32 protein-coding genes are annotated in these 45,542 nt (G+C 40.6%); 7 read left to right on the top strand and 25 right to left on the bottom strand.

Translation table 11 applies throughout. The features are described 5' to 3' along the window. Positions 1 to 451 precede the first annotated feature (451 nt). Positions 452 to 2,092, bottom strand: coding sequence for a sensor domain-containing diguanylate cyclase (locus tag G622_RS0116715; RefSeq protein WP_026511656.1), 1,641 nt, complete (start codon positions 2,090 to 2,092; stop codon positions 452 to 454). Then, the gene (locus G622_RS0116710) at positions 2,089 to 2,727 is read right to left on the bottom strand and encodes a hypothetical protein (protein ID WP_026511655.1); all 639 of its coding nucleotides are present in this window, start codon (positions 2,725 to 2,727) and stop codon (positions 2,089 to 2,091) included. Before G622_RS0116710 ends, G622_RS0116715 begins: the two co-directional genes overlap by 4 nt. A 242-nt stretch (positions 2,728 to 2,969) precedes the next feature. Here G622_RS0116710 and G622_RS0116705 point away from each other — a divergent pair, with 242 nt between their 5' ends. Beyond that, positions 2,970 to 3,692: a LytR/AlgR family response regulator transcription factor gene (locus tag G622_RS0116705; RefSeq protein ID WP_026511654.1), complete on the top strand. Its 723-nt coding sequence runs from the start codon at positions 2,970 to 2,972 to the stop codon at positions 3,690 to 3,692. Between the two features lie 85 nt (positions 3,693 to 3,777). Here the strand turns inward: G622_RS0116705 and G622_RS24875 are convergent, their stop codons facing one another. The 6 genes from G622_RS24875 to G622_RS0116675 form a co-directional block, all read right to left on the bottom strand. Further along, entirely contained in the window at positions 3,778 to 6,279 is a 2,502-nt protein-coding gene (locus tag G622_RS24875) for an HD domain-containing phosphohydrolase (protein ID WP_049945920.1), read from the bottom strand. A gap of 88 nt (positions 6,280 to 6,367) precedes the next feature. Next, positions 6,368 to 6,748 (bottom strand): response regulator, encoded by a 381-nt coding sequence (locus G622_RS24870; protein ID WP_049945919.1) that lies wholly within the window; start codon positions 6,746 to 6,748, stop codon positions 6,368 to 6,370. Next, positions 6,741 to 8,573, bottom strand: coding sequence for an ATP-binding response regulator (locus tag G622_RS0116690; protein ID WP_026511653.1), 1,833 nt, complete (start codon positions 8,571 to 8,573; stop codon positions 6,741 to 6,743). Before G622_RS0116690 ends, G622_RS24870 begins: the two co-directional genes overlap by 8 nt. Then, positions 8,570 to 10,207, bottom strand: a complete 1,638-nt coding sequence (locus G622_RS23385; RefSeq protein ID WP_026511652.1) for an ATP-binding response regulator — start codon at positions 10,205 to 10,207, stop codon at positions 8,570 to 8,572. Before G622_RS23385 ends, G622_RS0116690 begins: the two co-directional genes overlap by 4 nt. Before the next feature lie 5 nt (positions 10,208 to 10,212). After that, positions 10,213 to 11,769: a carboxypeptidase M32 gene (locus tag G622_RS23380; protein WP_026511651.1), complete on the bottom strand. Its 1,557-nt coding sequence runs from the start codon at positions 11,767 to 11,769 to the stop codon at positions 10,213 to 10,215. A gap of 137 nt (positions 11,770 to 11,906) precedes the next feature. Then, entirely contained in the window at positions 11,907 to 12,272 is a 366-nt protein-coding gene (locus G622_RS0116675; RefSeq protein ID WP_026511650.1) for an ACT domain-containing protein, read from the bottom strand. 278 nt (positions 12,273 to 12,550) lie between these two features. Here G622_RS0116675 and G622_RS0116670 point away from each other — a divergent pair, with 278 nt between their 5' ends. The 4 genes from G622_RS0116670 (at position 12,551) to G622_RS0116655 (ending at position 17,861) form a co-directional block, all read left to right on the top strand. Next, the gene (locus G622_RS0116670) at positions 12,551 to 13,636 is read left to right on the top strand and encodes a glycosyltransferase family 4 protein (RefSeq protein ID WP_026511649.1); all 1,086 of its coding nucleotides are present in this window, start codon (positions 12,551 to 12,553) and stop codon (positions 13,634 to 13,636) included. A gap of 364 nt (positions 13,637 to 14,000) precedes the next feature. Further along, positions 14,001 to 15,092: a ribose-phosphate pyrophosphokinase gene (locus G622_RS0116665; RefSeq protein ID WP_026511648.1), complete on the top strand. Its 1,092-nt coding sequence runs from the start codon at positions 14,001 to 14,003 to the stop codon at positions 15,090 to 15,092. 96 nt (positions 15,093 to 15,188) lie between these two features. After that, the gene (locus tag G622_RS0116660; RefSeq protein ID WP_026511647.1) at positions 15,189 to 16,976 is read left to right on the top strand and encodes an MATE family efflux transporter; all 1,788 of its coding nucleotides are present in this window, start codon (positions 15,189 to 15,191) and stop codon (positions 16,974 to 16,976) included. Between the two features lie 3 nt (positions 16,977 to 16,979). Beyond that, complete coding sequence (locus tag G622_RS0116655) at positions 16,980 to 17,861, top strand: HD domain-containing protein (protein WP_026511646.1); 882 nt, start codon at positions 16,980 to 16,982, stop codon at positions 17,859 to 17,861. Between the two features lie 17 nt (positions 17,862 to 17,878). On the opposite strand, the gene G622_RS0116650 is transcribed toward G622_RS0116655, so the two are convergent. Next, positions 17,879 to 18,553, bottom strand: a complete 675-nt coding sequence (locus tag G622_RS0116650; RefSeq protein ID WP_026511645.1) for a hypothetical protein — start codon at positions 18,551 to 18,553, stop codon at positions 17,879 to 17,881. Then, positions 18,554 to 22,603: a M4 family metallopeptidase gene (locus tag G622_RS24865; protein ID WP_049945918.1), complete on the bottom strand. Its 4,050-nt coding sequence runs from the start codon at positions 22,601 to 22,603 to the stop codon at positions 18,554 to 18,556. A 421-nt stretch (positions 22,604 to 23,024) separates the two neighbouring features. Here G622_RS24865 and G622_RS26615 point away from each other — a divergent pair, with 421 nt between their 5' ends. After that, entirely contained in the window at positions 23,025 to 25,391 is a 2,367-nt protein-coding gene (locus G622_RS26615) for a leucine-rich repeat protein (protein ID WP_026511644.1), read from the top strand. 113 nt (positions 25,392 to 25,504) lie between these two features. Here G622_RS26615 and G622_RS0116635 read toward each other — a convergent pair whose 3' ends face one another. The 15 genes from G622_RS0116635 to G622_RS0116565 form a co-directional block, all read right to left on the bottom strand. Then, positions 25,505 to 25,690, bottom strand: coding sequence for a hypothetical protein (locus G622_RS0116635; protein WP_026511643.1), 186 nt, complete (start codon positions 25,688 to 25,690; stop codon positions 25,505 to 25,507). A 104-nt stretch (positions 25,691 to 25,794) separates the two neighbouring features. Beyond that, on the bottom strand, positions 25,795 to 26,802 hold the full coding sequence (locus G622_RS0116630; protein WP_044957935.1) for a tyrosine-type recombinase/integrase: 1,008 nt from the start codon (positions 26,800 to 26,802) through the stop codon (positions 25,795 to 25,797). A 159-nt stretch (positions 26,803 to 26,961) separates the two neighbouring features. Beyond that, complete coding sequence (locus G622_RS0116625; RefSeq protein WP_242833017.1) at positions 26,962 to 27,993, bottom strand: metallophosphoesterase; 1,032 nt, start codon at positions 27,991 to 27,993, stop codon at positions 26,962 to 26,964. A gap of 244 nt (positions 27,994 to 28,237) precedes the next feature. Continuing rightward, positions 28,238 to 29,209 (bottom strand): AEC family transporter, encoded by a 972-nt coding sequence (locus tag G622_RS0116620; protein ID WP_026511640.1) that lies wholly within the window; start codon positions 29,207 to 29,209, stop codon positions 28,238 to 28,240. A gap of 56 nt (positions 29,210 to 29,265) precedes the next feature. Continuing rightward, a complete protein-coding gene (locus G622_RS24860; protein WP_026511639.1) occupies positions 29,266 to 32,451 on the bottom strand; it encodes an AAA family ATPase in 3,186 nt (1,061 codons plus the stop codon). Beyond that, the gene (locus G622_RS23365; protein WP_044957932.1) at positions 32,438 to 33,595 is read right to left on the bottom strand and encodes an exonuclease SbcCD subunit D; all 1,158 of its coding nucleotides are present in this window, start codon (positions 33,593 to 33,595) and stop codon (positions 32,438 to 32,440) included. Before G622_RS23365 ends, G622_RS24860 begins: the two co-directional genes overlap by 14 nt. Positions 33,596 to 33,694: 99 nt before the next feature. Then, positions 33,695 to 34,462 carry a ZIP family metal transporter gene (locus G622_RS0116605; RefSeq protein ID WP_026511638.1) on the bottom strand — a complete coding sequence of 256 codons (768 nt, stop codon included), beginning with the start codon at positions 34,460 to 34,462 and terminating at the stop codon, positions 33,695 to 33,697. A gap of 184 nt (positions 34,463 to 34,646) precedes the next feature. Beyond that, a complete protein-coding gene (locus G622_RS0116600) occupies positions 34,647 to 37,202 on the bottom strand; it encodes a heavy metal translocating P-type ATPase (RefSeq protein WP_026511637.1) in 2,556 nt (851 codons plus the stop codon). Positions 37,203 to 37,226: 24 nt separating this feature from the next. Then, positions 37,227 to 38,048 (bottom strand): MBL fold metallo-hydrolase, encoded by an 822-nt coding sequence (locus G622_RS0116595; RefSeq protein WP_026511636.1) that lies wholly within the window; start codon positions 38,046 to 38,048, stop codon positions 37,227 to 37,229. Positions 38,049 to 38,067: 19 nt separating this feature from the next. Beyond that, positions 38,068 to 38,673, bottom strand: a complete 606-nt coding sequence (locus G622_RS0116590) for a 5' nucleotidase, NT5C type (RefSeq protein ID WP_026511635.1) — start codon at positions 38,671 to 38,673, stop codon at positions 38,068 to 38,070. Positions 38,674 to 38,863: 190 nt separating this feature from the next. Next, positions 38,864 to 39,112: a hypothetical protein gene (locus G622_RS0116585; RefSeq protein WP_026511634.1), complete on the bottom strand. Its 249-nt coding sequence runs from the start codon at positions 39,110 to 39,112 to the stop codon at positions 38,864 to 38,866. 360 nt (positions 39,113 to 39,472) lie between these two features. Continuing rightward, complete coding sequence (locus tag G622_RS0116580) at positions 39,473 to 39,658, bottom strand: hypothetical protein (protein ID WP_026511633.1); 186 nt, start codon at positions 39,656 to 39,658, stop codon at positions 39,473 to 39,475. A gap of 194 nt (positions 39,659 to 39,852) precedes the next feature. Continuing rightward, positions 39,853 to 40,491: a beta-phosphoglucomutase gene (gene pgmB / locus G622_RS0116575; RefSeq protein ID WP_026511632.1), complete on the bottom strand. Its 639-nt coding sequence runs from the start codon at positions 40,489 to 40,491 to the stop codon at positions 39,853 to 39,855. Beyond that, positions 40,473 to 42,797, bottom strand: coding sequence for a glycoside hydrolase family 65 protein (locus G622_RS23360; protein ID WP_044957931.1), 2,325 nt, complete (start codon positions 42,795 to 42,797; stop codon positions 40,473 to 40,475). The genes pgmB and G622_RS23360 overlap by 19 nt, the downstream gene beginning before the upstream one ends. Next, a complete protein-coding gene (locus tag G622_RS0116565) occupies positions 42,787 to 44,151 on the bottom strand; it encodes an ABC transporter substrate-binding protein (RefSeq protein ID WP_026511631.1) in 1,365 nt (454 codons plus the stop codon). Before G622_RS0116565 ends, G622_RS23360 begins: the two co-directional genes overlap by 11 nt. 310 nt (positions 44,152 to 44,461) lie before the next feature. Between G622_RS0116565 and G622_RS23355 the strand changes: the two genes are divergently transcribed. Continuing rightward, entirely contained in the window at positions 44,462 to 45,358 is an 897-nt protein-coding gene (locus tag G622_RS23355; RefSeq protein ID WP_044957929.1) for a LacI family DNA-binding transcriptional regulator, read from the top strand. Positions 45,359 to 45,542: the final 184 nt, after the last annotated feature.

Genomic DNA, 45,542 nt, shown 5'->3' with positions numbered 1-45,542 from the left:
GGCATAACTCACGATCTGGAGCGGTGTGACGCCTTTCGACTTCTTTGCATTGGATGCTTTGAGAACAGCTGATAAATGAAAACGTTCAAAAAAGTATCTGATAGAATCAGTAATCTGCTTAGAATCGTAGTCGTTCTGTGATATAATTTTAGACAAGGCGTGAGTCTCCTTTGGGATGGTTTTTGGTGGTACTTAAATTATACCAAATGCAGAGGTTTCACGCCTTTAAAAATGCCAGTTCTTATTGAATTATCAAGGTTCTAAAGCACTTTTTTATGTGCGAAGTTTAAGTTAATAGAAATAAAGCCGCACAGTCATTTCTCAGCAAGACCTGATCCAGCACTAAAGAACAAAGAAAAAGCACTGACGATATCTACAACCATCAGTGCCTAATCTGTTTCTTCTATAATATATTGTAATGCATGATCAAATGAAATTTGGACCAGATCGTTTACCCCATCTCAGCCAGCTTCATCTTCTGCTTTGCCACATACATTCTTGCATCTGCCCGCTTGAATACGGATTCTACGTTTGCATCGGTTTCAGGATCGTATTTCACCATTCCCTTAGCGATGTTTATCTTTTCCCATTCATTTACAGTTTCAAGATTATGTCTCTCAGCCTCAACATCAAAATCTCTGAGAAGCTTATAACAGTTATCGTAATCATCACCCTGTAATATAACAACGAACTCATCTCCACCAATTCTAAATACAGGACTCCCTTTGAAAATACGGCAGGTCAGTCTGCAGGCATTCTGCAGATAGATGTTTCCACGCTCGTGTCCATAGGTGTCATTTATCTTTTTAAGATTATTGGCATCAAATACCACAATACCATATTCCTTTTCGCCTTGCTGCATATCAAGCTTTGATGCAGCATCATCATATGCTGTCTTATTTTTAACACCCGTCAACGCATCATGATATGCCAGTGAGTTCAAATCATCAATATGATGTTTAAGATGATGAACCATCTTTTCCATTGCATGAGTAAGTTCGCCAACTTCGTCCTTTGTCTCTTTAGGGAAAGTCACTTCAAGCTTTCCGTCATTTATCTCACGCGCAACATGTGCAAGGCTCTTCAGCGGACCGGTAATCCTGCGGCTCACCATTATTGTAAGAAGAAGGAAAGTAACAAGTACTATTATAGTAGAAATAACAACTCTTCTCATAAGTTCATTGCTCATAGCCATGATCTCATCAACCGGAGCAGTTATGATAAGTCTCATCCCATTAAGAAGAGTTCTGAACGCAAGCTGCTTTTCAACACCCTTCATAGTATATGTGGTAAGTCCAATACCATTACTTTCATTTTCAAAAAAGAAATCACCCTTTACATCCATCTCATCAAGTGAAGTACCTGCATCAAAATTCGGGTTGTAATATACTGTTCCATCTTTGTCAGCAAGACAAGCGTAGCCGGTATCATAGCACTTTATCTGCTTTACGGTATCGATCATGCCATAGAAATCTATATCCATTCCGGCAATGCCTATCAAAACACCATTGTCATAAAGAGGAACTACATAAGATATCAGATATTTATCCATGTTAGCATTATGATATGGCTCAAGCCAGGTTGGAGCACCATTTTGAACAGGAATGTACCACCAGTTTACATGCTCATAAGCCTCCTTATCAAATGCATAAATATCTGTAGGCTGCATATAGTAAAACTCATCATCCGGTGTGTCCCTTATGTATAGTAGCCCACTGTCAGATGGCATTATATCAGGATTGTAATGAACATAATATGAAACTGTTCCGGGAACATTTTCAGCTATATTTGAAAAAAGATTGGAAAGCTGCACAGTATAACTATCTCTGTAAGTTTCATCACCGGCAAGCTTTTCCACAGAAAAAAGACGTTCGACCGCATAATCAGCAAGGATATTTACAGCCTCCTCGGTATTAAAAAGAACCCTGTCTATCGCATCCGCCTCAGTCTCACAGGTCAGATTTAAGATACGGGCTGAATCATAGTTGCCCGACTGTCTCAATGTATAAACTGCAGTGCCACCGACAATAAGTACTACCATCAGTATGGCTATTGTAGTTAAAAGCGTTATTTTTTCCTGAATTGACTTCATTTTTCCCTCATTTTTTTGCTATCCATCATAAATATGACAAAAACGGCAAGCATTATCATCACCAAGAAACTATATAAGATCAATTCCAACGAAACATCACTCTTATCTTTTATTTTATCTGATTTAGCAGTCTCCTCATCTTCAATAAGAACAGACTCACCATTGTCAGAATCATCAGTTAATACTTCACTCTTTTTAGCACTATCCTCTTCAACCTTCCTTGTAGCACCAAGGACTGCCTCTTTTTCGCTGATTCTAAGCGTACCCGGCCTGAGCTCTACGTTAACAAACTTATCTGTAACGTTAAGCCCGCTGGGATCAAAAATTATATAATCCGTTACAATATTATTATTATCTGCATTATCTTCAGGAAATGTAATACTACCCTCTGCAACAGCCTTGTATGTATACCCCTCAGGAAGTCCCTGAGCTGTCACATCAATCTGTTCTGTGAGCGGTGTCCCATCATATATCTTCTCCGCACTGGGTGCAGTGAAAATAACTTTATTATGATATATTCCCAAATCTGCAGCTTTAGCAGTATTACTGCAGCAAGGAAACAGGATAAATGCGCAAATGGCAATTAAAGTACTCATGTGCGCAAGTGCCCTGTTTCCAAAGCTAATATTATTCATCTATCTCCCCATCACCTTTCGTTCAAAGGAATGACGCTCCTTCGAAACAAAAATCTTCATAATTAAGTATAACAATCTGATACGGAAACAGTTTACCCAAATATGCATGGGCTGCTACATAATTCGTACTTGACTTTTATTATATTTATGTTAATGACTGTTCTCAATATGTCTAATTATGATATTATATAATTATTACAATTAGTTTATAATGCTTTAATCTTTTTATGAGGAAGAGATATATGAGTAGTTCAGATATACTAAAAGTTGCTGTTTGTGACGACGAAATGGCACAGAGACGTCAGCTTCAATTCATTATTGAAAAACAGCGTCCCGGAACGGAAATAAACCTTTTTGAGTCCGGAGAGGACTTTTTATCAAATTTCAGGCCAGGCATCTATGATCTCATTTTCATGGATATACTCATGCCGGGAATGGGAGGTGTTGATGCAACCAGCAAAATTCGAAGTATCGACGCTTCAGTTCCAATCGTATTTGCGACATCAAGTCAGGACCACGCCATGGAAGGCTATAAAAACCGCGTGATCCGCTATCTTATGAAACCCTTCAATCCAACAGAGGTCGGTGAAGTACTTGACCTTGCAGCACAGATGAAAGGTGCCCAGGGCGGTGTATCCGTCCGCATTGGCGGAAAGGATATGACCTTCTCCTTCGAAAAAATCTGTTATGTTGAGCAGAGCGCCCATACTCTCTACATGCATATGGCTAACGGTGCAACTCTTCAGCTCACCGGAAAACTGGACGATATCGAAGCCCAGACTCCCGATGATTCTTTCATGCGCTGCCACAAAAGTTACCTGGTAAACCTCGCCCATGCCAAGAATATAGACAAGGATCTTCAGATGTTCGTCATGAAGGATGGCGATACAGTGCATATCAGGCGTGAAAGCCTCCGTGAAGCAAACCGTATGCTGGCAGAGTTCGCCATAAGAGATCTGTTGTAATTCAGAATACCTATAGATTCCTGTTTTTCCTCAGAAAAAATAATAACCGTACTGGACCTGGTCCATTACGATTATTGAATACTTTTTATAACATGCCTGTATCCTCATCGATCATGGCTATAAGTACATCTACGAGAACTGGATCGAACTGCTTCCCGCGGTTTTTATCCAGTTCCTTTTTTATTTTTGCAGGAGGCATCACGGAAGCGTACGGTCTCTCGGATGTCATGGCATCATAAGCGTCAGCTATTCCAATGATTCTGGCTTCAACAGGTATTTCTTCTCCTGCAAGTCCATCGGGATATCCTGTCCCATCATATCTCTCATGGTGCCATCTTGCTCCTGTTGCAAGCCCCGGCATCTCAGATATATTTCTCAGAATCTCATAACCTATTATCGGATGCTGACGAACTATCTCAGCCTCATCCTCAGTAAGAATATCAGGCTTTCGCAGTATCTTCTCAGGTATTACCAGCTTTCCTATATCATGCACAAGTCCCATGTAATAAATGCTTTGCTGCTCTGTTTCGCTCTTTCCAAGTCTTCGTGCGATCTCAATCGAGTATTTCGCAACCCTCATGGATCTTCCCGGATTATTCACATCCCTTGAATCCACCGTGTTTGCAAGAGCAAGCAGTATTTGCGCTGAAAGTCCGGAACCTGCCATCTCCTTAATCTCGGGTGAAAGGTCAGTCGTACCCTGATAGTTCTTCTCTATCAAAGCATCTTTTGAATTATACTCTTTTATACCCTCCTTAAGCCTTAAGCTTAAGTTTTCAAAGTGTTCCTTAAGTGCCGGATGCTCATCTACAACAAGCTTTGTATTTCCATCCTTTATGGCATTTTCAAGCTTTAATGCTTCCTCAGCAAGGCTATCAGCACCTATTGTTTTTGCCGTACTTTTTAAGGAGTGAACCATAATCAGATAGTCATCAAAATTGTTTGTTTCCAGACATTTTGTGAGTTCATTGCCTTTATCGCTGTCAGCAAACATCTCTATCTGAGACAGATAAAAATCCTCATCCCCCATACAGAAGCCAAGGCCGGCTTCCACATTGATGTCAGAAAAAATCTCAGCCAACGTTCTTTTCTTAGGAACGTCTTCTACAGGTACTGCACCATTCTCAGAATTTTTCTGCTTATTTTCCATATAATATACGTGTTCAAGAGAAGCCCTGCTATCGATAAGTGCTGAGGGCATAATATCAATCAAAAGAGCATATATTTTTTCAGCTTCAACAGGTTTTGTCAGATATGCATCAAAACCAAGCTCCTTAAATCTCTCCTCATCCCCTCTAAGACCTCCTGCCGTCAGCATTATTACAGGTGCATTTCTGCTTAGTCTCTCTTCTCTCATGATGCTCAGAGTTTCAATACCGTCCATTATGGGCATCATATGGTCCATAACTACCAGGTCGTAGGTCTTTTTTCTCAGCTTCATAAGAGCCTTTTGTCCATCTACGGCTGTATCTATCTGAGCTTCTGTTTTATTTAGTATCTTGAGCAGAAGGTCAACGTTCATGGCATTATCATCAACCACCAGTATCTGCGCTCTTGGCATGATTGGCACGATAATCTCATCAAGATCATTTTCAAGTAGTGCCGAATAATCAAAAAGACTGCCGATATCTACATCCTCTCCGGGATTTTGTGCTATCAGATTTAACAGATTATTAAAGAAAGCAAGCAGTGTTTCCCCTGCTCCCTTTATTTTCGAAGCATATTCAGAAATCTTGTTGTCATTGGTATTTTCCAGAATCAAATTATCAAAGCCCAGAATCGAATTGATAGGCGTTCTTATTTCATGAGACATCTGCGACAAAAAATCGCTCTTTGCATCATTTGCTTCTTCCGCCTTTTTCCTGGCATCAAGAGCTTCCTTCTCAGCAGCTTCAAGCTTGCCAATCGTACTCTCAAGCTTATGATAATCCGGTGTTTCAAGGGTAAACAACAGAACAAGAAGTGCAACTGATGCCGCAAAAAATGTCAGAACCACACTTTGAAGCCACATCATCTGTACCATATAGATTGCAATGACAAGTATCGTTGCAGTTATAATGCTAACCAGCTGCAAAAGTGTATAGCTTTTTCTGTTTACACTTACAAAACCGGTTGCCAGAAGAATGTAATAAGCAGGGAAAAGCAATGAGCATGCCAAAAAAAGAACCCCATGCTTATAGCCGCCTGAAACAGTATATTCAAAGACAGCTCCCGTGTAGACATTCTGCACTAAAAGAAAACACTGCGCAATTATTACTGTCAGGTTGATCTTACTTAACAGAGTCTCTTTTATATCCACATTTGCACATGCCACTATGTATTCGGCATAGGAATTAGCTGCAACCGTAGAAGTAAGGATATTAAGTGAATGGATTATGTAATGACCTGCTATCGGCACATACAGCGCATATATTTCAATGCCAACAGTAGCTACATCGATAGCTGCGGCAATTGTAAGTACATAGGCGAAGCGCCTGAAAGCTTTAGTGGTACTGTAAGAATCCGTATAAGTCAACTTCAGAAAAAAACAAATTATCAAGTCATAAAGAATAGCTGAAATACCAAACGATAGATTGTGAAGCAGCATTTTATCCCCCTCATACTACTGGGCAGTAGTCCTGTATCCTGTCAACTTCCTGACACAGTTGTAAAAACATAAATATAAATAAGCCATTTCAAATATTGACCTTGGAATACATGTTTATAGCAGCCCTTAACATATTGAATTCAACAGGCTTTTCAATATAATTGATAAAACCGCTCTCCTTAAGAGACTCTTCGCCAAAATCTGCGTCATGTCCCATGGCAACTGCGTTAGTCTCTCCATTTCCCGAAGGATTTCCGCTGGAGATACGTTTTAGCAGCTCTTCCCCGGTACCCTCGGATAAATAGTAATCAATGATCAGAAGATCATATTTTTCCTGCTCAAGTTTTTGCATAGCTTCTTCAAAGCCTGCTGCCTCATCATAACTGATATCTTCAATATGCCCCAAAAGCTCAAGCAAATACATTCTTTCAATATCAGAATCATCAACAACAAGTATTTTCTTACTCATTATTTTCTACCTGCAATTCCTCGTAAAGTGCATGTGCAATATCATTTCTCTCCTCTGCAAAAGCTCCTATTCTCTCCCGCAAAAGATCAAATTCCTTCTTCCTGCAAATCGCCTCAAGTCTCTCAGTCATTTTCACAAGCTTATCCGCACCAATAAGCTCCGCCATATCTCTTTCAGATCTTATGAGAGCCATGCAGCTTGTGTAATCCGCATTTCTAATTGCCTGCGAAATCCTGCTGACTGACTCTTCCTTTGAATACTCAAGAAGAATTTTCTTATAAAGCCTGATGTCATGAAGAGTATACTCTCTTGCATCTGCAACCCTAACCATAGGAATGCGCTCCTGCAGATTCTCCCAGGCTATGACATCCATGCTTCCGCTGACATTGGAATCCTTAAGAGGAAGGAATCTCTTAAGGATATCCGTTACCATATCCTCAGTAAAAGGCTTAGTAAGATAAGCTGCAAAGCCCTCATTTAAATACTTCTCCTCTTCACCCTCAATGGCATTGGCAGTCAGTATTATAATCGGAGTATTGTCGCAAAGTTTTTCATCACGGAGCTGCCTTAGAGCTTTTACGCCATCCATTATTGGCATCAGATGATCCATAAAAATCAGATCATATCTAAATTTCCTAACCTGAATCACAGCTTCCTGCCCATTGGATGCAGTATCCACAGTAAATCCCATAGGAGTAAGCATCCTTACAAGGATATCCAGATTAGCAGGCGTGTCATCCACCGCAAGTATTCTCATATCTGAAGCTCCGGTGAGCCCCTTCCTTACAGAGTTTCCCTCATCATCCATAAACTCGCTCTCATCTGTGTTCTCTATAAGTTCAGCCATGGAAGGAAGTCTCCGGGAAGCCTTCTCATCAGATTCCTCCGATACATAATTAAGTACGCTCTCAAAAAAAGTAAGAAGTCTTTTAGCAGAAATCTTAACGCGCCTCGTATATTCCTTGGTTTCCTCCTCTTCTGTGTCTGCCAGAATCAGATTGGAATACCCCATTATGGCATTGACAGGAGTTCTGATATCATTTGACATCTGCGCAAGGAATCTTGTCTTGGCATGGCTCGCCTCTGTGGCTCTTATGCTGGATGCTTCAAGTTCTCTTTTGGAAATTGAAAGCTCCTCCAGAGTCTTCTTAAGCTTAATATAATCAGGAGTCTCAAGTGTAAGGAAAATAACAAGGATTGCTATTGATGCTGCAAAAAATGTCACAAGAAGGCTTCTGTATAAAAACATCTGAAGTGTATACAGTGACACCATAAAGACAAATGTGGCTGCCAGTGCATATTTCATTTTTCTGGCATAGTTCTCACTATGACTAAGTATGAACACTCCCCCACTTAATATGTAATAAAGCGGAAATGCATATACAACCATTGTAAATAGCGGTCCTACCAGCATCTCACCACTGTCGGAATATGAAAACACCGTTCCTGTAAAAAAATTCTGAACAATCAGGATTCCATAAATAAGCAGAAGCACCCTGTTAATAAATGAGCCATCTGTACGGCTGTACTCATCTCCAACATAGGAAATAACATATCTTACAAACTGGAAAGAGCCACCGGTTGCAAGACAATAATTAATGGTATGGATAATATACAACGGCACAGGTGAGAACAGCATGTCATATGAAAGCATTACTGCATCTACAACATCTGCGATCGTGCCCCAAAAAACAAGATAAGCAAGGAGCTTAAACTCCTTGTTTACCTTCGTATCATCCCCATATCTTAATTGGAAGAACACACACAATATGAAATCCAGTGGAATCACTGCCAGCTCAAGAAAAATATTATATTTGAGTATCAATTCACCTGCTCCCTTTGTGCAAGAATCTTGTATGCCTCCTGAAGCTTCTCCTTTGATGCAAGAAGCGGTGCTTTGGCATTTATGTTTTTATCAAACTCCGGTCCTTTGTTTCCGGATTTTACTACCTTTTCAGAAGGAAGATACTTTAAAAGCATCGCTTCCAATTCTTTATAAACTACAGGTCTTATCAGATAATCCGAAACTTCCTGCGTTCTATACCCATTCTGGATTTCCTGACCAGTTCCGGAAGCCACGGCGATAACAGGTGTAGCTGAGTTTTTCCCCTTATTAGTCTCATCTGTTTTTTGCGAATCATTCGCATCACCCAAGGCACCAGATCCCTTGGACCTTCTGTAATACTTAAGATTATTCCTGTAGTGGTTATGACTGTTTGCATCCTTTTCTAAAGTTTCTCCATGGAGTTTTCTTATGGCATCCCCTCCACTAAATCGTATAAGCTTATAGTCCATAAACACTATGTCATAGACATTTTCTCTGGCAAGCTCAAGGCCTGTCTCAACAGATAACGCTGAATCCACCTGTATTCCGGTACCATTAAGAAGCCCTTCCATAATGGCAAGATTGAGTTCTATTCCATCCACCACAAGTACCCTGGCATCCGGTGCCGTAAAGCTGATTTCAAAGTGCTCTTTATCAATCACGCTCTGTGCATATTCCTGCTCAAAATCTCCAACAGGCTTACTGTCAGCGATTTTCTGTCTGACCTCGAAATGGAAATTGCTTCCTTCGCCGTAAATACTCTCCACCTTCAGCTCGCTGTCCATGAGCGCCAGGATTTCTCTTACTATAGAAATACCAAGGCCGCTTCCCTCAATACTTCTTATGTTAGCTTCCTCAATTCTCTCGAAGGGTTCATAAAGTCTTTCCAGGTCTTCCTGCCTGATTCCTATACCCGTATCTCTGACAGCGATTTTCAAAAGTATCGTCTCATTACTCACAGGTTCATAGTCCACAGAAAAATCGATTTCGCCCTCCTGCGTATATTTCACTGCATTCGTCAGAATATTGGCTATACATTGCTTTAATCTTCCTGCATCTCCGTAAAGCTTACGGGGAACGCTCTTATTCACATAGCCCTTAAGATCAAGTCCCTTGGAAAGCGCTCTTGGTCTTATGAGACTTATCATATCCTCAACCACAGTCGCAAGATCATACTCAGCTATGAAAAGCTCGATTTTTCCTGCTTCAATCCTTGAGTAATCCAGGGAATCATTTATAAGCGCCAGAAGAGTATTGCCCGCAGACCTGATGTTATACGCATATTGCCTTAAGGCAGGATCGTTGTACTCTCTTAAAATGAGTTCATCATATCCAAGTATCGCATTTATAGGTGTTCTGATCTCATGAGCCATGCTCGCAAAATAATCCATTCTGCGCTTTGTGTTCTCTTCATCCTTTTCCTTCTGCCTTCTTAATGTGTCATAGGCACTGTCCCTCTGACCTGACATATAGGTATATCCTGCCAGCACCAGAAACAGGGCAAACAAAAGAGTAAATAATACTACCCACAGTATTTTCCATCTGTATGATATCGAAGCTCCTCCGGCAAAAAGACTTATGACCATAAGGACCACGTACAATATGAACTTAAAACGAGTGCCACCTGTCTTCATCTTTATCAGATCTCATAGAGAGCAGAATATTTTTCCTCAAGGTAATCAAGGAAATCATCCGCAGTAAAATCTCTTCCGGTGATATCCTTTATCCACTCTGAAGGTGATAATCTGTCTGCTTTCTTGAAAATATTCTCCTTCATCCAGCTATTGATGGCATCAAAATCGCCCTTTTCAACAAGTCCGTCTATATCGATCTCGTTTTTCATGCGGTTATAGTACATTGCGTTGTACATGTTGCCCATTGAATATGTAGGGAAATATCCAAAGCCTGATGTCCAGTGCACATCCTGAAGTACACCCTCTCTGTCTGTCTTTGGAGATACTCCAAGATATTCCTCGTACTTCTCCCTCCATCTGCGGGGTATGTCAGCAATGTCTATGTCACCACTTATGATTTCTTTTTCAATCTCATATCTGATGATTATATGGAAAGTGTAGGTAAATTCATCAGATTCAGTTCTGATAAGTGAAGGCTTCACCACATTTATTGCTTCGTAGAATTCCTCCTCTGATACGCCTTCCATAACCTCAGGGAAAATCTCGCAGGTCTTGGGATAAATCAATTTGATAAAGCTCTTGGAACGACCGATTCTGTTCTCGTACATTCTTGAAACAGACTCGTGCATGCCGAGAGTTTTTCCGCCTTCTATGAAATGATCATAATTCTCTCCGGGTTGCAGCATTTCAAACAGAGCATGTCCGCTCTCATGGATAATGGAATACATGCTGGCAGCAAAATCAGTAGGATAGTAATGAGTTGTTATACGGATATCATTTTTACCCATCCAGTCTGTAAAAGGATGCTCTGATGTGGAATAAGCACCTCTTGAAAGATCATACTTAAGAACGCCAAGAAGGTAGTCGCTCATTTTTCTCTGCTGTTCTTCGGATACTTCCTTGTGCATAAAGTCTGTGCGGATTTTCTTTTTGCTGTTCATAAGCTTCTTAAGAAGGGGAACAAGTCTCTCCTTGCAGTGCTCGAAGCATTCATCCAGCTCCTCAATAGTTATTCCTCGCTCATAATCACCGATGAGCTGGCCTATAACATAGTTTTTATCGGAAGGCTCAAGGCTCTTTGCAGCTTTACCTGTATCCTCAGCGTCCTTTGGATCACGAAGCTTAACCATCTCGATATTTGCATCCCTGACCTTCTTAAGAGAATCAGCAAACATTGAAAAATCTGAGTTTTTCCTTGCTGCGGACCAGTCCACGAAAGCCTTGTTCATTATTCTTGAAAACTCAAGCTGCTTCTTTGCAGTGATGTTCTTTGTCTTGGCATAATCTCTGTGAAGCTGCTCGGCACATACTCTGTCGAACTCCTCCAGTTCATCTCTGTGCTCATATAAATATTCTGCAGCGTCAATGAATTTCTGCTGCTTAGTGAGCTTAAATACCTGATTCTGTAAAAAGGCAATTATCTCACCCTGCTCTTCCATACCTTTTTCAGGGCATATGGTCTCCTGATCATAAGTAAGGATTCTTCCTGCATGATTGTAAACCTCTGCCTCCTTAAGCACTCCCTGCACGTATTCAAGTTTCTGTTTTGTTTCTGCGTTCATAATTATAGTAATTTACCTTTCTTATATATTTCTTTAAAGTACAAACCAAACAACATAATTCCATGCTGATCCGCACACTTTAGCATTTGATATAGTTATTTCATTAGCATTTTATCAGGCAACACTATGATGCTTACCTAAACTATCCTGTATCCTTTTTCATCCAGCACTTCCTGTGACTTATCAAAATCATCCTTCTTCACCAGAATGTAATCGGTGTTATAGGTTGAAATTGCAAAAATGCCTATATTATTTTTGGCAAGAGCCGTAGAAATCTTTGACAGTATGCCTATCAGGGAAAAATCCAGCTTTCCCTCTATTCTGAAGGCTTTAAAGCCATCACTTCTTTCCGTGGTGTTTTCGGGAACATCCTTCGTTTCACAGACCAGTGATATTTCTTCATCTGTTTTACTAATAAAAACAAATTTCCTGTCCATATTTATCTTTTCAAGATTTTCAACCTTACATACCGTAAAATCCTTATCGATTTTCTTAAGTTCCATGATAATTCTCCTCTGTATATGTCGGTTTATACTGCTTAATTGTCTGCCGGAATCCGGGCAGAATAGACAATAGGGTACAGACATTATGATCTTTAGCCCTATCACAATATATTTTACCACAATAATAGTGCTAAAATGGTATTATTATATGATAACAGAGGCAGAAAATGGGCAAATCCAGTTGCTGTGAGCACCGTAAGGTGTGAACAGTAACGGCAAATCCAAAATACAAACCAGCCCGTGAAACCTCAAAATATTAGAAAGCAGCAAATTTAACAATGGCAAATAATTCATCAAAATTAAAAATCTGTATGATAGTTCAGGATAAAAATGTGAAGGGCGGAATTGCCGCAGTAACCAGCAATTACTACGGAAGCCGTCTTGAAAAGGACTTTGATATCACCTATGTAGAGTCCTACTGTGACGGAGGGAAATTCACAAAGCTCATAAAAGCCCTCAGAGCTTACAGAGAGTTCAGAAAAGTCCTTCGTACCAACAGACCTGACATCGTTCATGTACATTCATCCTTTGGTCCAAGCTTTTTCAGAAAATATCCAATAATACAAATGGCCTATAACGCCGGGATTCCGATAGTTAATCACATCCACGGATCAGCCCTTGATGAGCTTTATACAAACGCTCCCGCCTGGAAGAAACGGATGGTTGAAAAAAGCTACGGAGAGTGCTCAAAGCTGATCGTCCTGTCATCGGAGTGGAAAAAGAAGCTCTCTGTCATTGTGCCGGCTGACAAAATCGAAGTCGTTCCTAATTACAGCATCATTGTTCCGGAGATGATCTCAGAAGAGTCACTGGATAAGCGTTTTGCAAAAAAACAGATTCTTTACCTGGGGCGTTTTGACGAATTAAAGGGAGTTGTGGATATTCCAGCCATAGCAAGCCTTATTAAAAAGAAGTTCCCTGACGTTACATTTGTCCTTGGAGGCACCGGCGAAACCGCTCCCACTGAGGCAGAAATAAAAAGGTTACACCTTGAGGATACTGTACTTCTGCCGGGATGGATAAGGGGTGATGAAAAGGTAAAGCTTCTTAAGGAAAGTGCTATTTTCCTCCTACCGTCACATATGGAAGCAATGCCCGTGTCAATCCTTGAAGCGATGGGTTATGGACTTCCAATAGTTTCCTGCGAAGTCGGAGGCATTCCGCAGGTAGTATCCAAGGACGTAAACGGCAAGCTATATAAGCCAAAGGATGTTGAGGGAATGGCAGATGGAATTATTTCCTATCTCTCCGATAAAGCTTTGTATGACGAAGCCAGCAGACAAAGCCTGAAAATCGCAGATGAAGGCTACAGCTTTGAATCTCATATAAACAAAATAGAGAAAATCTACAAATCGCTTTCATAACAGATTTTCAGGGGTCTCTCATAGACAAAATCTGATAGCCACACAGTGAAGACAAATATTCATGCCTAAAAATTGTATTTTATGCAGTTTTTAGGCATTTTATCCGGGCGTATCACTCAGCGTGTTTTCTCACGGACTTGGTACAATCCATACAAGCCGACTTACCCAGGTACTTTCAAGTCTGGTCAGGCTTGTTTTCAAAATATTTTTATCTGTATTTTATAAACCCTTCATTATTAACAAGTATAATTAAATATAATAATAGGCTCAAAAGTTCATAATGCGATTTTACGTGCGTACGTAGAATCATGATTTCAACTATAGTAAACAGGTCATACGTTTTTCCGTGAAAGGTTGGGTACCTATGGCAGATAAGCTTGCACTTATAGCACTTGAATCCTTTTCCTCCCAGGCAAAAAGGGTAAATGAAATACTATGCACATGGCGAGGAGGAGACAATTATCTTATAGAAGCTTCATGCCCGAGATTTAGCAGTGGAGAAGCCAAATGTGTGATTGAACAATCCGTAAGGGATAAAGATGTATATATCTTTGTTGATGTCTGCAACAATTCCCTTAAATATCAGATGGATGGCGAGTACAACCGCATGTCTCCTGATGATCACTATCAGGACCTGAAAAGAGTCATCGCCGCATGTGATGGCAAAGCAGCCAGAATAACGGTTATCATGCCTTTTTTGTACGAGGGAAGACAACACCGAAAAATTGTGCGTGAGTCTCTTGACTGCGCTGTTATGTTGAAGGAGCTGGAATTCCTTGGCGTAAACAATCTGGTAACCTTCGACGCCCATGATCCGAGAATGAAAAATGTCCTGCCTCTAAACGGCTTTGAAAATATATCTCCTGCACTTCAGTTTACCCAGGCACTTTTTGCCGAATACGAAGATTTGAAAATAGATTCAGAGCATCTTATGTTCATCGCCCCCGATGAAGGTGCAACTGAAAGAGTTGTATTCATGGCATCTCTTTTTGGCGTCAACATCGGAATGTTCTATAAAAGAAGAGACTATTCACACGTCGTAAACGGGCAAAATCCAATCGTCGCACATGACTTCTGCGGTGGAAACATCGAAGGCCTGGATGTAATAGTTATCGATGACATGATTGCCTCCGGCGGCAGCATGATAGATGTATGCAAGCAGTTAAAGGAAAGAGGTGCACGCAGGATATTCCTTCTATCAACCTTTGGATTATTCTTAAACGGTTTTGAAAAATTTGATAAAGCCTATGAAGATGGACTATTTACCAGAGTACTTACAACCAATCTTGTCTATCAAAAACCTGCTCTTTTAGAGAGAGAATATTATTTAAACGTCAACATGAACAGATATATTGCTGCCATAATTGATACTTTAAATAAAAACACTACAATGAGCGTTCTATCAAAACCGGAAGAAAGAATACGTAAGGAAATTTCAAAATACACAGATTCTTGAACGCTTTTTCCTTAATGCGTTCAAAAAAGTCCTGATTTCCCGGATTTCTTCGTAATTCCGGGAATCCGATAAATCTGTTAATAAGGGGATTTAGTCATGCATCAATCCAATAAGGTCATGCTTGAGAAATTATTCTTTAAGATGCTGCCTGTGCAGATCCTTATATTTGCAATGGGAGCGGTCAATACCATAGTTGATGGTGCCATCGCCGGACGATTTGTAGATCCGGTGGCGGTAGGTGTTGTCGGTCTTTTCTTTCCTGTAGTCAACCTGCTGAATGCCATTTCAGCAGTAATGCTTGGAGGAACTGCTGTACTCTGTGGCAGATTTATGGGAAGCGGTGACATGGAGAAAACCAATGGTATTTTTTCTCTCACTATCACCTTCACCACTATATTGGGCGCAGTGCTGACTGTGCTCAGCTTTCTTTTTCCCACCATCATCACTGGGATACTCGGCGCAAGCCCTGATCTATCCCCACTTCTGGCATCCTACATAAGAGGGTACGCTATAGGTATTGTCCCTATGCTCCTCGCTCAGCAGGTGTCCTCCTTCTTACAGCTTGAGAGGCAGACAACCCGAGGCTACATAGGTGTTGCCACTATGATAGTCTCAAATATTGCCCTGGATATCGCCCTGGTAGCTGTTTTTAAAATGGGTATATGGGGTCTTGCTCTTGCAACATCAATCTGTAACTGGATATATTTATTCATACTCATCTCTTACTATTTTACCGGAAGATCACAGCTCTCATACAAATTACAAAATGCATTATGGGATAAGCTCATCGAGCAGTTAAAAATAGGTTCTCCCGGAGCCATGCTGGTGCTGTGCCTTGCATTTAGAGGAATTGTTCTAAACCGCATAGTACTCTCTTACGGCGGAGAGGACGGACTATCTGCCATGTCTGCCTTCAACATGTCCAGTGGAATTTTCATCGCATACTGCCTTGGAAACGGCGCGGTTATACGAATGCTTTGCAGCGTCTTTATCGGTGAAGAGGACAAGGATTCCATAAAACACCTTATGAAAATTGTACTCACGAAGGGCCTGGCACTATCCGTTGCGATCGGAGTTATCATTTTCCTGCTTTCACCGGTTTTAGCAGGTATTTTCTTCCCGGATACGACCTCCAATGTTTATAGCCTTACAAAATCTTTATTCATGATTTTTTCAATCTGTATACCGCTGATTCTGGTCTGCCAGATAAACACCAACTATCTGCAAGCTGCAGGACATAATCTTTTCATTAACATCCTCTCCGTATTTGACGGATTTATATCTATGGTTGCCGCATCGCTTATACTTGCTCCAATCATGGGCATCATGGGTATATGGATTGCAAACCCTGTTGGCATTATACTAACAATCCTGACAGTTCCTGTATATTTGCTTCTTTATTGGAAGCGCTTCCCAAGGAACATAGATGAATGTCTTTTTATGAAACCGGATTTTGGTGTATCTGACAATGACAGGCTTGATATTGAGATCAAAGCCATGGATGAAGTTACAAATACAGCTGCTTCCGTTCAGGAATTTTGTGAGAATCATGGCGTTCCTCATAAGCCTGCATTTTACTCAGCGCTTTGTATCGAAGAAATGGCAGGAAATGTGGTTTTACATGGCTTTACAAAGGATAAGGCATCTCATACCGTAAACATCAGAGTTGTATACAGAAGTGATTCTGTACTTCTGCGAATAAAAGATGACTGCATTCCTTTCAATCCAAAAGAAAGAGCAGATCTTATATCAGGCGATGACCCATTTAAAAATATAGGAATCAGAATGATAACCAAGCTTGCAGACGATGTCACTTATCAAAACATGTTGGGACTGAACGTACTGACAATAGTTATCAATCACAGTACTAAGAAAGTAGGTTGACGAATGACTGATTTTTTGGGAAATGATTATCTTATGGAAAGAAGACTAAAAGACCTTGACCCGGATCTTCATAAAAGATTTTCTGACATGGTCTTTGCCTGCCAGAATCTTCTTTCCAATTATAAGCTCATATTTCCGGATTACACAGACCACTCTGAGTTCCATGCCATGAATGTCATCAATTTCTGCAATAAGCTCATTGGTACAAAGGACATTGAAAAGCTCTGTCCCGATGAAATGTACATTCTTCTGAATTCATGCTACTTACATGACGTGGGAATGGGGACAACTCCAAAGCTTTATGAAGAATTTAAGGAAAAAGTCGATGTACGCAGCTACACGGATTCTAAACCAGATGCCGGGATAGCAGACATAATAAGGAATTTTCACCATGAATTCAGCGGACTATTTATAGAAAAATATGCTGATCTTTTTGAATTTCCTTCAAAAGAGTATACCTATGCCATAAAACAGATTGCCCGTGGCCATAGGAAAACAAATCTGTATGATGAACAGAAATATCCTTCGGCATACAAACTTCCAAATGGAAACACCGTATGCCTTCCTTATCTTGCTGCTCTCATCAGACTGGCTGACGAGATTGATGTAGTAGCAGAGAGAAACCCTAAGCTTCTATATGATCTTGAACTACCGACTGATGCATTACAAATTCAGGAAAACAAAAAGCTGGCCGCCGTTAAAGAGCTGGATTTTGAGCAGGATTCGTTTGTTTTAGTGGCTGAAGAGTCAGACCTGGAAACGAAAGAAGGCCTAATAAAAATGGTCGATAAAATGCAGCTCACACTTGATCTTTGTAGAGATGTAATTGAAAAAAGAACACCTTTTTCCTTAGGACAGAAAAAGGTGCTCATTCATTTTTTGTAGTTTATTTGCTTTTAAGCTTAATATATTATTTCCGAACTTTTCCTGAGTATGGTTCCATCCATGGCGCTTATAAAAGTAGTGTCACCGTTTCTCTTATAAATCTTCCATGAAAGCTCCGGACGACCTGCTAATTCTGTGATCACCAGCTCCGCCCTTGCTGCGCCTTTTATTTCATTGCCATTCATGGCACCCTCAAGACTGACCCTGGGTGTGACATCATCAAGATTAGCGTTAACATACAGACCGCTGACAGATGTCACTGTGCCATCCACATTTGTGTATATTCTGAAAAAACCTTCCTCAACAGGAATGCCTTCATATAGCTGCTTCAGATAATAGATCCTGACTTCATCATTCCCATTATCCTCAGTTTCCGCATGAAAGCTGTAGTTCGATACACCAAACTTATAACCTATAGCATTTATCAGTGCTACGGCATCTTCAGGACTTGTTACCTTTTTATCGATAACAGGATTGTTCATCTCCCTCAGCCTGTCGCCTGCACCATAAATCAGATTAGTATCTGAAGTGATAAAGTCTTCTTCACTCATTCCTTCTAAAAAGACCAATCCTTCAGTACCCTTAGTTTCCCTTGGCGGCTCTGTAACCTTTACTTTGCCGCAACCGGTAAGGAAACTAAGGCTCTGCAACATTATCAAAAACATGTAGCAGACTTTTTTTATTGATTTCATTTATTCCTTCTCCGATCCTTCGATTTCTTCAAGGACACTTCTGAATAAACCATCAACATCTTCAGGGACATCAGTTACATCCACTGCCTCGCCATCATCCATAGGTGAATAGAGAGGAAGTGTGTTAGGATATGAAACTCCACCGCCGGAATAAATATTCTTATTCTGGATATTTACCGTACCATCCTGACCAATTTGAATTCTGCATACCATCCAGATTGTACCCTTGGATGACGGATCTATGTAATATGTTCTAAGATGTTCACCTGCTTTAGAAATCTGAACTTTTGCATCTGATGCAGCCATTCTTGTACTGTTTGCATTTGAACCTGTGGTGTAATCATGAACGAAGAAATAATATACACCCGGTGTCATATCATAAATAGTTGTGTTCTCAGGACCAAATGAAGTTGTGTCATCATAGTCAAGATCTGCAACAGGCTTTCCGTTTTCATCCACCTTCTTATGAGAATAGTAGATATGCCACTTATTGGTTCCGTTACCATTTATTTTTACAAGATGAGAATCAAGGTCTCTGGGTGTCTCTCCCCATGTAAGTCTGATGTGTACAACATCACGCTCAACGATACCAACAGTATCAAACGCTTCCTTTATTGCCTGGAGCGCCCCACCACTAATTCCCATTCTCTTTGCGGAACTAATAACTGCTCTTCTGCCATCAAGGAAACTTGAATCACAGCTGAGGTAATAAAGTGAATTATAGAATACTTTAGCCCATGTATCAGCTGAAACTGTTGAAGTATTTGCATTTGTCATCATCAGGTAAGCTGCTCTGTTGAAAATACCGCTGTTCCAATGAACACCGCCATGATCGTCGTCACCAAGATATCTGTCAGTATAATGATCTTTATTATTGGATCCAACTGATTTAGGAGCCTTCATACTTCTGATGGCACCATCCTGACGACCTTGTGAATTATCTGAGTCTTCAGCTATAAGCCATCTTCCATCGCCTGACTTATTCTCGATAAGCGAACCCATTATGTCTGCGTAAGCTTCGTTAAGCGCGCCGGACTCACCCTGATATGTCAATGATGTTTTGTGTCCATCACCTACTATATACGCTACGACCGCATGTGTAAACTCATGACCGATAACATCAAGAGCTGCTGCGTAATGTTTTACATTACCAAACACAAACTGCTGCTTGTCTGATGTCCAGTATGCATTGGCCATATCATTATCACTAAAGCCACTATTTATGCCATCATAGGACACTTTTATTTCTGCGCCATGACCGTCAAAAGAATTTCTTCCGAGCTTGTTCTTATAATAGTCATAAACCAGCTCCATGTTAGCATGTGCTGAAACAGCTGTTGAGTTAACAAGCACTGCCTCCTCAAGTTTTCCAGGAAGTGATGACCATCTGTATCCAAGGAAAGACTTATTTGAAGCCTTATAAGTTGTAATCTTACGGACTGTATCCTTAAGACGGTTCTTTGTACCATCCTTCTCTACATTAAAGGTTCTGGCTGCGCCTCTGTAATCGTCTGATGTAAGAGTTCCTGCACTCCATGCACCTTCTTCACTGATCATAAACCAGATATCACCTGATCTGGCGTTATCTGAATCTGAAGTATTATAGCTGTTTGCAAGTATATAGTATCTTGAATAAATGACAGGTAATACAATACTTGAGCCATCTGCCAATAATACATTGTCCATCGGATCATCATCTGCATTAAGGGGAACGAGTCTGTCATCCGGCTCAGCTTCAGGATCCTGTGCATTCTCTGATCCATCTACTGTAACCTCTGCATCAGATGTTGCATTGCCGTCAGTTACTGCTTCTACAGGAGCTTCCTCTGTAGCATTTTCAACTACAGGTGCTTCTTCCAATGTGGTATCAGCTGAAGGCGTTTCCTCTATTGTGCGCTCATCTACAGGCACTTCGTCTAATATACTTTCAACTACAGGAGTATCCTCTAATGTACTTTCAACTACTGGTGCTTCCTCTATTGTGCTTTCAGCTGCAGGTGTTTCCTCTGATATAATTTCTTCTGTAGGAGCTTCTGCCAACACATTAGTATTGATAAATGCATCTTCTTCTACAAATGTATTACCTTCAGAAATGACATTTTCCTGTGTTATTGCGCTATCTTCAGCAAGAATGTTTTCCTGTGCTGATGCGATGCCTTCTGCAACATTTTCTGCAGTCGCATTGCCGTCAGTTACTTCTTCAATCACTTCTTCTGTCTGTGGTTCCTGAGCTTCGGGATTCTCTGACTGAGCATCCTCTACAGGTTCTTCTTCAAAAGCATTTCCCTCAGAAACTGCTTCCAGTGACTCATCCTTAAGCATCAGTTCCTCTAAGCCCAATTCCTCGTCGATATCATCAAGCGCACTTGCTAAGATTTCATCCTTAGTCTTAACTGTTACTTCCCAGGTAAGTCTTGGCTTAGTATTTTCATCCTTCTGGATTATTACTTTTCTGGCCTCTGCTTCCAGAGAGTCCTTAAGATCTGCTTTTAACTTATCAACAGTAACATCTGTTGTAGCCTGAGATGTAAGATACTCAGTAAGAGCCTGATCATTTAAAACAGCATTTATAGCAGTTTCTATAGCAGTATCCTGAGATGTATTTGTATATGTACCTGCATCGTTGATTCTGCTGTCAAAGCTGTTGTGCAAACCGGTAACCTCACCGGATCCGGACTTTGCCAGAATTACAACTTCACTACCTACTACATCAATACCATTCTTCTTTTGAGAAAGCTTGAAGAATTTCTCATTTCCGGATGCTGATGCCACTTCCTTCACACTAATATTTGCAGCATCAATAGTTATTGATTTATTATTACCTGCAATTATGGATTTTGCAGATTTCATAACAGCAGCTGCTGAATTGGCATCAGTTACTTTCTGATTTGTAAACTTACCATCGATGGATCCTACAACACCATTTTCATCATACTGAACATCGATAGCACCTTCTGTTTCCAGATCTATGATGTCTCCAAGGTCAATGATATTGTCATCCAGATTATCTGTACTGCTGGAATCTCTCCACTTTGCAACAATGTTAAGATCGCTTGTTACAGGTGAATTGAAATTATATGCTGAGTTACCGTTGTACCAGTTAACAAACTGCTTACCGCGGATGTGAGGAGTAGTTGCAGGAACAGATACTTTTTTACCTTCCTGAACACGCTGAGCCTCCGGTACAGGTGTTCCTCCATTTGCATTAAATGTAACATTATAATATTTGTCAGGATTGTATTTTACAGTAACTGAGCAGCTAAGCGTAGAACTTCCTGCCTGAGCTGTTACGGTTGCCTGACCAACATTTGCTGCGTACACGTTACCATTGCCATCAACAGTAACAATCTTTTTATCTGAGCTTGACCACTGTACTGTCTTAGTAGTTCCTGTCACAGTCAGAGTACTTGAATCTCTTAAGAAAAGATCAAGACTGTTCGCACTAAGAACCGGATTCTCAACCGGCGGCTCCTGTACAGTTACATTACATTTGTAGCTCTTTCTATTCTTACCCTTTACGGTAATCACTGCATTACCTGCACCAACTGCAGAAATAAGACCTTTGTTAGTAACTGTGGCAACTGCCAGGTTACTTGATTTAAAGGACTTTGCTTTAGCGCCCTTTAATTTAATAGTCTTCTGCTCACCTTTTGTAAGGGTAAGCGCGCTGTCTGTAAGGCCGATTTTGACCGTTACCTTGCAGTTGTACTTTTTGTTTCCTACTTTGGCGGTAATTGTAGCTTTACCTGCCTTCTTGGCCTTAACATTCCCCTTTGAAACGGTTGCCACTTTCTTATTGGAAGAACTCCACTTTACCTTGGATGCTCCTTCCATCGTAAGCTTAAGGCTCTGACCTACGATCAGTGTGGCCTTTTTCTGGCTGAGCTTTGCTTTCGTACCAGCCTTAGACTTTTTGCTGCTCTTCGCTTTTTTGCCTGAAGCCGCATGAACTACCGATGCGTCATTAAACTGCGATGTTACACTTGCAGGCCCAAAGGCCAGGCAGAAAACGAGAAGAAAAACAAAAAGCTTCTTCATCTGTTTCCTCATAAAACTTTTCCCTCCCACTTATTTATTTTTTGAGAAACGTGACAAAAAGAATTATACATGAAAATTGTTTTTCTTAATACTTTTTTTATATTTCCTTAAGACTTTATTAAGAAAATATGCTATACTTCCGCCTGTAAGAAACCAGGGAAACTATTCTGTTTTCTCTGGTTTTAAATCGTGCCTTAATCTCCATTTCACGGAATCTTTGCTACGTCAAGTACTGATTATGAAGTTACGGTTTCATATTCCGTTTCCCTATAGGCAAATTTTTCTTTTATATTAAGAAGGCACTAAAACAACCAGACTCATATATAAATGCATCGCGAACACGATTTTCAGGTGAAGCACATAAAATAATATGAAAAAAATCTGGTTAGTTATTAGTAAACCTCATAAAACATTCATCTCCAGGGGGATTTAAATGATGACATCTATACATATGAAAAAAGCTCTTTCAATCACGCTGGCTCTTTTTATGTCAGCATCTATGCTTACACCAATGGTAAGTAATTCGCGCATAACTGCTAAGGCTGCAAACGAAAAAAGCATAGCAAGCCTTGGAACAGCTGCAATTAAAAATCCTGAAGAGGGTAACGGCAATTGGGATTATGTATATTACGGAAACTATAGTGGTAACAGAGTAAAATACCGTGTTTTGTCTTCCAATACCACAGATTTCAGCAATGGCAAAACCAAAGACGAAACTCTTCTTCTTGATTGTGACAATGTTCTTTATGAACTTCCCACACAAAGCTCCAAAGTGAGCATGAATAACCAAAACGACGATCTTATGCACAACTTGAACGGCAATTCATTCTTAAATTCAGAATCCTTCTCTGCTGCTGAGAGAGATGCTATTTATGCCAGCACAAAACACAGGGCTTCTGATTTTGATGGAAGAAAAGATGATGGGAATTTCTCTGCATTAAAAGGTGACAAGATTTTCGCCCTCGACCCTAAAGAAGCAACAAACAAAAAATACGGATACAGTGATACTCCTACTGATAATAAGCGAAAGAAGATAAGCATTATTTCAAATTCTTCTGAAGAATGGTGGCTGCGACTTCAACTAAAATCTGACAAGAAAATTCTGGGAAATTTTGCTTCTGACAAAGGATTTGTAGTAAATAAACTATCAGGGCGAATTGACCAGGACAAATTAACCAAGACATCTGGAGTAAGTCCTGCCTTTAATGTCAGCTTATCAAAAATACTGTTTTCATCACTTGTTCCAGGCACCACCAAAGAATATAAGCTTACACTCATCGATGATTCAATGTTAATGCCTAGATACATCGAAGGCACTAAGAGCGGAAACAACATCGATCTTAGCTTTGAATACCCGGCCGTTAATATAGACAGTTCAATAAGTTTTTCTGTTTTACTCCTGAAGGATAAGTACAAAAAAGGGCTGTCTAAGACCTCAGATTATGCCTATATTCCTTTGAAAAATGTAACTATCCTCACAGAGCAGGGTGAGCCAACACCTTCATACACAAAGGTTACAGGCAAATTCGCAATTCCTGCAGGGTGTGAAGGTTACAATGCTTATCTTATAAGTGAAGTTATTGGCGGTGCCAAAGAAACTGATTATGCCTGCTCTCCTGTCCGCTTTGACCTGGATAAGAAGGATCATAAACATGCATGGAAAATCACTGATTCCAAGGGAGACCGCATTACAACTGCCGCCGACAAGGTAGCCATGATATCCTGCTCAGAGTGTCACAATGTGAAATATACTGTTTCTCTAGACGCTACCACAAAGGTTTATGACGGAAAGCCTCCCAAAGTAGAAGTCAAAAAGTCCGAAGGCTTCCCCTCTGACATTAAAGTAAGTCCGGTAATTTACAAACTTCACAATGACAGCAAATCAATCACTGAAGCACAGGCTTCAAATGTCGGGGAATATGACGCAGTAATAGGCATAACCGCAGGAGAAGAAACTTCTGAACTGAAGGATGACTACAAGATTGAGCCAAGGACAATAACTCCTGATATGATCACATTGAGCGAGAAAGAATATGTCTACGACGGCACAGCAAAAACTCCTGCCGTAACTGTTAAACTCGGAGATATAGTTCTTGTTGAAAACACAGATTACACAATCGAGTACAAAGATAACATCAATCCCGGAATCGCAAATGTCATAGTTACTGCCAAGAGTTCCAATTACTCCGGAAAAGGCATCAAAGATTTCAAAATTGATAATCCTGATACAAACTTAAAGCGGGATGCCGACGATCTTGTGAACAAGGTAAAAGACAAACATAATAAGAATGACAAGGAAACTACAAACGCAGCAAAAGTCGACTCTCCTCAGGTTGAAATACCAGCACCAAAACATCAGGTTGGAGATAAGATTATTGACGCAGGAAATACCTATATCATTACTTCAACAGACGAGCTGGATCTGACCGTCACATTTGCAGAGCCCGCTACTGATACTGCCAAAAACGTAGATATTCCTTTATCCATATTTGATAACAACATCGAATACCGCGTAACAGAAATCTCTGATAACGCCTTTAAAGGTAATAAGAATCTTAAAAAAGTCACTATCGGCGAAAACGTAAACAAAATCGGCGCCAATGCTTTCTACAAATGCAAAAACCTGAAGAGCATCAAGATACTGACAAAAGACTTAAGCAAGAAAAATGTTGGCAAGAATGCCTTCAAAAAAATCAACAAAACCGCCAAGATCAAGGTTCCGAAGAGCAAATTTAAAGCTTATAAAAAACTCCTGAAATCAAAAGGCGTAAACGGTAAAGAGCAAAAGATAACTAAATAATGTCTTAAAACTAATTGAGCTGTGCAGTAGACATTTCATCTATTGCACAGCTCTTTTTGCTTTGGTAGATATGCCTCAGGCATTTCCTCTTTTCATTTATATTCAGGAAGGTATTATTTGACCTCCGCAATCGTGACCTTTCCATCTCCATTGATCATTTCAATTCTTTTGCACATAACAGGTCTTAGCTGAGGAATTTCAATCATATTCAGTATTGTATCATCACAGATAGTAGCCTCAATTATTCCCTGGTCATAGACAAGTTCGATGCTGTCAGTGTGGGCAAATCCAAGGTTCATGATTTCTGATACCACACCGGAGGTAAATATCAGATTTCCGGTTGAGGAATTATATCTGATTTCAAGAAATACATCTAAGCAGGATAGCGCCTACGCTGATTCCATTAAGCATCATTACTCATTGAGGCTTTGTTTAATGCACTGAAATATTCCATTAGTATCTCGGCTGATTCACAGTCGTTATAAATCTCAACCATTTTAATTGATTCCCATCCAAAGTAAGTACGAATAGCATCATCCGGCACTCCTCTCCTTTTTAGCCTTGTACATAACTGGTGCCTTAGACAGTGAAAATAGAATGATTTACCAATATACCTGGAAATCGTTCTTGCAAATGATTGTAAAAGTGAATTCTTTGCCTGTTTCCCGTTTTTATCCACGAAAAGATATTCACTGGTTATCCCTTGCCTGTCTCGTTCATCCATCCAAAGATCATAATATTTCTTAAAATCTGAGAGAGTATATTTGATCATGGGCTTTCCTAATGTTCCCCTGCCTTTTGTTCGGATTTTTTCAGGTGTAGCATAAAGAACCGTCCCGGTAATAATATTATTTTCACTGAACCACCCGGTTTTAAACTGAATTAATTCGGACCTTCTGCTCCCTGAGAAAGCTGCCAAAGCAAAAATGCATGCAACCTGATATTTTCTATCTGTAACAAGTCTGTTAAGTGTATCGTCTACCTCATCTTCAGATATTTTTGTCTGCTCAAAAATATTCTGAATAGGTGGTGACGGAATTTTATTTATAACTGAATGGAAATTAGGATATTCATCATCAAGGATACCTTCTATATAATTGCTCAGTGAACTTAACGCACTCTTCACTCTTGCAACCCTGTTCGGACTCCATCCCCACTCAGTAAGCGCATAATTCTGAAATGAAGCCAGCTCTTTCTTCTTCAGTCTGGTGAAGCATTTATTATTATTGGACTCATAATTCCAGGTAAAGAAAATTTCAATATCATTTTTATATGCTTTTATCGTAAGATCACTCCTGTCAATTGAACGCAGGTACTCCAGAAATCCGGTAAGCAACACCTTATTCTTCCTGTTGAATCTTTGACTGATAGCCCTATCAACAATTTTGTGCGATTTAATTTTTCTATTCATTTATGCCCTCCATCAAGGAAATTAATTTAAATTTTAATAATAACACGGGCAAGAAAAGAAATAGCGTAAAATTAAAAGTCATTCTTCTAAAAATATGATTTGTGACTGGCCTACACTCAAAAAGCAGGTTGAAATTGTACTATTATAATCTCTATATTTTCAATCAATATCAATTATCACATACTCAGATTTTACACCGGATTTAAAATCAATCTCCCAGTCTGAAATGCCTGAAGTTACGATAAAATCTGTACCATTGATAACTTTATGTCCATAGGTACTGTCGTTTATTCCAAGCCCTTCACCAAGGAAAGTGATTGGAATCATCTGGCCTCCATGGGTATGACCTGAAAGAACAAGGTCCACTGCAGACTCGGCTTCATTGTCGTAGTCATTTGGTATATGATCAAGAACTATTATGTACTTATCAGTATCAATTCCTGAAAGAAGCTCCTCCATGCTCTTTGCTGGAGAATGACTTCTGTCCTTTCTTCCTACTACATAGAATCTGTCATCCACAAGGCTCACTTCATCCTCAAGGATATTGATTCCATTCTTAGTGAGAATCTCTCTAAGATCCTGCCCGTTAAAATCACGGCTCTGACCGTATCCCTCGTCATGATTACCAAACACATACCACACGCCGTACTTAATATCTACTTCGCTCAGCGCTTCACAATCCCTCTCAAAATCTGCTCTCTTTGAGCTGTCATCCACCATATCACCTACGATGAATAAAATATCAGGCTTTTGTTCCACTATTTTGCCAAGTTCTACCGCAAAACCATCTCCATCGAAGGTTGTTCCAATGTGAGAATCTGCAAACATGGCAACTTTCAGGTTCCCGATCTCTTTGTCTGTGTGTAATGCGTAATCTTTTTCCCACACATTGTTACACAGATAAAATGAAACACAAAGATAGATTATCGATGTAATGAGAGCCAACGCTCCTAAAATATTACCCTTTGCTTTTTTGCCGCTGACCTTATCAATAATTTTACCTGCCAGACCAAACAACAAAAAGAACATCACGATGTTCAGAAAAACCACCATGGCATTGATAATCGACATCGCAAGACTAATTACCACAAAAACTATTGCAATAATTAAAAAGGATATAAACAACCCTATCCGCTTATTTTGCTTGACTATCTTATTTACAGGTCCAAACCTTGATACCTGCAAAGTCATGTAAACCACACTGGCAATAAAAAGTAACAAACCTAAACCAAAGAAAATCAACCACATACTATTTCTAATTTCTTTCAAATCTTATATCAACGGTTTCAATGACTATTTATACCAATTTTTAATGCAATCATCAACAATATCTTTGGCTTTTTTATGCACTTTTTATAAGTATTTGTCTAATATTTATTTAGCTTTTCAGACCACCTTTTTGAAGCTTTCGTCAGCTGTTTCACCATCAGAATATTCATATTACTCCGGCGGTTTTTAATATAAAAAGCCAGAACGTGAGAGAAAAGGAGCAACCAAACGTAGTCATCATTATTATGCTGCTGCTTAGTGTTCCTTCATGCCCCATATTTTTAGCCATGATAAAGCAGCTGACAGTTGTGGCGGATCCGAGCATGACAAGAATAGCCACAATTTGTTCCCCTGCAAAACCAAGCTTTATTGCAATCGGCATGAAAATCATTACCAGCAGAAACAGTTTTATAAAGCTCGCAACAAGTGCGGGTTTCACATTTTGCATTGCCTTTCTTCCATCAAAAGAAGCTCCCATTGACATAAGACCAAGAGGCGTTGCCAGTCCTCCTATATCAACAACAACCGTATCAACCACCTTTGGTATTGGAATTTTGAAAACTGACCATAATAGCCCCGATACTATTCCGATGATTATAGGATTTTTAAGTATCCCAACAATAGTCTTTTTTATCAGAATACCTTTATTATTCGAACTGTCTCCACTATTTTCATACTCAGGCGCAGTCAGCGTAAGAATAATGACTGCAAAAATATTATAAAGAGGAACACTTCCTAAAATCATAAGCGGTGCCATTCCACTACTTGATTCTCCATAAATACTATGGATAAATGCTATTCCCAGCAAAGCTGCGCTACTTCTGTAAGAGCCTTGCAGAAACTCACCTCTTCTCGATGGAGTCTTTACAAAAATCCTTGAAAGTACCCATATTAAAGTAATACTGCAAATAGTTGCAACAAAACAGAATAATACAAATTTAGGATTCCAGGTCCCTACAAAATCCTGCTTTGCAAGATCTGAGAACAGTAGTGCAGGAAGTGCCACCTTAAACACAAACTTGTTCATAAAAGATGACGCATCCTCATTTATCATATTTATTCTTTTGAACACATTTCCTAAAACCATCAGAAGAAAAATAGGCATTGTCGCATTTAAACTAAAAATAAGATTTTCCAAAATAACTCCCACCTTAATAACATAATTATGTGTCTGATCAGGCAATGTAGCCATATTCATCCTATTCCTGAATCGATAGTCACATGGCTTCCATCCTTGCCCTTGGTAACCTTAATCTGCTGTGAGATGTTCTCCATCAATTCTTCTCGGTGGCTTATGATACCTACAAGCTTATTTGTGCCCGACAGATTTACCAGAATATCCATGGCGCTGTCCATAGACTTTCGATCAAGAGTTCCGAATCCTTCATCTATAAAAAGTGCATCCATCTGTATTCCGCCAAGATTAGAGGATACGGTATCTGAGAGTCCAAGTGCAAGGCTAAGAGATGCCTTGAAGCTCTCTCCTCCTGAGAGGTTTCCCACAGGACGTCTGTGGCCTGTATAATTATCCAGCACTTCAAGATCAAGGAAGTTATTGCTCTTTTTACCTAATGAATCCTCCTGTCTGTACAGCTCATACTGTCCGTCACTCATAGGCAACAGTCTTCTGTTGGCAGCGGCAATTATACCGTCAAAGCCTGCTGCCTGAATGTACTGCTCAAGTGTAATCTTCCCGTTTCCGGTGGTTCCCTTTACAAGATTATAAAGCCTTGAACAGATAGAGTATTCCTTCTGCGACTTTTCAAGTTCTTCCTGCCTTGAGGTGATGTTATTAAGCTTCTCGCGATTAATACTTATTCTGTTATCAAGTGTATTCCTTTGCTTTCTTATATCTTCAACCTCACCGCTCTGCGTTTCACACAGCTCTCTGAGGCTGCCGATATCGATCCATATTTTCCCCTTAGCATCCGCCTTTGCCTGAAGTAGCTGCGCCTCATTTGTTAAGACAGCCTGATTATAATCAGAGAGCTTTTTCTCACTTTCAGTTATTTCTTTTTCAGTGGCAACAAGCAGCAGCATTTCGTCAAAAGTATCAAAATCATGCTCTTTCATGACCTTATTTAAGGCAGTCTCCAAAGAATCACTATCCGCCTTTTGAGTTACGAGGCTCGCATTTAATGTGGCTATAGCAGACTGATGCATAGCAACCTTTTTATCAGCTGCTGTGCTTGCTTCTGCAGCGCCGGAGATTGCACTTAATATTTTATCCTTTGAATCCGTAAGCTCTTTTAATTCTTTTTCTGCCAAAAACCAGTTATCAAAACCAAGCTCCGAAAGGGACTTCAGGGTAGCCTCTGTTTCTGTCACAAGCTTTGCGTTCTCCTGCTTTTTCTCAGACAGCTCATCCTTATCCTTTGTAAGCTTCTCAGATTCCGTTCCCTGCGCCTTATCAAGGGACTTCTCCGCGTTCTCAAGGCTCTCACATTCATCCTTTAATCTCTTTTCCAGTCCGGAATTAGCCTTGATCTTTTCATCAAGAATTGCCCCTGCCTTTTTAAGCTCTTCAATCAGCTCATCCAGCGATCCGCCATCTTTTCCCATTTCAAGAAGATCATTTTCAAGGCAGTCGAGTATACCTATTCTCAGCTGATCCTCATATTGTAAAAAAGCTGTCTTTTCCTTCTCAGCCTCAGTATTCTTTTTTTCTTTCTTTTCCCTCAGGCTGTTCTCTTCGTTTTGTAAAAGTTTAAACTCCTCTTCAGTCACTGACTCATCGGGAAGCGCTGCAGGCTCCGGGTGGTGAACAGATCCGCAGACTGGACATTTTTCTCCATCCTTAAGCCCTGCAGCAAGAATGCCCGCTCTGCAACTGTCAAGAATTCTCTCAGCCTCCATGCGGCGCTTGCTTGCGTATTCATATTTCCTGAACGCCTCGGTAAAGCTTGCCTGCTTTAAAGCCAGACTCTTACTTTTCTTCTCTCTCTGAGGGAGCTGATCTTCAAGGAAATCATTTACAGATTCCTGCAGAATCCTAAGCTTATCGCCATCGCCCTTAACCTTTACAAGCTCAGCAGGCTTATCCTTAAGCCCTGATACGACTTCCTTTAGTTCAAGAATTCTCTCCTTAAGTTCGTTATCCTTAATTTCAAGCTGCTTTTCCTCTTTAGCAATCTCTGCTTCAGCTTCTTTACCGGCTTTAAGCTTCTCCCTTAGCTGGTCTCTTTGCTGATACTTTTCTTCCTCCCCTTCAATCTTGTCTATTCTCTTTTGAAGGCTTTCCGCCTCAGGTCTTTTCTTCTCAGCCTCTTCATGCTCTGCTTTTCTTTTTGCCGCATTCTCCCTTGCTTCTATAAGAGCAGAATTTTCTTTTGCTATCTGCTCCTTAGTTTTTTCCAGCTCATCCGTCTTACTTTTCCATGCCATATAAACTGGATTCACTTCTCTTGTGGCAATACGCTGCCTTTGTAAATGCTCTTTAAACCCCTGCATTTCCTCCTTTTTTTCATCAAGAGTCTTTTTTTCTTCCTCAAGACCTTTTAGTCTGTCCAGAAACTGATTATTTGTCTGGGCAATTGCAAGTTCCTTTTTATTCTTCTCAAGCTCTTTATCTGCAGTTTTGAAGCTCTCCTTTACCTCCTTTAGCTTCTCCTTATCCTCAGTGATAACTCTCTCAATAAGGTCCACTATTTCCTGCAGATTCCATGCGCTTGAAGCCCCCTCGGCCCTCTTTTGAAGTGAATCAAGCTCCTCAAAAATCTCACTCTCTTCACTGCAGGTCACATCACCAAAGTACTGGGTTATACTTTTTTCAGTGTCTTTTTTTATTCCCAAGGCACGGTCCATGCGATCCTTCAATTTGTACTCGATATTCTTGTAACCGCCTGTCATAAAAATCGTGCGCAGTATCTCTGTTCTCTGCTCGGTCCTTGCATTTAACAGATCCCAGAACTCTCCCTGGGCTATCATTGCAATCTGCTTGAACTGCTTTTCATCTATATGTAAAAGCTCCTTAACTGCATTATTAACAGGAGTGACACCCTCTATCGGTGCCTCTCCCTCTGCATAAAAAGAAGCTTTTTCCTTCTCTGTTATGACTCCGCTTCCGCGCTGCTTTTTCCTTTCGTAGGAAGGTTGTCTTCGCACATGATATTCCTTCCCCTGATGAGAAAAATAAAAATCAACAAAGCTTTCTTCATTATCCTTTGCATACTCGCTTCGGAGATTTTTGGTATCCCTATAGGTTCCACTTGTGGTCCCGTATAACGCAAAGCATATGGCATCAAAAATTGTTGTTTTCCCGGCTCCCGTATCTCCGGATATCAGAAAAAGTCCCTTTTCTTCAAATACTCTGAAATCAATCTCAGGCACCTTCCCCGCATATGGGCCAAAGGCACTTATTACAAGTTTAATCGGTTTCATTCACAACACCTGCCTCTCCTGCAGCCATTTTCATGACCTCCATCTCCTCATCGGTAATCTCGCAGCCATACATCAGACTGTAAAAATCGCTGATAAGTTCTGAAAAAGACTTATTTTGGGCAATTGCTGAGATATCCACCTGCTCTATCTGCTTTGTGTGGGAATTGTCATAATCTATCTTTACGGTATTAGGGTACACCTGCTGAATAATTCCCATTGCATCACTTATTATGTCCTCGTCTGTAAGCGTTGCATATATGAAATCATTCGTATCACTTACATTATCTTTATCAAGAAGTACCGCCATCTCGCCCCTTATATGCCTCATATCCCGCATGGGCTTTAACGACACAAGCTCGATATTTACATTTTTACTTCCATCAACAGTTACAAGAGGCATGGATTTATTATTGTTCGCTTCACTTAAGGAATATTTAAGAGGTGATCCCGAGTATCTGACTTCATCTCTTACCAGTCTCTGGGGTGAATGGATATGGCCAAGTGCCACGTAATCAAATTTATCAAAAACGTCCACTCCTATTTTCTCCACAAGCCCTACGCTCTGGGTTCCTGCAGATTCTGAGCCTGAAAGAGCAGGGTCCTCTCCTTTACCAGCAACAAACTGATGGGCTATGAGTATATTGCACTCTGCATCATTAATGTCCGCATTCTCTATAATGGTTTTTACCGCATCATTATAGTTTTCAATTTCCGTATCGGGATAAAAATGCCTGACCTGTGAAGCTTTCACAAAAGGCAAAAGATAAATGTTTATGTTTTTCCCATCTTCAACGATGGTTTCTTTATGAAGTGATCCATCAAACTTTGCCGAGATATAGATTTTGTTTGATGAAAACAGACTGCTTCCATAATTCAGTCTATCATCGGAATCGTGATTCCCGCTTATCATATATGTAGAAACCTTCATCCTTGACAGACTGCTTAAAAAATAATCCAGAAGATTTGTTGCTGCCTCGCTGGGAACAGCCCTGTCATAGACATCCCCTGCGATTAATACAGCATTCGCCTCTTCTTTTTTAATAGTATCAAGTACCTGATCCAGAATATACTTCTGGTCATCTATTAAGTCGAAATCTCCAAGTGTTTTCCCCAGATGAAGATCCCCCAAGTGTACAAATTTCACCCTTTTCACCTCTCTCGTAACATAAGTACCGGCAGGATTACTCCGTAATCCTGCCATATCGGTCGGAACTATTCCGAATCATGACTTCGTCATGGCCCTTTAGCCAAGTCCGACATCAAGAGCCATCATAAGAATAAATCCCAGTGCAAAGGCAACAGTTCCAATATTTGAATGCTGCCCCTCAGACATCTCAGGGATAAGTTCCTCCACAACAACGTATATCATAGCTCCTGCTGCAAAGCTCAGAAGATAAGGCATCGTGGGAATCAAAAGACCTGATGCCGCAATCACAAGAATTGATCCGATAGGTTCAACTATTCCGGAGAGCATTCCATATAAAAATGTTTTTCCTTTCGGTACGCCCTCTCCGAGAAGCGGCACGGAAACAATGGCTCCCTCAGGGAAGTTCTGGATAGCGATACCAAGTGCCAGCGCCAGGGCTCCTGTATAAGTGATGGTACTGTTTCCATAAATCCATCCCGCACAGACAATTCCAACAGCCATTCCTTCGGGAAGGTTGTGAAGTGTAACCGCAAGCACCAGTTTTGTCGTTCTCTTAAGACCGCTTCTTGGTCCCTCTTCCTGTTTATCAAGGTGCATGTGCGGAGTAACCATATCAAGTACGAGAAGGAAAAGCATTCCTATGCCAAATCCTATGGCAACCGGGATAAATCCAAGTTTTCCCATGCTCTCTGTTTGGTCAAGTGCAGGCAGAATCAAGCTAAAAAAAGATGCAGCGACCATCACACCGGACGCAAATCCGGTGAGTGCTCTCTGCATTTTTTCTCCAATCGAATTCTTAAAAAGGAATACGCTTGCAGCCCCAAGCGTAGTTCCTAAAAATGGAATTAATACAATCTGCCACATATAAATTCCTCCTATGTGTATTGGCACGATTACTTCGTAATCCTGCCCTATCGGTCGGAACCATTCCGAATCATGACTTCGTCATGATGGTTCCTCCTCGTTGTGTATTGGCACGATTACTTCGTAATCCTGCCCTATCAGTCGGAACCATTCCGAATCATGACTTCGTCATGATGGTTCCTCCTTAAGAAATGATACCTGCATATTCATATCCTGCATCTTCAACTGCTGCCTTGATAAGTGCTTCATCAATATCCTTTGAGTTGGTGATGACAACTTCCTTCTTCTCATGGGAAGCAACTGCTGACTCGATTCCATCTATTGCCTCAAGCGCCTTCTTTACATGAGCCTCACAGTGCTCACACATCATTCCGTTAACTGTAATCTTCATCTCGTTATTCTCCTTTTCCGGTGTAATATTCATTTCTTCGACAGCTATTAAACTGCCGGTTATCACGTTTTTAAGTTTCTTATCCTTTTTATTGTCATATACCTTTATGAGATTTAATCTCAAAGCATTAGACACCACGCAGAAGCTTGAAAGTCCCATTGCAGCCGCACCAAACATAGGATTGAGCGTCCATCCGAAGGCCGCCACATAACATCCTGCTGCCAGCGGGATTCCTATTACATTATAGAAAAATGCCCAGAACAGATTCTCATGAATGTTGCGAATAGTAGCTCTGGAAATCCTTATGGCTGCAGCTACATCAAGGATACTGCCCTTCATCAAAACAATATCTGCGGCATCTATCGCAATGTCAGTTCCTGCTCCTATGGCAATACCTATATCTGCCCTTGTAAGTGCGGGTGCATCATTTATTCCATCGCCCACCATGGCTACCTTGCCACGCTCCATAAGCTTCCTGATAACAGCCTCTTTTCCGTCAGGCATGACTCCGGATACGACTTCATCAACGCCTGCCTGAGCAGCAATGGCACCTGCCGTTATAGCATTATCACCTGTAAGCATTACCACATGGATACCCATGTCCTTTAGCTCAGATATCGCCCTGGCTGAATCCTCTTTTATGGTATCAGATACTGCTATCATACCAATAATACCATTTTCATCAGCAAAAATAACAGGAGTCTTTCCTTCCTTTGAAAGCTTATCCATCAAAGCCTTCTCTGAAGACGTTACAGCACGAACAGCTTTGGAAATAAATCTTACGTTTCCACCAAAAAACGCCTTGCCATCAATTTTTGCTTTTAGTCCGTTTCCTGATAATACTTCAAAATCAGTGGTGTCCTTAAGTCCAACGCCATTCTCTCTTGCATACTCCACAACAGCCTTAGATATAGGATGTTCGCTCTTAGATTCGAGTGAATATGCTGTGGAAATAAGGTCCTCTCTGTTAATTCCATCCGCAGGAATCACATCAGTCACACGCATAATACCTGTGGTAATGGTTCCTGTCTTATCAAGAGCCACAATCTGGGTTTTACCTGCCATTTCCTGAACAGCTGCGGTCTTATATAGTATTCCGTTTTTAGCTCCTATGCCGTTACCGACCATGATAGCCACAGGAGTTGCAAGTCCAAGAGCACAGGGACAGCTGATAACAAGAACCGATACAGCCCTCGCTATGGCATATCCAAGAGTCTGACCTACAAGTAGCCATACGGCAAAGGTGACAAGAGCAATTCCTATAACTATCGGAACAAATACTCCTGATACCGTATCAGCTATCTTTGCGATAGGTGCCTTAGTCGCTGCAGCATCACTTACCATGCGGATAATTCCCGCAAGTGTGGTGTCTTCTCCGACTTTTGTTGCTTCGCATACCATGAAGCCCGAACTGTTTATGGTCGCTGCTGAAACTCTGTCACCTGCCTGCTTCTCCACAGGAACACTCTCTCCTGTAAGAGCCGCCTCGTTAACAGCACTCTCACCTTCTTTTACAATTCCATCTACCGGAATGCTGTCGCCAGGTCTTACTACAAATCTGTCTCCGACCTTTACTTCTTCTATTCCGACGGTTCTTTCCGTATCGCCATCAAGTATAACCGCTGTTTTAGGCGCCATTTTCATAAGTGACTTTAAGGCATCGGTGGTTTTTCCCTTGGACTTCGCTTCCAGCGTCTTGCCGACGGTTATAAGTGTGAGAATCGTTGCGGCAGACTCAAAGTAGAACTGATCCATGTAATACATTACCTGGTCTGTATTTCCTGCCACTACCGCTCCCGTCATGGCAAACAGCGCATATACGCTATATAAAAATGATGCAGATGCACCAAGCGCAACCAATGTGTCCATATTTGGCGATCTGTGAATAAGTCCTTTAAAACCACTGATAAAAAATTTCTGGTTAATAACCATAATAATTGCAGAAATCAGAAGTTCATATAATCCCATTGCCACATGGTTGCCATCAAGAAATGGCGGAAGTGGCCAGTCCCAAAGCATATGTCCCATAGAGACATACATAAGAGGGATCAGGAAAATCACGGAAGCTATAAGCCTTTTTTTCAAAACAGGAGTCTCTGTGTCCCTAAGAGAATCCTCATATGTGTTTGCCTGCGCCTTTGCTCCTTTTGCAGCCTTAAGGCTCGCTCCGTAACCAGCTGCCTCAACAGCCTCAATTATCTTTTGGGATGATGCGTTTCCTTCTACTCCCATGGAATTTGTAAGAAGGCTCACCGCACAACTCTCTACTCCTTCAACTGCGCTTACTGCCTTCTCGACACGCGCCTGGCAGGCAGCGCAGCTCATTCCTGTTACATTATATTGTTCCATCAATTCTCCTCTAATAATTTATTCCTAAAAATCAATTTCATCACCGGTATGTACATATATAAGCATGTCACCCATGACTTCCTTCATTACATCAAAGGCAGTCTCTCCGGTACAGTGGCAGGTATAAAAAACTGTTTTGTAATTCTTCAGTTCCTTTGCCGTGTCCACAATTTCCTTCATTTCTTCGTCTGTGTAGTCCTTTTTCTTTACAAGATGAAAACCGCTAATAGCCGCATCAGGCCAGGTCCCATATTTTCTCTTAAACTCCTGAAGGATATTCACGATTCCATTGTGGGCGCAGCCTGACAGCAAAACCGTTTTTCCATCAGCCTTTATCACCAGCGCCTGCTCATGACAAAAATCATCCTGAACATATTCGCTGCCGCGCTTTACCTTAAGCCTCTTGTTTGTAAAAGGTACAGCCATAACTCTTTTTTCTATAACAAAGAGCGAAAGCTCATCATCAATAGTATAATCACCTTCTACATATTTTACCTGAGAAAGATTCTCTATATCCTTATCAATACCGATATATCTGTACTCCTCACCATGTAATGAGTAGTAATCATCTGTTGTTCTGCGCTGCATATAAATCGCTGCAGTGTTATTTATTTTTGAAAAAGGAATTATTCCTCCTGAATGATCATAGTGGCCATGGCTTAAAACAGCGACATCAACCTTTGAAAGATCAATCCCCAGCTTTTCTGCATTAGCCATTGTGTCCTCTGAAGGTCCAAAATCCATAATGATCTTATGTTTTTCAGTCTCTATATAAAAAGAGAGACCATGAGCATATATACATCCTTCTTTTCCCTCAGTGTTTTCAATAAGATTCACTATTCTCATTCGCTTCATCCCTCCAACTTTAGTTAACCGATCTTACCTTCTCTCTGATCATTTCCCAGTCCATACAGCGGTGATAATTGCTTCCGGGGAAGCTTGCCTGTTTATTCCAGGGTCTGTCAAAAACCATAACCTTCAGCTCCGGCATGTGATTAAAAAATTTGAATGCCATGGGTGAATCTTCTATGGCAAAATCAAACTTCATCTTATAGTAGTCCTCAAGCTCCAGATTGAATTCTCCATTTTTTATGAAAGAATCTCTACCGTACTTGTTAAGGCAGAAAAGCTCTGCTCTGTCTAATCCGTGCTGATCAAGCCATATGCGTGATGCCTCATAGGCAACTGACGGACGGCCTGTAATAATCTTTACATCATGCCCTGCGTCGATAAAATCATTGAGCGTTTTTGAAGCCCCGGGAGTCTCCTCAAATGATATAAGCATTTCCGGTTTGTGTCCTTCAATCATCATCTCTTCATATTCATCATCCTTTAAGTGAAATGACTCCTGAAGATTAAAAGAAGACATGCTCTCATAGGGAACAGTTTTTCCAAAAAGATTATCTGCAATCACAGTAAATGCCTTAGCTGTCTCGCACAGACAGTCATCAAAATCTACATAAAACTTCATTCTAAATTCCTCGTAAAATTCCTTCCATAATTAAATCTAATCACTTTAAAGTGGTTTTTTTATTATTATAACGTAAAGAAACACCGGAGTCTTCTGTTTCATATTACAGAGAATTCCGGCGTTTCTAATTATCATTGACTTCTGAATTCACTCATAAATTCAGGACTCTTTATATCATTTAATCTACTTATCAGGCAGTTGCGTCCTGTTCAATCCGGGCCATGGGTATTGGTTCTGCAAGTGAAACCAGCTCCATTCCTTCATGAAAACGTCTGATTGCAAAAGAAGATGAATAACCCTTCTCTTTAGCAATTTCCCTGATCTTTTTTGCAGTCTTTCTCACCTCACTTGCTTCACATACTACTGACGGATATTGTCCATCCTTCTCACATGTAAAGCCTTCTTCAAGAAGAATCTTATAAAATTCGTCCTTTGTCACAATTCCCTCCTAAAACTCACATTTTCGCCTTCATTTTGGCGAGCATTCGCTATTTTACATCTTTTTAGGAGTCTTTTGCAATATGATTTTTAAGACACTTCTTCATATATAAAGTCACATCTGTCAGGCTCATTCTTATTTTCAGCGAATTTCTAAAACGCCTTCGCTCTGTTTTAATTAAGTATCAATTATAACACATCCAAATGTAATTGCAATTAAATTGTTATCAATTATTAATCCGGATACCTATTTTAATTTTCCAAATCCTTCTATAATAAGCGTCAGATAAATCTGCCGCTTACTATAAAGCCTCACAGACATCAGACAATAATACAGAAAAAATGTGCTTTTTAAAGCCTATTAAGTAAGGATCAAAAAAGAGAAAGCAACTATACCTGCTAATATCATAAGACCTGATATTATGCCGGCTGCTTTCTCTTTAAATGTGTCACTGTCAATATAACGGTTGTTAAAACGAACTGCATCTATAATCTTAGGAGTATCTTTCCCAATATAATCTTTAGTAATATATGTGTTATCACTCATAGTAAAATCCTCCTCCATAAGTGCCCATTTATCTGATTTCCAACTATCAGATACGGATACTGTAAGCGCACAAATGACGTGCAACAACAATAACCAGCCCCCATAGCCACAAGATTTTGTACCTATTGAAAACGAGTATACTACATATATCTAAAAATTATATAAACAATATGGAAAAAATTTATAATTTCTCTCTACAGTATGTTAAGGATATCTTTAACAGAGTCGATATTAATTTCTGCCCTGTTACTCCTTGTAGCAGCTCCGATTGCTGCGCTGTGCATGCCTGCAGCTATTGCTGCATCTATTCCCGCATCGGCATCTTCAACAACAAGACAATATGCAGGATCCTCAGAAACAAACTCTGCTGCCTTTAAGAACACCTCCGGGTCAGGCTTTGAGCGTGTGATATGTGTTCCATCAGCCACCGCATCAAAACAGCTTGTAAGATCCGTTCTCTCCAATATGTATGCAGTGTTCTTACTTGATGATCCAACCGCTACTTTTATACCTCTGTCACGGAGCGCCTTCAGGGTATCTCTGACATCACTTGTCACATCAGCAGGACTCATCTGCTTTAACTGCTCCACATAGATGTCATTCTTTTTCTTAAGGAGTGCTTCCTTATCATCTTTGGAAAGCTCCTCGCCCTGATATTTTTCCAGTATGATCTCAAGGCTGTCTGCTCTGCTTACGCCCCTTAATCTGTCATTGTCTTTTTCCGTAAAATCAATTCCCAGCTCATTTGCAATCTGCTTCCAGGCAAGAAAGTGATATTTATCAGTAAAAACAAGAACCCCATCCAAATCAAAAATTACTGCTTTAATTTCCATGTGCTTACAGCTCCTACTGAATTCAAACTATATTTATCGCCATTATGACAAAAATCAATTTTTTCGCCATCCAGGAGCTTTAGACTTGCTTCACCACTCTTAACCTCAACTCTCAGACTCCTTCCTCTATAGCAGAAGTTAAAGCTGTAACCCTTAAAGCTCTTTGGCAGGAACGGATCCACGCTAAGACCATCCTCATTGATCCTTATTCCGGCAAAGCCATAAACGATGGCCATATACGCGCCGCCCATGTTTGCTGTATGAACTCCGTCTCCGGAATTTCCATGTCTGTTGTAAAGATCGAGCTTTGCCGAATCGCCGAAATACTTTTCAGCCTCATCATAAAGTCCCAATCTTGAAGCCTGCATCGAGAAAACGCATGTGGACAATGAAGAATCATGTGTCGTTATCTTCTCGTAATACCTGAAGCTCTTCTCCATGGTCTCTTTATCTGCGCTGTCAGGGTATAAAAAGTGCGCAAGTACCGTATCTGCCTGCTTACAAACCTGGTACCTGTAAAGATGAAGCGGATGATAATGCAAAAGAAGCGGAAACTCTTCTTTTGGTGTATTTTCCAGATCCCATACAGGCTTTTGCAAAAAAGAGTCATCCTGTGGAGATATTCCGAATTTCTCATCATAAGGAAGATACATTTTTTCTGCAGCTTCACTAATCTTTTCTATCTCATCGTCATCTATACCCAGCTTTTCAGAAAGTGCTTTCATCTCGTCTCTGTTTCCAAGCTCCCTGAAAATCTTTACAGCCCATTTCATCCCATGCGCAGCACAGCAATTGGTATAGAAATTGTTATCTGTCATACAGGTGTACTCGTCGGGACCTGTCACTTCATTTATTACAAATTTTCCATCTCTGTCGTAGTTACCGGTATCAAGCCATAACCTTGCAATCTCAAGAAGAATCTCCTCACCTTCTGACAAGAGATAGTCAGTATCTCCTGTTGCCAGGTAGTAGGATATAACTGCATTGGAAATCGCTCCGTTTATATGATATGCAGCTGTTCCACTGGGAAAATATCCGGAGCACTCCTCACCTGTTATGGTTCTCCAAGGATAAAGGGCACCCTTTTTATGTCCCAGAAGTCCCGCATTTTCTCTTGCTTTATCCAGGGTCTCATATCTAAAGGCAAGAATTCTCCTTGCAAGCTCTGTATCTGTCAGAATGAAAAACGGAAGGGCATACATCTCCGTATCCCAGAAGTAGTGACCCTCATAGCCTTCGCCGGAAAGCCCCTTGGCAGCCATGCTGACCTTATCCATTCTGGGTGATGACTGGAAAAGCTGATACATGTTAAAGCACATGGCAAGATCAAGCTCATCATCCCCCTGGATCTCCATATCAGCTCTTTGCCAGAAACCTGTGAGCACATCCTTCTGCGCCTTATAAAGTTCTGAAAGCTCTTTTCCCATAACTTCGCACAGAATTTCACGGCTTTTATTCTTGGGGTCACTTTCCCTGATAGAGTCAGCAAATACAGTGTATTTTACATAAACTGCCTCCTGGCCCTTTTCAATATGAACTCTGAAGTTTCCACGGATCTCGCCGTTTTTGATACGGTCTATCTGATCGCCATTTATTTCAATTTTCTTCAGATTGCCTTTTTCATCTGCTGTTAAAAGCTTGTGTCCAACTGCAGAAGCTATTGAGATACCACTGACCTTGGTTTTTGCAAGCATAATAGAACTGTTTTCCGTCATCTCGCTCATCACAGCCTCAAGATAAGCTTCGCTCTCATCTGCCAGCCTTGGATCATCAGGATCTGAATAGTTTTTGACATCTGCAATATGCCTTGAATCAAACAATATCTCTGCATCACGGTCCAAAGATCTGACTCTGTACTCTATAGTGAAAAGATTAGGATGCTCAAAATGAGCAACTCTTTTTATGGACGCCTCATATCTATTGGAATCTTTATCCTTCCATGCCAGTGTCCTTAATGTGTAGCCCTCATCCATATTCAGGATTCTGTCGCAATCCGCCTGAGTACTCTGAATATCAAACTTCTCACCGTTTACGCAAAGATATATTGTCTGGGTATCTGCCACGTTCAGCATAGTCTGCTTCTTTTCAATGAGATTGCACAGACTCTCTGCCTGCTTCATGGGAATGATCTCATATACTCCGCCAAGGTACATTCCACGCATTGTTGAGATAAAATCGGGCACACCCTCCTCAAGTGTGCCCCTAACCCCAATATATCCGTTGGCATTGCAAAAAAGTGTTTCATTAAGCCTTAACTCTGCTTTGTCAAAACTCTGTTTTTTTGTAATGATACGATTACTGCGCATAATATCCCTCTATTGCCTTCTGCAATGTTGAAACAAATTCTTCGGGTGTCTTGATAGATCCCTTTGCAAAATCCTGGAAGATTACACAGGTAACATTCTGAGCAAGTCCTGCCTTCCAGCCCTGCCAGTGCCATGCACTTGTCTTTCCGTCAGCCGAGTAATTCTTGATTGTATCTGCAAACGGGTCGTCAGCCATATGTGTTGATGATTTATAAGGTGAAATACATCCGCAATCCTTGGCAAGAATCTCCTGGCCACCATCATTTTCAGAACACCACTGGATGAATGCCTTAGCTGCATCTACATTTCCGCCGTTGTAAAGTCCCCACCAGTTAGGTGAATTTGTCTGGATAGTATCCTGTCCCTCGATGAATGCGTAGGGAATCATGCCTACTTCAAAGTTTCCTGCTTCTTTATAAAAATCTGCATACTGTCCTGTAAGAGATGCACCAATCCATGAACCCTGTGTTACAAATGCATATTTGCCCTGTGCAAAGCCTGCAACCTGCTCATCATATGTTCCTGATACACCTGAAGGATCTGTGTACTCATTGAAAAGTGCAACCATATTTGCAAATGCTGCAATACGATCAGGATCAAGTTTTCCTCCATCATTTATCATATCGAGATAAGTTGTATCATCTCTTGAAAGACCTGAATCAAGGTATGTTCCAAGGAGGTGCTGACCTGCTGTCCACCAAAGGTTAGATGCCTCTGTGTAATATCCGACAACAGATGTAAGACCAAGCTCATCCTTCTTAGCATCAATAGCTTCAAAAGCAGCTCTCATGCTGTCAGGTCCTGTGATTGATTTGGGATCAACGCCTGCAGCCTCAAGAATTGATGCGTTGTAGGTAAGTCCAATAGCCTCTGTGGTTGTAGGGAATCCGTAAACCTTGCCATCATGTACATACTCAGCTTCTGTATCCTCTGTCCACTTCTCTCCTGTGAGATCTACAAGAACATCCTGCCATGTGTCATAATGTGTATCACCTTCGAATACGAAGATGTCAGGCATGTTATCTGCCTGGTAATAATTCTTCAAAACGGCCTGTGTATCCTGACCGCCACCGATTGTATCTATCTCAACCGTAACACCTGTCTCTTCCTGATATTTTGCAACCAGCTTCTGAAGACCTTCCTGTATCTCGGCCTTGTTATTAACAAGTCTTATGGTGTCACCGCTTCCTGATGACTTACTCTCTGTAGCCTCAGCACTTTCTGTTGCCTCAGAAGAAGCTGTACTTTCAGAGCTTCCTGCCGAATTATTGGCAGCTCCGCCACCACATCCTGCAAGTATCATTGAAAGTGAAGTTACCGTAACAAGTAAACTTTTGATTACTCTCTTTTTCATTGAATTTATCCTCCGTTTTTTGCTCTAATAAAGTGCGTTTCCGCATAACCTTCTTTATACGCACATGGTAGATGCTTTACCAAAAATAGTGCAATAATGCAATTAAATTTTGTCAACAATCCACAAAACATACATCCTCTTATGTGGATTTTGATGAGGCATTATCACTAATTTACTAAAATGATAAAAATTTTATTAAAATGGATCCATTTTTTACATAAATTATTTAAAATATCAGTATAAAGTCAGTTTTTATAAGGTAAAAGTCGGAGTATTTAAAGACAGCAGGACTAATTGCATGAGGTGAATTATGGTAGGAATAGCAGATATAGCAAAAAAAGCCGGAGTTTCAATGTCGACCGTATCAAATGTCTTAAACAACAGAAAAAACGTGGGACAAAGGACAAGAGAAAAAGTACTGAAGATCGCAGAAGAGCTTTCTTATGAGCATAAAACCCAGAATGCAGAACAAAGGCGTAAGACCATAATTGTAAACTTCAGTGATTTTGACACACTCTTCTACCTTGATATTCTCCACGGCATCAACGACTATGCCAGTAAGAGAGATTACCATTTACTTGTGTGTACTGCCAATGACTTGATACATTATGCAAATAATGACAGTATCTGTGGTGTGATCGTAATTGATTCACACACAGATGACTCCACTATCATAAGCATTGCAAACAAGCATATACCTGTGATCACCCTTGACAGAGAGCTCAGTCATCAGATGATAAAAAGCATTCTCGTCAGCAACTACGAAGGTGAGCGTCAGCTCATGGAGAGACTTGTTGAAAAGGGTTACGAGAAGTTCGCATTTTTGAAGGGACATGATACCACAGACTCCAAGGAACGCTACAGAGCTTTCAGAGATATACTAAAGGAAAATGACATTCCCTTTAGCAGAAATGATTTATATGAAGGAGACTGGCATGAACAGGGCGGTGCCCAGGCTGCAAGACTTATAATGCTTCAGGAGCGTATGCCCCAGGTTCTTGTCTGCGCCAATGATATGATGGCAATCGGCGCCATAAGAAAATTTCAGGATAATGGCATAAGAATTCCCGATGATATCGCGGTCTGCGGTTTTGATGACATCATAATCTCCAGATATCTTGGTCTTACAACTGTGAATGTCCCTGACTATGAGCGCGGTTTCCTTGCCGGCCAGGCTCTTATTAACATAATAGATAGTGTCAAATAATCTATGAAAAAACTGGGTCAAAAAAATAGGCTCAGATGAACCTTGAAAAATGCAGATATTTAGATTGAGGTAGCCGGACGCCACCCTTGACAGCACAAAAAATAACTGCTGACGGTTAATCACCGACGGCGAAGAACTCAAGAACAATCAGATTTTCTCCGTCGTTTGCAGCAGTGTAGCAGTT

Source organism: Butyrivibrio sp. LC3010 (genome assembly GCF_000424385.1).
In the GTDB taxonomy this organism is placed as follows: domain Bacteria; phylum Bacillota; class Clostridia; order Lachnospirales; family Lachnospiraceae; genus Butyrivibrio.
Note: the sequence above shows the minus strand (reverse complement) of the source record. Positions and strands in the feature narration are given on the sequence as shown.

Excerpts from the sequence above, each read along its gene's own strand:
- G622_RS0116715 (WP_026511656.1), bottom strand. The coding sequence starts at position 2,092 with ATGAAGTCAATTCAGGAAAAAATAACGCTTTTAACTACAATAGCCATA.
- G622_RS0116710 (WP_026511655.1), bottom strand. The coding sequence starts at position 2,727 with ATGAATAATATTAGCTTTGGAAACAGGGCACTTGCGCACATGAGTACT.
- G622_RS0116705 (WP_026511654.1), top strand. The coding sequence starts at position 2,970 with ATGAGTAGTTCAGATATACTAAAAGTTGCTGTTTGTGACGACGAAATG.
- G622_RS24875 (WP_049945920.1), bottom strand. The coding sequence starts at position 6,279 with ATGCTGCTTCACAATCTATCGTTTGGTATTTCAGCTATTCTTTATGAC.
- G622_RS24870 (WP_049945919.1), bottom strand. The coding sequence starts at position 6,748 with ATGAGTAAGAAAATACTTGTTGTTGATGATTCTGATATTGAAAGAATG.
- G622_RS23385 (WP_026511652.1), bottom strand. The coding sequence starts at position 10,207 with ATGAAGACAGGTGGCACTCGTTTTAAGTTCATATTGTACGTGGTCCTT.
- G622_RS23380 (WP_026511651.1), bottom strand. The coding sequence starts at position 11,769 with ATGAACGCAGAAACAAAACAGAAACTTGAATACGTGCAGGGAGTGCTT.
- G622_RS0116675 (WP_026511650.1), bottom strand. The coding sequence starts at position 12,272 with ATGGAACTTAAGAAAATCGATAAGGATTTTACGGTATGTAAGGTTGAA.
- G622_RS0116670 (WP_026511649.1), top strand. The coding sequence starts at position 12,551 with ATGGCAAATAATTCATCAAAATTAAAAATCTGTATGATAGTTCAGGAT.
- G622_RS0116665 (WP_026511648.1), top strand. The coding sequence starts at position 14,001 with ATGGCAGATAAGCTTGCACTTATAGCACTTGAATCCTTTTCCTCCCAG.
- G622_RS0116660 (WP_026511647.1), top strand. The coding sequence starts at position 15,189 with ATGCATCAATCCAATAAGGTCATGCTTGAGAAATTATTCTTTAAGATG.
- G622_RS0116655 (WP_026511646.1), top strand. The coding sequence starts at position 16,980 with ATGACTGATTTTTTGGGAAATGATTATCTTATGGAAAGAAGACTAAAA.
- G622_RS0116650 (WP_026511645.1), bottom strand. The coding sequence starts at position 18,553 with ATGAAATCAATAAAAAAAGTCTGCTACATGTTTTTGATAATGTTGCAG.
- G622_RS24865 (WP_049945918.1), bottom strand. The coding sequence starts at position 22,603 with ATGAGGAAACAGATGAAGAAGCTTTTTGTTTTTCTTCTCGTTTTCTGC.
- G622_RS26615 (WP_026511644.1), top strand. The coding sequence starts at position 23,025 with ATGATGACATCTATACATATGAAAAAAGCTCTTTCAATCACGCTGGCT.
- G622_RS0116635 (WP_026511643.1), bottom strand. The coding sequence starts at position 25,690 with ATGAACCTTGGATTTGCCCACACTGACAGCATCGAACTTGTCTATGAC.
- G622_RS0116630 (WP_044957935.1), bottom strand. The coding sequence starts at position 26,802 with ATGAATAGAAAAATTAAATCGCACAAAATTGTTGATAGGGCTATCAGT.
- G622_RS0116625 (WP_242833017.1), bottom strand. The coding sequence starts at position 27,993 with ATGACTTTGCAGGTATCAAGGTTTGGACCTGTAAATAAGATAGTCAAG.
- G622_RS24860 (WP_026511639.1), bottom strand. The coding sequence starts at position 32,451 with ATGAAACCGATTAAACTTGTAATAAGTGCCTTTGGCCCATATGCGGGG.
- G622_RS0116605 (WP_026511638.1), bottom strand. The coding sequence starts at position 34,462 with ATGTGGCAGATTGTATTAATTCCATTTTTAGGAACTACGCTTGGGGCT.
- G622_RS0116600 (WP_026511637.1), bottom strand. The coding sequence starts at position 37,202 with ATGGAACAATATAATGTAACAGGAATGAGCTGCGCTGCCTGCCAGGCG.
- G622_RS0116595 (WP_026511636.1), bottom strand. The coding sequence starts at position 38,048 with ATGAGAATAGTGAATCTTATTGAAAACACTGAGGGAAAAGAAGGATGT.
- G622_RS0116590 (WP_026511635.1), bottom strand. The coding sequence starts at position 38,673 with ATGAAGTTTTATGTAGATTTTGATGACTGTCTGTGCGAGACAGCTAAG.
- G622_RS0116580 (WP_026511633.1), bottom strand. The coding sequence starts at position 39,658 with ATGAGTGATAACACATATATTACTAAAGATTATATTGGGAAAGATACT.
- pgmB (WP_026511632.1), bottom strand. The coding sequence starts at position 40,491 with ATGGAAATTAAAGCAGTAATTTTTGATTTGGATGGGGTTCTTGTTTTT.
- G622_RS23360 (WP_044957931.1), bottom strand. The coding sequence starts at position 42,797 with ATGCGCAGTAATCGTATCATTACAAAAAAACAGAGTTTTGACAAAGCA.
- G622_RS0116565 (WP_026511631.1), bottom strand. The coding sequence starts at position 44,151 with ATGAAAAAGAGAGTAATCAAAAGTTTACTTGTTACGGTAACTTCACTT.
- G622_RS23355 (WP_044957929.1), top strand. The coding sequence starts at position 44,462 with ATGGTAGGAATAGCAGATATAGCAAAAAAAGCCGGAGTTTCAATGTCG.